51 protein-coding genes and 8 tRNA genes are annotated in these 57,671 nt (G+C 41.2%); 41 read left to right on the forward strand and 18 right to left on the reverse strand.

Going from position 1 to position 57,671, the window contains the following annotated elements; all coding sequences use genetic code 11:
* Positions 1-202: 202 nt before the first annotated feature.
* A complete protein-coding gene (locus A923_RS0111365) occupies positions 203-532 on the forward strand; it encodes a VF530 family protein (protein WP_017221806.1) in 330 nt (109 codons plus the stop codon).
* 139 nt (positions 533-671) lie between these two features.
* Here A923_RS0111365 and A923_RS0111370 read toward each other — a convergent pair whose 3' ends face one another.
* On the reverse strand, positions 672-1,094 hold the full coding sequence (locus A923_RS0111370) for a hypothetical protein (RefSeq protein ID WP_157532836.1): 423 nt from the start codon (positions 1,092-1,094) through the stop codon (positions 672-674).
* Positions 1,095-1,434: 340 nt separating this feature from the next.
* On the opposite strand from A923_RS0111370, the gene A923_RS0111375 reads away from it, so the two are divergent.
* The 8 genes from A923_RS0111375 to A923_RS0111410 all read left to right on the forward strand — a co-directional run bounded on the left by A923_RS0111375 (position 1,435) and on the right by A923_RS0111410 (position 10,280).
* Positions 1,435-2,835 (forward strand): aldehyde dehydrogenase family protein, encoded by a 1,401-nt coding sequence (locus tag A923_RS0111375; protein ID WP_017221808.1) that lies wholly within the window; start codon positions 1,435-1,437, stop codon positions 2,833-2,835.
* A gap of 49 nt (positions 2,836-2,884) precedes the next feature.
* Positions 2,885-4,111: an iron-containing alcohol dehydrogenase gene (locus A923_RS22245; protein WP_017221809.1), complete on the forward strand. Its 1,227-nt coding sequence runs from the start codon at positions 2,885-2,887 to the stop codon at positions 4,109-4,111.
* Between the two features lie 80 nt (positions 4,112-4,191).
* Complete coding sequence (locus A923_RS23005) at positions 4,192-4,341, forward strand: hypothetical protein (protein WP_017221810.1); 150 nt, start codon at positions 4,192-4,194, stop codon at positions 4,339-4,341.
* 447 nt (positions 4,342-4,788) lie between these two features.
* A complete protein-coding gene (locus A923_RS0111390; RefSeq protein WP_017221811.1) occupies positions 4,789-6,753 on the forward strand; it encodes an NHL repeat-containing protein in 1,965 nt (654 codons plus the stop codon).
* 112 nt (positions 6,754-6,865) lie between these two features.
* Entirely contained in the window at positions 6,866-7,237 is a 372-nt protein-coding gene (locus A923_RS0111395) for a hypothetical protein (protein WP_017221812.1), read from the forward strand.
* A gap of 96 nt (positions 7,238-7,333) precedes the next feature.
* Complete coding sequence (locus A923_RS0111400) at positions 7,334-7,816, forward strand: GFA family protein (protein WP_157532838.1); 483 nt, start codon at positions 7,334-7,336, stop codon at positions 7,814-7,816.
* 232 nt (positions 7,817-8,048) lie between these two features.
* Positions 8,049-8,936 (forward strand): DUF302 domain-containing protein, encoded by an 888-nt coding sequence (locus A923_RS0111405; RefSeq protein ID WP_017221814.1) that lies wholly within the window; start codon positions 8,049-8,051, stop codon positions 8,934-8,936.
* A 447-nt stretch (positions 8,937-9,383) separates the two neighbouring features.
* Positions 9,384-10,280: a LysR family transcriptional regulator gene (locus A923_RS0111410; protein WP_017221815.1), complete on the forward strand. Its 897-nt coding sequence runs from the start codon at positions 9,384-9,386 to the stop codon at positions 10,278-10,280.
* Between the two features lie 85 nt (positions 10,281-10,365).
* Here the strand turns inward: A923_RS0111410 and A923_RS0111415 are convergent, their stop codons facing one another.
* Together A923_RS0111415 and A923_RS0111420 are read right to left on the reverse strand one after the other, a co-directional pair.
* The gene (locus A923_RS0111415; protein ID WP_017221816.1) at positions 10,366-11,361 is read right to left on the reverse strand and encodes an HlyD family secretion protein; all 996 of its coding nucleotides are present in this window, start codon (positions 11,359-11,361) and stop codon (positions 10,366-10,368) included.
* Entirely contained in the window at positions 11,361-11,678 is a 318-nt protein-coding gene (locus A923_RS0111420; protein WP_017221817.1) for a DUF3302 domain-containing protein, read from the reverse strand. Before A923_RS0111420 ends, A923_RS0111415 begins: the two co-directional genes overlap by 1 nt.
* 341 nt (positions 11,679-12,019) lie before the next feature.
* Between A923_RS0111420 and A923_RS0111425 the strand changes: the two genes are divergently transcribed.
* Complete coding sequence (locus A923_RS0111425; RefSeq protein ID WP_017221818.1) at positions 12,020-14,014, forward strand: bifunctional metallophosphatase/5'-nucleotidase; 1,995 nt, start codon at positions 12,020-12,022, stop codon at positions 14,012-14,014.
* A gap of 160 nt (positions 14,015-14,174) precedes the next feature.
* On the opposite strand, the gene A923_RS0111430 is transcribed toward A923_RS0111425, so the two are convergent.
* From A923_RS0111430 to A923_RS0111440, 3 genes are read right to left on the reverse strand one after another with little or no spacing between them, the layout of a single operon-like run.
* On the reverse strand, positions 14,175-15,272 hold the full coding sequence (locus tag A923_RS0111430) for an alkene reductase (protein WP_017221819.1): 1,098 nt from the start codon (positions 15,270-15,272) through the stop codon (positions 14,175-14,177).
* A 10-nt stretch (positions 15,273-15,282) separates the two neighbouring features.
* The gene (gene grxB, locus A923_RS0111435) at positions 15,283-15,912 is read right to left on the reverse strand and encodes a glutaredoxin 2 (RefSeq protein WP_017221820.1); all 630 of its coding nucleotides are present in this window, start codon (positions 15,910-15,912) and stop codon (positions 15,283-15,285) included.
* A gap of 28 nt (positions 15,913-15,940) precedes the next feature.
* Positions 15,941-17,125, reverse strand: coding sequence for an MFS transporter (locus A923_RS0111440; protein WP_017221821.1), 1,185 nt, complete (start codon positions 17,123-17,125; stop codon positions 15,941-15,943).
* Between the two features lie 116 nt (positions 17,126-17,241).
* On the opposite strand from A923_RS0111440, the gene A923_RS0111445 reads away from it, so the two are divergent.
* Positions 17,242-18,168 (forward strand): LysR family transcriptional regulator, encoded by a 927-nt coding sequence (locus A923_RS0111445; protein WP_017221822.1) that lies wholly within the window; start codon positions 17,242-17,244, stop codon positions 18,166-18,168.
* Positions 18,169-18,269: 101 nt separating this feature from the next.
* On the opposite strand, the gene acuI is transcribed toward A923_RS0111445, so the two are convergent.
* From acuI to A923_RS0111465, 4 genes are all read right to left on the reverse strand, one after another.
* Positions 18,270-19,253, reverse strand: a complete 984-nt coding sequence (gene acuI / locus A923_RS0111450; protein ID WP_017221823.1) for an acrylyl-CoA reductase (NADPH) — start codon at positions 19,251-19,253, stop codon at positions 18,270-18,272.
* A gap of 154 nt (positions 19,254-19,407) precedes the next feature.
* Positions 19,408-20,043, reverse strand: coding sequence for an acrylate utilization transcriptional regulator AcuR (acuR, locus tag A923_RS0111455; protein WP_017221824.1), 636 nt, complete (start codon positions 20,041-20,043; stop codon positions 19,408-19,410).
* Positions 20,044-20,218: 175 nt separating this feature from the next.
* Entirely contained in the window at positions 20,219-21,490 is a 1,272-nt protein-coding gene (locus A923_RS0111460) for an OmpP1/FadL family transporter (RefSeq protein WP_017221825.1), read from the reverse strand.
* A 569-nt stretch (positions 21,491-22,059) separates the two neighbouring features.
* A complete protein-coding gene (locus tag A923_RS0111465) occupies positions 22,060-22,410 on the reverse strand; it encodes a hypothetical protein (protein ID WP_017221826.1) in 351 nt (116 codons plus the stop codon).
* 291 nt (positions 22,411-22,701) lie between these two features.
* On the opposite strand from A923_RS0111465, the gene A923_RS0111470 reads away from it, so the two are divergent.
* Positions 22,702-23,997 carry an NAD(P)/FAD-dependent oxidoreductase gene (locus A923_RS0111470; protein ID WP_017221827.1) on the forward strand — a complete coding sequence of 432 codons (1,296 nt, stop codon included), beginning with the start codon at positions 22,702-22,704 and terminating at the stop codon, positions 23,995-23,997.
* 161 nt (positions 23,998-24,158) lie between these two features.
* Here the strand turns inward: A923_RS0111470 and epmB are convergent, their stop codons facing one another.
* Positions 24,159-25,139 carry an EF-P beta-lysylation protein EpmB gene (gene epmB, locus A923_RS0111475; RefSeq protein ID WP_017221828.1) on the reverse strand — a complete coding sequence of 327 codons (981 nt, stop codon included), beginning with the start codon at positions 25,137-25,139 and terminating at the stop codon, positions 24,159-24,161.
* Between the two features lie 77 nt (positions 25,140-25,216).
* Here epmB and efp point away from each other — a divergent pair, with 77 nt between their 5' ends.
* Positions 25,217-25,783, forward strand: a complete 567-nt coding sequence (efp, locus tag A923_RS0111480) for an elongation factor P (RefSeq protein WP_017221829.1) — start codon at positions 25,217-25,219, stop codon at positions 25,781-25,783.
* A 118-nt stretch (positions 25,784-25,901) separates the two neighbouring features.
* Positions 25,902-26,876: an elongation factor P--(R)-beta-lysine ligase gene (gene epmA / locus A923_RS0111485; RefSeq protein WP_017221830.1), complete on the forward strand. Its 975-nt coding sequence runs from the start codon at positions 25,902-25,904 to the stop codon at positions 26,874-26,876.
* 72 nt (positions 26,877-26,948) lie between these two features.
* On the opposite strand, the gene mscM is transcribed toward epmA, so the two are convergent.
* The 4 genes from mscM to rsgA all read right to left on the reverse strand — a co-directional run bounded on the left by mscM (position 26,949) and on the right by rsgA (position 33,461).
* Complete coding sequence (gene mscM, locus A923_RS0111490) at positions 26,949-30,287, reverse strand: miniconductance mechanosensitive channel MscM (RefSeq protein WP_017221831.1); 3,339 nt, start codon at positions 30,285-30,287, stop codon at positions 26,949-26,951.
* Positions 30,288-30,358: 71 nt separating this feature from the next.
* Positions 30,359-31,216 (reverse strand): DMT family transporter, encoded by an 858-nt coding sequence (locus A923_RS0111495; RefSeq protein WP_017221832.1) that lies wholly within the window; start codon positions 31,214-31,216, stop codon positions 30,359-30,361.
* Between the two features lie 151 nt (positions 31,217-31,367).
* Positions 31,368-32,228: an archaetidylserine decarboxylase gene (gene asd / locus A923_RS0111500; RefSeq protein WP_017221833.1), complete on the reverse strand. Its 861-nt coding sequence runs from the start codon at positions 32,226-32,228 to the stop codon at positions 31,368-31,370.
* Between the two features lie 192 nt (positions 32,229-32,420).
* On the reverse strand, positions 32,421-33,461 hold the full coding sequence (rsgA, locus tag A923_RS0111505) for a small ribosomal subunit biogenesis GTPase RsgA (RefSeq protein ID WP_017221834.1): 1,041 nt from the start codon (positions 33,459-33,461) through the stop codon (positions 32,421-32,423).
* 130 nt (positions 33,462-33,591) lie between these two features.
* Between rsgA and orn the strand changes: the two genes are divergently transcribed.
* The 11 genes from orn (at position 33,592) to A923_RS0111560 (ending at position 37,800) form a co-directional block, all read left to right on the forward strand.
* Positions 33,592-34,158 (forward strand): oligoribonuclease, encoded by a 567-nt coding sequence (gene orn / locus A923_RS0111510; protein WP_017221835.1) that lies wholly within the window; start codon positions 33,592-33,594, stop codon positions 34,156-34,158.
* 139 nt (positions 34,159-34,297) lie between these two features.
* A tRNA-Gly gene (locus A923_RS0111515) sits at positions 34,298-34,373 on the forward strand.
* Between the two features lie 31 nt (positions 34,374-34,404).
* Positions 34,405-34,480: transfer RNA gene (locus A923_RS0111520), tRNA-Gly, on the forward strand.
* A gap of 71 nt (positions 34,481-34,551) precedes the next feature.
* Positions 34,552-34,627: transfer RNA gene (locus tag A923_RS0111525), tRNA-Gly, on the forward strand.
* 60 nt (positions 34,628-34,687) lie between these two features.
* Positions 34,688-34,763: transfer RNA gene (locus A923_RS0111530), tRNA-Gly, on the forward strand.
* Positions 34,764-34,824: 61 nt separating this feature from the next.
* Positions 34,825-34,900 (forward strand) — tRNA-Gly (locus A923_RS0111535).
* A gap of 71 nt (positions 34,901-34,971) precedes the next feature.
* A tRNA-Gly gene (locus A923_RS0111540) sits at positions 34,972-35,047 on the forward strand.
* A 61-nt stretch (positions 35,048-35,108) separates the two neighbouring features.
* Positions 35,109-35,184, forward strand: a tRNA-Gly gene (locus A923_RS0111545).
* Between the two features lie 59 nt (positions 35,185-35,243).
* A tRNA-Gly gene (locus A923_RS0111550) sits at positions 35,244-35,319 on the forward strand.
* Between the two features lie 262 nt (positions 35,320-35,581).
* Positions 35,582-36,073 carry a DUF4442 domain-containing protein gene (locus A923_RS0111555; protein WP_017221836.1) on the forward strand — a complete coding sequence of 164 codons (492 nt, stop codon included), beginning with the start codon at positions 35,582-35,584 and terminating at the stop codon, positions 36,071-36,073.
* A 347-nt stretch (positions 36,074-36,420) separates the two neighbouring features.
* Positions 36,421-37,800: a cation:proton antiporter gene (locus A923_RS0111560; RefSeq protein WP_017221837.1), complete on the forward strand. Its 1,380-nt coding sequence runs from the start codon at positions 36,421-36,423 to the stop codon at positions 37,798-37,800.
* 91 nt (positions 37,801-37,891) lie between these two features.
* Here A923_RS0111560 and queG read toward each other — a convergent pair whose 3' ends face one another.
* Positions 37,892-39,034: a tRNA epoxyqueuosine(34) reductase QueG gene (gene queG, locus A923_RS0111565; RefSeq protein WP_017221838.1), complete on the reverse strand. Its 1,143-nt coding sequence runs from the start codon at positions 39,032-39,034 to the stop codon at positions 37,892-37,894.
* A gap of 165 nt (positions 39,035-39,199) precedes the next feature.
* On the opposite strand from queG, the gene tsaE reads away from it, so the two are divergent.
* The 8 genes from tsaE (at position 39,200) to hflC (ending at position 47,765) form a co-directional block, all read left to right on the forward strand.
* Positions 39,200-39,676 (forward strand): tRNA (adenosine(37)-N6)-threonylcarbamoyltransferase complex ATPase subunit type 1 TsaE, encoded by a 477-nt coding sequence (gene tsaE, locus A923_RS0111570; RefSeq protein WP_017221839.1) that lies wholly within the window; start codon positions 39,200-39,202, stop codon positions 39,674-39,676.
* Position 39,677: 1 nt separating this feature from the next.
* Complete coding sequence (locus A923_RS0111575) at positions 39,678-41,027, forward strand: N-acetylmuramoyl-L-alanine amidase (protein WP_017221840.1); 1,350 nt, start codon at positions 39,678-39,680, stop codon at positions 41,025-41,027.
* 7 nt (positions 41,028-41,034) lie between these two features.
* Positions 41,035-43,059, forward strand: a complete 2,025-nt coding sequence (gene mutL / locus A923_RS0111580) for a DNA mismatch repair endonuclease MutL (protein ID WP_017221841.1) — start codon at positions 41,035-41,037, stop codon at positions 43,057-43,059.
* 47 nt (positions 43,060-43,106) lie between these two features.
* On the forward strand, positions 43,107-43,997 hold the full coding sequence (miaA, locus tag A923_RS0111585; protein WP_237716212.1) for a tRNA (adenosine(37)-N6)-dimethylallyltransferase MiaA: 891 nt from the start codon (positions 43,107-43,109) through the stop codon (positions 43,995-43,997).
* Positions 43,998-44,081: 84 nt separating this feature from the next.
* A complete protein-coding gene (hfq, locus tag A923_RS0111590; protein ID WP_017221843.1) occupies positions 44,082-44,324 on the forward strand; it encodes an RNA chaperone Hfq in 243 nt (80 codons plus the stop codon).
* Between the two features lie 59 nt (positions 44,325-44,383).
* The gene (gene hflX, locus A923_RS0111595) at positions 44,384-45,673 is read left to right on the forward strand and encodes a ribosome rescue GTPase HflX (protein WP_017221844.1); all 1,290 of its coding nucleotides are present in this window, start codon (positions 44,384-44,386) and stop codon (positions 45,671-45,673) included.
* Between the two features lie 49 nt (positions 45,674-45,722).
* Positions 45,723-46,886 (forward strand): FtsH protease activity modulator HflK, encoded by a 1,164-nt coding sequence (gene hflK / locus A923_RS0111600; RefSeq protein WP_017221845.1) that lies wholly within the window; start codon positions 45,723-45,725, stop codon positions 46,884-46,886.
* Between the two features lie 3 nt (positions 46,887-46,889).
* The gene (gene hflC / locus A923_RS0111605) at positions 46,890-47,765 is read left to right on the forward strand and encodes a protease modulator HflC (RefSeq protein ID WP_017221846.1); all 876 of its coding nucleotides are present in this window, start codon (positions 46,890-46,892) and stop codon (positions 47,763-47,765) included.
* Between the two features lie 119 nt (positions 47,766-47,884).
* On the opposite strand, the gene fldB is transcribed toward hflC, so the two are convergent.
* Positions 47,885-48,406 (reverse strand): flavodoxin FldB, encoded by a 522-nt coding sequence (gene fldB, locus A923_RS0111610; protein WP_017221847.1) that lies wholly within the window; start codon positions 48,404-48,406, stop codon positions 47,885-47,887.
* Between the two features lie 281 nt (positions 48,407-48,687).
* Here fldB and xerD point away from each other — a divergent pair, with 281 nt between their 5' ends.
* The 6 genes from xerD (at position 48,688) to lysS (ending at position 55,739) form a co-directional block, all read left to right on the forward strand.
* On the forward strand, positions 48,688-49,578 hold the full coding sequence (gene xerD / locus A923_RS0111615) for a site-specific tyrosine recombinase XerD (protein ID WP_017221848.1): 891 nt from the start codon (positions 48,688-48,690) through the stop codon (positions 49,576-49,578).
* 109 nt (positions 49,579-49,687) lie between these two features.
* A complete protein-coding gene (dsbC, locus tag A923_RS0111620; protein ID WP_017221849.1) occupies positions 49,688-50,521 on the forward strand; it encodes a bifunctional protein-disulfide isomerase/oxidoreductase DsbC in 834 nt (277 codons plus the stop codon).
* A complete protein-coding gene (recJ, locus tag A923_RS0111625) occupies positions 50,518-52,248 on the forward strand; it encodes a single-stranded-DNA-specific exonuclease RecJ (RefSeq protein ID WP_017221850.1) in 1,731 nt (576 codons plus the stop codon). The genes dsbC and recJ overlap by 4 nt, the downstream gene beginning before the upstream one ends.
* A 139-nt stretch (positions 52,249-52,387) precedes the next feature.
* The gene (locus A923_RS0111630; RefSeq protein WP_017221851.1) at positions 52,388-52,801 is read left to right on the forward strand and encodes a CBS domain-containing protein; all 414 of its coding nucleotides are present in this window, start codon (positions 52,388-52,390) and stop codon (positions 52,799-52,801) included.
* Positions 52,802-53,115: 314 nt separating this feature from the next.
* Positions 53,116-54,214 (forward strand): peptide chain release factor 2 gene (gene prfB, locus A923_RS0111635; protein ID WP_192810685.1). Its coding sequence is split into 2 segments (ribosomal slippage): positions 53,116-53,190 and positions 53,192-54,214, totalling 1,098 coding nucleotides; the frame shifts between segments, so codons are not numbered across the junction.
* 16 nt (positions 54,215-54,230) lie between these two features.
* Positions 54,231-55,739 (forward strand): lysine--tRNA ligase, encoded by a 1,509-nt coding sequence (lysS, locus tag A923_RS0111640; RefSeq protein WP_017221853.1) that lies wholly within the window; start codon positions 54,231-54,233, stop codon positions 55,737-55,739.
* A 104-nt stretch (positions 55,740-55,843) separates the two neighbouring features.
* Here lysS and ygfZ read toward each other — a convergent pair whose 3' ends face one another.
* Positions 55,844-56,830 carry a tRNA-modifying protein YgfZ gene (ygfZ, locus tag A923_RS0111645; RefSeq protein WP_017221854.1) on the reverse strand — a complete coding sequence of 329 codons (987 nt, stop codon included), beginning with the start codon at positions 56,828-56,830 and terminating at the stop codon, positions 55,844-55,846.
* Positions 56,831-56,950: 120 nt separating this feature from the next.
* Here ygfZ and A923_RS0111650 point away from each other — a divergent pair, with 120 nt between their 5' ends.
* A complete protein-coding gene (locus A923_RS0111650; protein WP_017221855.1) occupies positions 56,951-57,202 on the forward strand; it encodes an FAD assembly factor SdhE in 252 nt (83 codons plus the stop codon).
* Entirely contained in the window at positions 57,180-57,587 is a 408-nt protein-coding gene (locus A923_RS22785) for a protein YgfX (RefSeq protein WP_083849973.1), read from the forward strand. The genes A923_RS0111650 and A923_RS22785 overlap by 23 nt, the downstream gene beginning before the upstream one ends.
* The last annotated feature ends 84 nt before the right edge of the window (positions 57,588-57,671 follow it).

Consider the following 57,671-nt stretch of genomic DNA (forward strand, 5'->3'; position numbering starts at 1 on the left):
TGTTATAACATAACAATTAATTGCGAAAGAAAATATTCAAATATAGTATTATTTTATTAAATGTAAATTGGTTGCCTTAAGCTCATTGGGGACATTCGCTTTTCCATAAAGTTATTGGTGCACTTTTACCTGAGTTAAACGCATAAGTCTGTCAATATTTAGGAAACTTGTTACAATGCTATTTTTTGATTTTAGGTAGACTATGAATAATAGTAATGATCCGCTACAAGGCGTTAAACTTGAACAGATTCTAACCGAGCTAGAGAAGAAAATTGGTTGGGAGAAGATGGGTGAGTTACTTAATATTCGTTGTTTTACCAATAAAGCGCGTCTTAAATCAAGTTTGAAATTTCTGCGTACAACCCCTTGGGCACGCAGTAGAGTTGAAATTTTATACCTAAAAACATTTTGTAGTAAGCATAAAGAAACGGGGAAATTAATCAGGGCGATACTCGCTCAGAATACAGCAGTAGCAGAAACGACTTCCACCAAGCCCGCTCCCTTTGTTTGGCCAACATTGAAAGAAAAATAGACTTATGTGACACTGAATACATAAATATTTGAAAATCTTGTATGCTTTTATCTACAGGCGGCATGATGTCATTCGCAAATTTTCGATTATATCTCTGCTGTTAGCGGTTAAACGCTAAGTCTCAGAAATTTAAAAAGCCTTAATCTGATATGTTTATATCGTGATTAAGGCTTTTTTTGTGGCCATTATTTAAAACCATCTTTATTGTGATCTGTTTTTTTAACTTTGCTATTTCAACTTTTAATGCTTTATGCTCACGTCTACGATTAGTTTCCAGATGATAATAATATTCAACAAATTCTTTATATGACGTGCTTCTCAGCGCTAAAACACACAACAATGGGAATAAAATACTAATCACGTGTAAAGGCCAAAATTCCAACCCAGCATGCATAAAACCGCTTACAGCTAGGCCAAGTTGAAATGCACAATTATATGTATTCCATTTAGAGAAAAAAGCTAAGCCATGAATTACTATCATGCTATTAGGTATACAAACCCATAGTGTCATAATACAAACTGAGGCGATCCCATATTCGGCTATACCGACACGATCAAACATATTAAACATCATGTCAAAAATGGTTATTAATAACCCCCCTCCTATCATTAGCAACATACTAACTACTACTGGGCGGCACTTCACCCTTATTCACGGGCTTTTTTATTTAACGGTTCTGACCCCCTTAAGTTTGGTGTTTTATATATCCCCTCATTAACACTCCTTTGTTCGTTGCAATTATTCTATGCGGTGATTTTATCCAATAGATTAATAAAACTAAATCCACTTCTAAATAACAGTAAATAGATAAAAGCCGACCGCATGGTTAGTATTGTTTCATCGAGAAGCGCATAGGCGTTACTTCTTATTCAATACGATTCCCTTATTAGAGGTCGACAAAATGAACATATTTAAAACACAATTTGATGCCGTGAGTAACGCGCTCCGTAACACTCCTGTTTCAACGCTTGTACAGCGCTCTGAAAAACTTTTATCACTAAGATCTCAACTGGTTTCATCAACGCCTGCTTTAATTGAATCGTTAAGCCTTGATTACGGGCATCGAAGTGCGCAAGACACACTTGTTGCTGACATCATGCCTTGTATCTCGAACATTGATTACACGCTTGAACATCTTTATGAATGGTCTGCACCTTCTCATCGTGAGCCTGGTACGTTGCTTGCGGGTACTTCAGAGGTGCAAGTTATCTACCAACCTAAAGGGGTCGTGGGCATTATTACGCCGTGGAATTTCCCTATTCAACTCTCCGTCGAACCCCTCATCGCCGCAATCGCTGCCGGTAATCGCGTCATGATTAAGCTGAGTGAACTCACCCCTAATCTAAATGCGGTGTTGAAATTGTTGTTAGCAAGCGTATTTGATGAAACTGAAGTAATGGTGATGGAGATGATTGAAAAATCAGGACCTGCATTTAGCGCGTTACCATTTGACCATCTATTTTTTACGGGCTCACCAAGAGTCGGTAAGTTAGTGATGAAAGCGGCGGCGGATAATTTAACACCTGTGACATTAGAACTAGGCGGGAAATCCCCGGTTATTATCGATGATGAAATCGCGTTATCAATGGCAGTCGAGCGCATTATTCTCGGCAAGAGCCTAAATAGTGGGCAAGTCTGTGTCGCCCCTGATTATGTGTTAATTCCTGAAGGTAAAGAGCAGGCCTTTATTAAAGAGTATCAAGGCCAGTTTTCACTGTTATACCCTGAAGGTGTTGCTAGCGAACAATGGACATCCATTGTCAATACGCCGCAATTTGAACGTTTAGCGAACTTATTAGACGTTGAAATAAAGCAGGGTAAAGCAGTGATCCCAGCCCATGAAAATGCTGTTAATGCAGCAGCACATCGCATGGTGACTCATTTTGTAATTAATCCTGAATTAACATCAACTGTGATGCAAGAAGAGATATTTGGCCCTATTTTACCGATTATTACTTACCAACATCTAGATGAAGCAATTGCGTTAATTAACAGTAAAGACAAACCCCTTGCATTGTATTTAATGTCTGAGAATGAAATGTTGCAAGAACATATCAAACACACGATGCATTCGGGTGGCATGTGTATTAATGATGCTATTTTCCATATTGCTGCGGATGATGCACCGTTTGGAGGAATAGGGGGGTCGGGCATGGGTAACTACCACGGTAAAGAAGGTTTTATTACCTTATCACATGCTAAAACCGTCATGAAAACGGGTAAAGCACATCACATGAAAGCGTTATTTATGGCCGGTGAAAATGAATTTAAATCAGCTGTGGCTGCACACTTTAACCTATAACCATTGAGGGCACGGATGCCAAAGTTATTACTAATAAAGAGGTTCCCAAATGAGTATTTCAACATGTCACTTTACCGTTAAAAAACAAGTTTTTATTGGTTATGCAAAACTAATGAAACCTATCTTCAATCGCCTTCAATTTCCAACACCAGAAGTGATAGCCAATAACCAAGCACTGGCGGATATGGTCGAACAGTTACAATTAAAAGGCATCAAACGTCCGATGATTATCACTGACAATGTCTTTAGCACGTTACCGGCTTTCCAGTTGCTACTAGATGTCTTTGAATTGACTGATATCGAATATAGTGTTTTTGATGAGGTCGTGCCCGATCCTGATTTTTTGGTTATCGATAAAGGTATTAATGCCTGCAAAGCGCATAACTTTGATGCCGTTATTGCGATTGGTGGCGGCTCTTCGATTGATGCGGCTAAAGTCATTAATACCTGTGCATTTAATGATGTTAAAGCAAGAAAGGTTGTTGGCATGTTCAAAATTAAGCATAAAGGGGCTTATTTTGTCGCAATTCCGACCACCTCGGGTACGGGGTCAGAAACAACGATTGTGTCAGTGATGACAGATGAGAATGATCATCAAAAGAAACCGGTTGTGAGCATGAAAATTGTGCCAGACATGGCGGTTTTAGACCCTCGATTAATGGTCGGGTTACCGCCACATATTACCGCTGCTACGGGTATGGATGCCTTAACCCATGCGATGGAATCGTATTTAAGCCTGTATTCGACACCTGAGTTAGATAAGTTAAATTTAATCACGATTCGAGATATTTTTAGTTATCTTCCAGCATGTTATGGTGACCAGTCTGGTTCACTTGAACATCGTTTAAAAATGGCTGAAGCATCCCATAATGCAGGGGTTTCCTTTACGCAAACCAGTGTGGGTTGGGTGCATGGTATTGCGCATCAACTGGGCGCGTTTTATAAAATGCCTCATGGGCTTGCTAACGCATTAGTACTGCCACATGTTTTAAAATTTTACGTGCCAGCGGCGACCAAGCGTATGGCTGAAATGGCCGATGCTATTGGTATTACGCAAGGCAGTGACTTACAAAAAGCCAATCAGTTAGTTGATCGCGTGAGCGCCTTGTGTATTGAACTTAATATTGAAGTGAAACCCGGGATGATCAAATTCATGGATTTAAAAGTGATGAGTAAAAATATTATTAATGAGGCGTATATGAGCCCGTACCCTGTGCCTCGATATTTTGAGTCTCAACATGCACTTGAAGGTTTTATTTACACGATTTTTAAATAAAGACCCCGCGATTTTCAACAAAAGCAGAGCTTATTGATGCGCTTTATATCTTTATCAAGTCAGGCTTCCCATTTTTATCAGTGCCAGAAAATGTAAGTATTGAAGAACAATTATCTTTTATGTGGCGTAATAGCTTTTTAGGTAAAAGCTATTACGCCGTTATCGAACTCTACGACATGGTCGCTAAAGGCCTGGCTGACAACCAGATAGCATATCAATATTCTCGTTGAGTCGATTGAAACACAATTCATATCGACGGCATTATTGATACATGCACAAAATGAAATTAGTGTAGAAGATTATATTGAAGAAAGTTTACAGATCATGTTAGGAATCATGAATATTTAGGCATTAGCTATTGTCTCTTTGTCGTTACTTAACTATTAGGTTTAGTGACGGCTCACCTAGTTAAAGTTTAAATGCTCATCACCCCAACTCCACTGTTACTGATTATCCTGCTCATTGTAACTCACTGTTAGCCCGTCTGTTCAATCTAGATTCATACCGATCTTGGATCACCGGTTGATTGCTGAATGAAACTAAATCCACATTTTAAGGCTGTTGATTGTTGCCGAACGTACGGTTGGTTATTATGGCATCACTTAGAGAGAGCGGGGATAACCCATTGAAACTCCTCTTGTTGAGCTTATAAACTAACTATTTTACAAAGGGTTACTATGAAATCATCTAAACTAGCACTTATCATTCCAGCTGCAATCCTATTCTCAAATGGCGTTCAAGCAAACGCCGATGTTTCATTCAATGCACATGTTGAATCAGATCATCATCAAGTGACAGAATCAAACGTTTCATTATGGGTTGCACAAGCGGGTCAATCACCAGTGATCATTGCTCAAGGCAAAAGTGGTACTACCGGTGACATTAAATTTACAGATATCGAGAAACAAGCGGGTGGTGTTTATTACCTAACGGCGAAAGGCGGTAAAGTTGATGGAAAAACCGTTAACAACTACAGCAGTTTATCGATTCTTAACCATGAGCAACAAGGTGATGTGGTAGTCAATGAAATTACAACAGTCGGTTCAATTTGGCCAAATGCACAATTGTTATCAGCTGAAGGTGGTTTAAGTGGTTCAAAAAATGGGTTACTCATTGGCTCTGAGCAAGTGCAGAATCTAACGAATGTACAAACAGGTAGTTTTGGTGACACGGCATTAAACGGTGATAACTTAACTAACTCTGAAACGATAGGTCGAATGAATACCTTAGCGGCATTAACCACATTATGTGGTGCAGAGCAAAGCCGTGATAAATGTGATGACTTTTTAGAAGTAACATCAAGCGATAATACCATTGAAGCGTTAGTTAAAATTGCGAAAACACCTTATATGCACAATGCTGAGCTGTTTGACTTATTTAAGACAGCTTATACCTACCCTAAAGGTGAGCAACGTCGTGATACAGATTATTTACCTTACCTAAGCTACCAACCTGAAGATTTTGCATTAATGGTACGTTTGAATGGCGGTGGTATTTATTCTCCGGGGCGTATGATGTTTGATAACCAAGGTCAATTATGGAGTGGTCAAAACTGGATGCCAGGCTCTCAATCGGGTTTGAATACTGCGATTGGTGGTGGTGTGATTCGTTTAGCTGCAAGTGGTAAAGCGTTATCGCCAGCATTAGTGGGCTATAACGGACAAGATTTAGACGGTATCGGTTGGGGGACAACGGTCTCTTCAGATAAAGTATGGGTGAGTACGTTTAATGCAAAAGTAGGGGTATTTGATTTAAATGGCAACGTATTAGGTCCTGCAACCATTGACGGTCCTAATGGTCAATTACAAGGGTTAGCGACAGCGCCAAACGGTGACGTATGGGTTGCTGATAATCAAATGAATCAAATGATTGTCTTCCCTGATGGCGATTACACTAAAGGCCACATTGTTAAAGTACCTGGTTTAAAGCGTCCATTTGCGGTTGCTGTTGATAATGATAACGTGGTTTGGGTGACAAATAACGGTTCAATGACGGTAACACGATTTGAAGCCGGCAAGCCAAATGAGGCAATGCAAATTAAAACAGGTATTGCACCACGTGGATTAGCAATTGATTCAAAAGGTAATGTTTGGGTCGGTGCGAATTTATCACCAGGTTACCCATTACCAAACATTCCAAAAGGGTCGAGCATCATTGATGAGTTCCGTATCTCAATTGATAACATGTTTGCACATCAAGCAGAGATCCCTAAAACAGGCAATGTAACGATGATTTCTCCAGATGGTAAAGTATTAAAATCTAACTTATTAGACAAAGAAGTTTACGCAGCTTGGGGGGTGAGTATTGATGGTGGTGATAACGTATTTGTAGGTGATTTCTTAGGCACTGGTTTTATCCAAATACGCGGAGACAATACAAGTAGCTATGCTGGTGATGTGAAAATTGGCGAAAAAACGCACGCTTACAAAAGTGGCATCATGCAAGAAACCACTGACACCATGATTGATGATGCAGGTAATGTTTGGGTCGCAAACAACTGGAATGTTATCCCTGCATTACTTGATAAAAACCCAGACCGTCGTACAGCAACTATGGGGGGTGGTAATGGCATAGTAGTGGTTTACGGTATTGCACAACCTGTTCAAAATCCATTGATTGGTCAAGTTCGCCCAGTAAACTAAAACATGATAAACACACAAAAAAGAAGCTGAATAGTTAATATTCAGCCTCTTTTTTTAGAATCAGCTTAATAGCATTAACCATTTTTAATATTAACCCTAAAGGTGAAAACACATGAATTCATTATTAACGAGTACATTGTTATGGGGCGGAATCATTACCCTTACCGCTGGCTTGCAAGGCATCATTCTTGATAAGTACTTACAGTTTAGTTATAAAACATCTATCACAGAGCCCATGGGACGCTTGTTCTCACGTATTTGGGGGTTTAATACTTTTATACTTGGGGCATTAATGATTACAGCGTCTCAAAACCCAGCACTGGTAACGGTCATCACAATTGCGGCTATTTTCTCAAAAACGTTATTAGTAGGCTCTATTCTGTTGACTGAACGTGGTTCACTAAGATCCCCAATGAAAGCGATTATTGGTGTTGACACTCTGATGGTAGTGCTACTCATTTATGGTCTTACTGTGATTAGTTAAGTAAGCGGGAATAAATAATAATCACAAGGGCCTTCTTTCAAAGGAAGGTCATTTAATTAATATTAAATGTCAGTATCAGAAAGTAAGGGATATAACGTGCCGTTAAAAAATATAATCAAAGGTCAGTGTTCTTGTGGTCAATGTCAATTTGAACTAGAAGGGAGAGCTCTATTTCGTATCATTTGTCATTGCAATATTTGCCAACGATACAATCAAGGACAATATGCAGACAATACTATTTTCAAAGTAAAAAAGATGAAACTAAATGATCCAGAAAGTAATACTTTTGAGTATCATCGGTTACCTAAAATGGTTTCTCGTGGCCGATGTTCGCAATGTTCAATGCCAACAATTGAGAAATTTACACTTATCCCTCAGGCTAATATCGTTATTATACCCAATGCGAATTTACCTAAAGAGTATTTATTGATGCAGCCTGCAGCTCATATTTGCTGTGCAACGAAACAGTCCCCCATTAACGATAACATTAAAAAAATCAATGGTGATTTAACGAGTCAATTAGTTTTTACTGGGCTTTTATTTAAATCGTATTTTTTCGGTCCCATTAATAATCATTAATAATCATTAATGATTATTCATATTTCACTCTATGACAGCAGCCCCCTTTGAAGCTTATAACCCCTATAAAGCGATTCAAATTTAAACGGGTATCGCCCTAGACATTTAGCTATCGACTCGCAAGGATATATATTGGTAGGTGCTAATGATTCTCTGGACTAGCTTCTTCTTGCTCCCCGCGCTGTTGCTATGACACGTGAAACCTAAATTTAGATTATCTTAAGGCAATATTATGACACTCATGAAACAATTATTTACATTCTCTTTAACGGCTAGTGCGACGCTGTTAACAGCATGTTCTCATCTTCCTGTCGCTGAAATTCGTTACCAGCAGTCAGACGCATTTGTTGAGCAAATATCAAAAAACATCAGTGAAGACCCAACCTTAACTGAAACACTACAAATTGATCATTCTCGATTAGCAACCGCTGCGGGCGCTACTTTTGCGCCGACGCGCGTGATCATGTTTGATAATGATGCGTTAGAGTCCAAAATATTAAAACAAAACCAGCAATTAGCATTAGCATTACCCTTAAAAGTATTAGCCTATGAATCTGCTGAAAATGGCCAAAGTCATATCATTTGGAATGATATGAGTTACCTTTCTAGTCGCTACAAAATGCAATTTAGTGATGATATTGAAGATGAATATGATCTTTCAATGAAAAGTGCAGTAAAAGGCATTACTTCTAATCGTATTGAGACCTTCTCTAATAATACGATGACAGATGATGGCATCATTACTTTAAATAGCAAATTAACCTTTGAAGAATCGGTTATAAAAGCGACCAAAGCGATTAAGGGTAATAGTGATGTCGTCATTTTTGATACCATCGATTACCAAGCAAAAGCGAAAGCGCAAGGTGTTGATATTAATAAAACAACCTTGATTATGTTCGGTGCGCCTAAACCAGGAGGGCAATCAATGGATGGGTCACAAACACTAGGATTAGATGCTTTCCCACAAAAGTTCTTAGTGTGGCAAGACGAGCAAGGAACACACGTTAGTTATAATAAATTGACGGCGATGGCTGACCGACAAAATGTGCATAAAACAATGTCGTTGAGAGTCATTCAATATCGACTTAATAATACATTTGAAGCGACTTTTGAGCAGTGAGTAATACAACAAGCGTATTTTATTCGTCGTAATATGTCACTCTAAATATAACTTGGTAAAATAATTAACCAAGTTATGTATTCACCAACCAGTTAGCCCGAAAGTTCCACAGACCTCCTCTTCGCGACAATCTTCTTTAAAATAATTCACTTCTGTTGTTGATCTATTTGCATTACATCTTAATTAATATCTTCAGCATCATTTTATGGACATATTGACCTTGAGCCTGAATGTACTCGTTTCTGTTTAATCTTTATTGTTATAAAAAGTGATTAAACGGAATGAGGTATAACCCAGACTTTGATGAAGTCGCGCTAATATATCGTACTTGTTTAGACTATATTGATGAGAGGTAGAAGTGATGATGAAAATTTAACCAAGCAACTTCATCATTTAATTAAATCGTTAAATAAAACCGATAAATAAAATCAATAAATGGAATCTCGCATGGATTTAAATCTTTTAAAAACCTTTGATGCTGTAATCAAGTCACAGAGTGTCAATGAGGCAGCAGAAATACTGCATATTACGGCGCCCGCAGTGAGTCATGCGCTTAATCGTTTACGCGATCATTATCAAGACCCGCTTTTTATCCGTAAAGGCAGGGGCATTGTACCCACTAATTATGCATTAGAGCTTCATGCTGAAATTCAAGAGCCACTTTCGCTATTATTAAACGGTGCTAATCTACGAGATGAGTTTGACCCTAAAGCGAGCCAGCGAACGTTTAGGATTTCGAGCCATAAAGACATTGATGTTATGTTAGTGCCTCATCTCATCCGTTATAAGCAAGAACACTCCCCATATTTAACGGTGAAAGCCGATGTTGAACACCTTAATGAAATGTCGCGACAAGAAGATTTAGTTCGCCGTAAGGTCGATATCGTATTAGCCACCGTGCCATTAACTGCTCACGGTTATAGCAATGAATTATTATTCGAAACCGAACTCGTTGTTACGGCGAGCAAATCCCATCCTCGTATCCAAGATACATTAAGTACTGAAGATTTTAGCCGTGAATTACATGTTGTTTGGCAAACAGAGCGATTGAATACGTTGTTATTAGAGTCGGTGGTCAGTGAAATGCTGCCTAACCGAAAAGTGGCTTATGCGACAGGCTCTACGATCACGGCATTAGCCTTAGCTGAAGATACTGATTGGCTTTGTGTTAGTAGCCGTTGGCATGCTGAAAAATATGCAAATGCGTTTGGTTTAAATATATTTGAAGTGCCATTTGAGGCGAAGAAAGTACCGGTATATATGACTTGGCATAACTCTCAGAATAAAGACAATGGCCATCAATGGCTAAGAAATGCGATTATTGAATCTGTAAAAAAGATTTAAGAAGGGAATACTAAAATGAGGGTTACCAGTGGGTAATCCTCATTTATGTGCAGTTATTGATGGTAGTTATTCTGTTGATTAAGAGTTAGCCTTGGAATACCCAGTTTTCCCAACTTTGCATGCGTAGAATGATTTTACGTACCACACTAAACATCTCCCATTGTGGTGAATAAACGGCGACGTGTGCATCTGTGCCCGCTGGTATCGGTACCCCCTTTAGCAGAGAGGGATCATCGATAACAATTTTAGTAATAATACGGCCATTTCCTTGTGTATTCTCAGCGGCCAGCATTTTTCCTGATGGCATGAATGAGCCTTGTGCAAAAATATCATTAACTTGTACCACGTGTGCTTTAAAAGCATGCCCAGGGAAAGTATGAAAGGTCACTTCAGCGGGGTAACCTGCTTTAATGTAACGCGCCGGTGCTTGAGGAAACGCTGCAAATAATTGTTTATCTTCTTTGTGCACGAACGTTAAATTACCTTGGAATGGCTTGGTACGGCTTTTCATACCTGGGCGAAGACCAATTTGAGTAACGTAACCGTCAGTCGGTGCAACCACCGTTGTGCAGTCCAAGTTAAACTCTGCCAGTCTCAATTGCGATTGATACTTAGTTAAATTCGCTTTTTGTTCTAATAGCTGAGTTTGAACGTTATCTACATTTTCTTGAGAAGAAAATCCTTTCGCGCCTAATTTTTTGTAACGAGTTAGCTCTTTGTTATAGAAGTTAACCGCTACCTCTGTTCTTTTTATGTCTGCATTAACACGTGCTACTTTATCGCTGAAGGGGGTTTTATCTATTTGATATAATGCATCGCCTTTTTTCATTGGCTGGTTAGGTTTAACGTAAACATCGGTGATTAATCCACTCACCTGTGAGGTAATTGGCGTTGTGATGCTAACCACGCGTGCCATTCTTGAAACGGGTTGGTACATTGCCATATAAAGAAAAATCCACCCCATTAGCAGCAGGCCAATGACCGATGCGGTTGTTATGGTCCACTTATTTTTTGGCAGTTTGAATACTTTGAAAGTAATAATACAAAGTGCGATATAGCTTAATAAAATAAGCGTTTCCATTATGATGCTTCCTGTTCAATTTTTTCAATACGTTTAAGTAAAGCTTGATATTTCAATTCGTCGGAATGGTCAGTTACACCGAGCCATTTTGGTGTTTTACTGTCATACATTGAGGCCCAAATCCATAAAAAAGGCCACAATACATGCAGGAAAAACAAGCTGACCCAACCCGCTATATGAATTGCTTCTGCATGTGGATGGCTGCGTTTTTTTGCCATTTCATAAGGGATGTCATGGATGATGATAAGCCCGTAAATAAGTATTAATAAAACTGTAAATAAGATGCCTAGAGAAAGGTAATCAAGTGTTAAGTTCATCCGTTGTGCCTCGCTATTAATGTCGAGGTATAATATTGAGATCACATAACGGCTACAAATAGCAATGCTAAGAAGTGGAATTAGTTTGATTCATTAATTAGCCGATATAAGCATTGAAAAGGAATAATATGGTTAGATTATTAGCATAGAATAATGAAAAAGCTTTAATCTGATGTATCGTGATTGAGCTTTTTTTGTGACTATTATTCAATAATTCAGCCTCGCTTAGTGGTATCGACCAGTATGTATATTGCTTGATACATTATTATTGGTATAGTGCTGTAGCAATAGTGCGGCTAGCTTATGCACTTAACCTTAGTCTCTGATCGAAAAGGAATATCATGATATTTTCAAAACCATTAACTGCGCGTTTAACCGCTGTCTCAGTTGCCTTATTATTAGCAGGTTGCGCGCAAACGTCACAACAAGATGAAGTCTTTAACCTAACTGTTGCACATATCAATGATACCCATTCTAACTTCGATCCTGTTAAATCAAGTTTTACTGCCAACGGCGATACTGTGTATAACGAATTTGGCGGTCATCCACGTTTAAAAACCATGTCTGACGAATATAAGCAGCAAGCACTAGAAAATGATGACAGCTTTTTATTCTTACACGGTGGTGATGCGTGGCAGGGCAGTGCGTACTTTAAGTTGAACGAAGGTGCGATGAATGCTGATATCTTAAGCCTGTTCGGTATCGATGCGATGGCATTGGGTAATCACGAATTTGATTTGAACAATAGCAAGCTTAATCAATTCATCAGTGATGTTAACTTCCCGGTATTGGCGGCAAACATTGATGCTAGTGAAGATGCGGATTTAAAAGACCAAACCAACTTACGTCCTTTCATGGTTTATGCGTTTGATGGCAATGAAAAGACAGCTATGACTGATTTAGACAATTTACCAACAGATAAAGACTTGGTAGCCGTATTTGGCTTAGCGCTGGATAACATGCCTAATATTGCCCCGAATACCGGTGATATTAAATTCTTAAATATGGTGACATCTGCGCAAGCAACCGTTGATATGTTGAAAGCCAAAGGCGTGAATAACATTATCGCCCTCACGCACATTGGTAATGCGGTCGACGTTGATGTAGCGAGCAAAGTAAATGGTATTGACTTGATAGTGGGTGGTCACTCACATACCTTGTTAGGTGACTTCACTAACCTAGGTTTACACAATAACGGCACGTATGCGCAGATGGTAAAAAACCCTGACAGCATAGGTCAAACCTGTGTGGTACAAGCGGGTGAATATGCGCAAGCAATTGGCCGTTTAGCAGTGAGCTTTAACCAACAAGGCGACATTGTTAATTGTAATGGTCATAACGTATTGTTGAGTAACGATGAGTTCTATTCAAAGCCATCACGCCAAGACGATGAGAAGTTTGATAGCGCAGCTACGCAAGGTGTAGTTGAGTTTATTGACCAAGCAGAAAACATCACCATTACTGCTGAAGAAGCGGCAATGCGTCAACGTATTGATGTGAACTACAAGCCAGCTGTTGACCAAGCGTACGGTAAAACCATTGCCCAAGTGCCAGTAGAAATTAAACATGAACGCCGCCCTGGCGATCGTGGTAGCGATAAACACGGTTCTGATGTGGCACCTATCTTGGCGGAAGGCCAGTACTTCTGGGCCAATACGGCTGAAGTGCAACAAGTCACGGGCATGAAAGTTGATTTTGCTTTCATCGGTGCTGGTGGCATTCGTACTAACATTGACGCGGGTGAGTATCGTCAAGGTAACGTCTCGTTAGAAATGCTGCCATTTGCTAACTTTATGTCTGTCGTACCAGTGTCGGGCAAAGTGATTAAAACACTGATTAACGAGACGATAAGCGCCACATTAGCAGCTGGTTCACACGCAGGTAAATTCCCTTACGGCGGTCACATTCGTTATAGCTACACAGAAACAGTTGCGAACACAGCGGGTAAAGTCGATTTTGTTGAAGTGATGACGGGCACTGAAAATGCGCCAGTATGGACTGCGATTGAAGACAGCAAAACTTACAACGTCGCGTTAAACAATTACAACGCCACAGGTAACGACGGTTGGACGCCATTGTACGAAGCACAGAAGAACAGCTCTGAACGTGTTGATTTAGCATTTGTGGATGGCAAGTTAACTGGCTTTAAAGTAAAGAATATTGCTAAGGTTGGCAAAAAGTACAAAGTAAATTACCAAGGTGCTGCGCCAAACTGTAAAGCGGATAACACCGTCTGTAATACCGATGCGCAAGCAGTGATGAATTACATTGATAGTGAACGTAATACGTTAACGCCATTAGGTTATGAAGTGGTGACGTTTAATCGCGCGCAGTAATAGCGTCGGTTGTATAAGTCGTTGTTAGTCTCGGCCGTTTAAGTACATTTTAATCGTCTTGCAGATAAAAAAGTCCTCAGTCTTATTACCAGACTGGGGATTTTTTTTATCTTTAATGGCTTAACTCATGGCTTAACTCATGGGGTAAGTCATATATTAATTAAAGCGTACTGAGTGCTGGATAATCAGTGTAGCCAAGTTCGTTACCACCAAACAACGTCGCGCCATCTAGGTCTGCGAGTTCGCTGTCGTTTTCTAAGCGTGAAACTAAATCTGGATTTGATACGAACGGACGACCGAAGGCAATTAAGTCAGCGTAACCTTTGTTTAGTACTTCATCGGCGCGTGCTTGCGTGTAGCTACCCGCAACAATGATGGTATTGGTGAACACTTCGCGTAACTCAATACGGAAGCTTTCCGGGATCACGGGGGCATCATCCCAATCTGCTTCAGATAAGTGCATGTAAGCGATATCACGATCTTGTAGCTGCTTGGATGCATCTAATATTGTTGCAACTATATCTGGGCAATCCATATCTTTAAAGGTGATAAACGGCGCAAGGCGAACACCTACTTTATCTGCCCCGATTGCAGCAATGACGGCATCAACCACTTCAAGCAGGAAGCGTAGACGGTTCTCACGCGAACCACCATAGTTATCAGTACGCTTGTTTGAGTTGGTACGTAGGAACTGATCGATAAGGTAACCATTACCACCGTGGATCTCAACCCCATCAAAACCTGCCTCTACAGCGCGTTTTGCCGCGTAAGCAAAATCGCTAATAACGCGATCTATATCGGCTTGATTCATCGCTCTAGGTTGAATGCAATCAACCATGTTGCCATTACCTTGGTCATCAGAGATCCACACTTTCGTTTCAACTGGCGCTAGCGCGGAAGGTGCGATAGGCAATTCACCTTGCTGAAATGTGGGGTGAGAAACACGACCCACATGCCATAGCTGGCAGAACATCGCAGCCCCTTGGTCGTGTGCCGCTTGAGTGATTGGTTGCCAGCCCTTTACTTGTTCGTCGGTATAAACACCAGGGGTGAAGGAATAACCTTGGGAGTCATCTGAAATCTGCGTCGCTTCAGAAATGATTAACCCAGCGGTAGCACGTTGCTTGTAATAAGTTGCCATCATCTCGTTAGGCACATTGCCTGGTTGGCTTGTTCGAGCTCGAGTCATTGGTGCCATTGCCACGCGGTTTTGTAAATCTAGATCTTTTAACGTTGTTCTCTGAAATAATTTATTCATGCTCTTTGCCTTATTTTAGTAGTTTCACATTAGTTTGTTTACTTGCTGATTCCATCCATTCTTTAATGGCAGGAGACCAGTTAATTTCAGGTGCACTGAAGAAGCCGCGGAGAATAGAAAAGACAATCGCCTCATCGACTAACTTCACGCGCTTATCAGAATTAAGGTTAAGCACCTCACCCGCTTGACGAATTAATGCTTCAACTTCTTTCGCTATCATCGGGGTGTCGGCAAGTAATGTGGCAAATTTTAATGCCTCAGTTTCTTTCTTGCTGCGCCATGCTTTTCGCGATGAATCTGTTGTGAACTCCTTAAGCCCCATGGATGACCAGCGCGGATAGCCAATCTGCTGCAGCGGTGAAAATGCTGCACGTTGCCACTCAAGTACCGCGTCAGATGGCTTGCTGGTCTCAGCTGAATCGGCAAGGGTGAGGAGGTGATTAATGATATCCAAGCTTTCAGCAATGGCTTCGCCATCACCGGTGACGAATACGGGCACTTGCTTACTGCCGATAATGTCTGTTGTTGTCTGATCATCATCATAATCAAGAGTCACAACATCAACCGCGAGGTTGAGCATGCCTGCGATGAAGCGTACACGGGCACTGAATGGGCAATGTTCATAGATATATAGTTTCATGGTTGTTTCCTTGACCAAGTGATAATGGTTATGAATTGCTAGCTAAGTTGGAACTCACGGTTTGTTCTCGTTTGTTGGCTTTGGCGATAAACAGCAAGCCAATCACAGGGATAACGACGGCAGCGTATGGGATCATGGCTGCACCTAAGTGGCTATCGAGCACCATACCACCAAGGAATCCACCAAATGCATTGGCTAAGTTGAAGGCTGAAATGTTAGCTGTTGCTGCCAGTTCTTGACCTTCACCGCCATGTTTCATCACTCTAAGCTGCATCGCCGGTACGTTGGCAAATGAGGCAATACCGAATATAAACGCGGCGATTACAAATAAGATCTTGTTATCAATGACGAGGCCAACGACCAGTAGTGACACGATCATGGCGACAGCCCAGAACATAGAAGCTTTGTTCAGGTTCTTGTCTGCAGAACGGCCACCTATAATGTTACCAATGATGAGTCCAGCACCCACAACAACCAAGATCCAAGTCACTGCATCTTGACCATAACCAGTAATGTGCATAGCGATGGGGGCAAGGTATCCGTATAACGTCATGAAACCAGACCATGCGAATGCTGTAATGGCTAAGCTGAGTAATAACATGGGATTTTTGAATGCCATCAGCTGCGCTTTAATATTTTTTGCTTCACTGTGACCCGTTGATTTTATCGAAATCAGGATGGCAACCATGGCGACAGCACCGAACGCTGCCACCGTAAAGAATGTGTTGTGCCATCCAAATTGCAAACTGATCCAAGTACCCGCCGGAACACCCAGTACATTGGCAAGCGTAAGACCTGCGAACATCTGACCTACTGCGCGACCCGCCATTTTCTCTGATACCAGGTTGGTCGCCACGACAGCACCAATCCCATAAAACGGACCTTGCACTAGGCCAGTGATCACACGGCTAACAAAGAGGAAGTTGTAAGTTGGCGCTAACGCTGACAGTACATTACCGATGATAAAGAGCAGCATCAGTCCAATAAGCACATGTTTTTTATTAAAACGTGCCAAATAAATAGTTAAGATTGGTCCACCAATGACAATGGCTAGTGCATACGCACTGATCAAGTAACCCGCTTGACCTTCAGTGATTAATAGCGATGTTGCTAATTGAGGCAGAATACCTGCAATAACAAATTCTGCGGTGCCGATTGCGAATGCGGCGAGTGTTAATATCCAAACCTGGAATGGCATTTTTTCTTTTTTCATGATTGAGTCCGTATTGTTTCCGTTGATGTGGTTATTATATTCTTTCGCTTTAATTTGATAATTGGGTAAAATGTAAAATCATTATTCGGATAAACTGAACAATAGGAGAGGGGAATATGGATAAATTTGCTGATATGGCCATGTTTGTGGGTATTGTGAAACACCATGGACTTGCTGCCGCAGGTCGTGAACTCGGTCTTTCTCCTGCGACAATGACGGCAAGGCTTCAAGCCCTTGAAGAAAGATATGGGGTGAAGCTGCTGAATCGCAGTACCCGACATGTATCTTTGACGGATTCAGGTGAGCTTTATCATAAAGCTTGTATTGAGATATTAGATAATGTCAGTGCCACTGAAAACCTTATCCAGAATGGTGTTAAAGAAGTGAAGGGTTCACTTAAAATAACAGCGCCCAAGGACATAGGTAAACAATACATTCTGCCGATATTGTCTGAGTTCTGTCTGTTGTATCCAGATGTGGTGCCGTATCTTTATTTGAATGATGATATTTCAAATATTGCGGAGTCGGGGATGGATATTGTTATTCGTTATGGTGAACTTGCTGACAGCAGCTTGATATCTCGACGACTTTCATCCAGCCAGCGGGTGTTATGTGCATCGCCAGAATACCTTGCAAAGCACGGCTCGCCATTAACGCCACAAGACTTAGTTCATCATGATTGTCTTGCTATGATCCGCAGTAATGAAGAACTTAAAACCTGGCATTTTCAAGATCAAGATAAGAAAAATGCGATAACAGTTATACCTAAGCGATTTTCAGATGATGGTGAAGTGATTCGATATTGGGCATTAGAAGGCGCGGGTATTGCGCTTAAGTCTGTTCTCGATGTGCAAGATGATATTAATAGTTTACGTCTTGTTACCGTACTTAACGACTATATGACTAATTTTAATACCTCGACGTCAGGCGCTGGTGCAGACTTGAATGTTGTCTATATCAGTAAGAAGTATCAACCGAAACGGATACGATTATTTTTGGATTTTCTGTTTGAGAGATTTAGCTGTATGACTAAAAAGCAGTAGGCACGGGTCCTACTGCTTTATACTATGGAATCAATTATTTATTCAATTACTTACTCAATGTTTGATTCCATGTTTGATTCCATGTTTGATATAATGTTGAATTATTTTTGAATATTAACCATTACACGACCACGTACTTTACCAGCCATCAAATCATGCGCTACTGCTACGGCTTCATCTAAGCTGATCTCAGTGCCGATAGATGTAAAGTCATCATCTGTTAATAAATCAGCTAAACGTGCCCACGCTTCTTCTCTGTCTGCAAGCGGACGCATTACGCTGTCGATTCCTGCTAAGGTAATACCACGTAAGATAAATGGCGCTACGCTTGCTGGGAAATCCATGCCTTGTGCTAGACCACACGCAGTCACAACACCACCGTATTTAAGACCCGCACAAACATTTGTTAGTGTGTGGCTACCAACTGAGTCAACCGCTGCTGCCCAACGTTCTTTAACCATAGGACGGCCTGGTTCAGATAATGTATTACGATCAATGATCTCTGACGCGCCTAATGCTTTTAAATAATCAGCTTCTTCAGGACGGCCTGTTGATGCGATAACGTTATAGCCAAGTTTAGACAAGAGTGTAATAGCAAAACTACCTACACCACCGTTAGCACCGGTTACTAGCACATCGCCTTTGTCTGGCGTGATGCCGTGACGTTCTAGTGCAATCACTGATAACATCGCAGTATAACCAGCAGTACCGATTGCCATTGCTTGTTTTGCTGATAAGCCAGCAGGTAGTTTGATTAACCAATCGCTATTAAGGCGGGCTTTTTCTGCAAGACCACCCCAATGTTTTTCACCCACACCGAAACCGTTTAATAATACTTGGTCGCCCGCTTTAAATTTGTCGCTATCACTTTGAGTCACAGTTCCGACTAAGTCGATACCTGGTACCATAGGGAAGCTACGTACGACAGGGCCTTTGCCTGTGATTGCTAATCCGTCTTTAAAGTTCAGAGTACTGTAAGCAACATCAATGCTTACATCACCTGCAGGCAGTTGTGATTCATCAATTGATTGTACTGACGCAGTGTATTGGTCGTCATTTTTTTCGATTAAAATACCTTTAAACATGCTTTGCTCCGAATATAGACTAGTCGTCTATTAAAATTTAAATAAAATAAACATTAATGATAATGAACGGTATATAAATAGCCGCCATATAACTGTATTAAGTTGGAAAATAATGCCTTGGTCGTTATGTGAGAACAAGGCTCATATGATCATCTTAGCTGGTGGCGATACTGGCGATAAACATCGCGATATATAAATCCAGCGGTTGCACGGACTCAACGAGTCGTGCACGCATTACCGCACCTTCCCAACCAATCCAAAAGTATTCAGCTTGCTGTGCACAGTTGATATCTTGCTTGATATCGCCTTGTTGCTGGGCTGTCTCTAAGCAGACTTGCATCTTGCTTTCCCACACGGCAAAGATGTTTTGCAGTACGAGGCGATAACTGTCGGGTAAAATAGCCACTTCTTGGCCTAAATTACCAACTAGACAGCCACGCTTAAATTCAAATTTGATTATGCCTTGCTTGGCACCATCGGCGAATTTAACAATACGCTGTAATGGTGCGATTGATTCATCTAATAAGCACTTATCAAGCTTAGCAGCAAAATAGCTAGCGTAGTTATCAATGACTGCCTGACCAAAATCTTCCTTACTTTTAAAGTAATGGTAGAAAGATCCTTTCGGTACACCGACTTTTTTTAGAATGCCGTCGATACCGGCTGCGGCAAAACCACTTTCAGTTAATACTTCCACACCACTGCGAATTAGCAATGCGCGGGTATCGGTATTTTCACGGGCTACTTTGGGTGGCCGACCTCGACGAGGTTTAGCTTTAATGTCTGTCATATTTTCCATAACGCTAATTATAGACCGACCGTCTAGTTAATTGCAATGCGCAGATGTAAGAAAGATCCTTAAACAGGATCTTTGTTGATTTGGATCAGAAAACAAAAAAGACAGCCGAGGCTGTCTTTTTAGTGCAAAGATGAACTGCTTAATGAAAAGCTGAATTAAGCTTGGATTAGAAGCTGTAGTTCATTTGTGCTGAGTAGATGTACGCATCGCCACTTGAAGTGAATTCATGCTCACTAGTACCAACGGCTTCTGTAAATGTAATTTCTTTACCAGCGACTAACGCCGCTGCGAAATCAAATGATAATGCTGGTGATGCTTTGTATGTCATACCGGCTGTATACCATTGACGATCTGTGTCTGGAATACTCAATGTTGATGCACCAGCTTGTTCATCAAATGCATAACCTGCACGTAGTATGATAGCTTCTGACAGGTAATATTCACCACCAACAGCGTAACGGCTTGAGTTACTGAAATCTTCTTTTTTCTCTAAACAAACACCTGGAGTACCAGTCGTCACATCGTAGCACTTATCACCCTCAGCAACGATATCGCCGAAGTCAGACCAAGTGCTGTACTGCCAGCTATATGATACTGCGAACTTATCGGTTAATTTGTGGTAACCAGATACCTCTAAGATTGAAGGTAGGTTAATATCTAACGTGCCATCAACAGTTTTTTGGTCTATGAATGGAAGCGCTTGAACTGGAAGTCCACTACTCGTATCACCTCTTGAAGCTGCTGATGTTGATATACCTTTGTAATCACCTTCAAGTTCAGTTTTAACTTTTGATTTGTAGCTAATGCCTAAACGGTTATTTTCATTAATTTCATATAATGCACCAAGGTTCCAACCGAAACCGTAACCATCACCTTCCATATCGGCTATATTGGCTGCGCCTGAGTTTCTTTCTAATTCAGCTGTAGCATAAACCACACTTACACCCGCACCTAAGCTTAGTTGCTCATTAATGCGATAAGAAACATTCGGGTTGAAATTGACAGTCATGATGCTTGTTGTGCCTGCCGCTGGATTTGCAGCGTAATTCGTAGGATATTCTGTACCAACACCGTAATTAGAATAAATCGCTAGACCTGCAGCCCATTGATCATTAATCGGCTGGATGTAATACATAGCAGGAACCACTTGAGATGGCGCAACATCATTAGCATTACCAGCAGCACCCATTGTGCTGCTTGTAACATCAATTTCTGGTGATACATAAGAACCCACAACTGAAAGTTGCGCTTTATCAAAAGTTGCCATTAATGCAGGGTTACGTGCAAGTGATGCTGCATTGTCGCCGATTGCTGCTTCACCAGCGAATGCGCGGCCTAGACCTGAAGCTGAATGTTCACTAACTTGGAAACCAGCTGCCTGAACTTGGCTTGCTGCAAGTAATGCTGTAACTGCTAAAGCAACTTTATTAATTCTCATGTAAACCACCCTATAAAATTAGAATTTTGAATGCGATATGTCAGTTCAAATAAAATGAACTTTTTAAATACCTATAAAACTTGTATTGAAATCTAAGCCTTTCGTATTAGATCGTAAAGGTATTTTTATCAACTTTTATGACACCTTGTTGGTTTACCTCATACTTTCTAAGTTAACAATAATTTAACCTTACTTTACTTTACGTTACAATTATTTATTAAGTATTTGTTATCATTAGTTAAAATTGCTGTTATCGATGTTTTTAGAAGCATTAAATAAAACTGCTCTGATCTGTTTGCAAATATGAAAAATATTACTAAGGGAATGTGTAAGTCGTAGAGCTAAGACTCTATAAAATAGCGCTTTTTTTACTCTTTATACCAAAAAGATATATATTTAGAGGTATCTATAATGTTTTTTATGATTTTAATGAACTATATATTTTATATGTTACATCTTTATTTGAAGGTTCCGCTAACGATTGGGTTTTAGGTTGTGCTTGAAGGGGATAAATAAAGATGCCATTCAATAGGATGAATGGCACTAGAAGCAGGCATTATTAACCTAAGCTATTCACCGATATTACTTGGCTTACTCTGTTTCTTTTCTTTTAATTGCTCAGAGAATTGACCCAGTACAGTATGCATTTGCTGTAATTTACCTAGGAATGTTGCGATCGCAACATCAAATCCGTCTTCATCTGTTTTTGGTAATGCTTGCTGATCTTCAACTAACTCTTCCATATAAGGTAGGAAGCGATTTGAATTTGCTTTAAAGCCACTGTTTTCTGCAAAGATAGCACTGAATTTACCCATTTTACGTTTGCTTAGTAACGTTAAAAAATCATCAGCTTCGATTGCTGGGTGGTAAAAGCCTTTAAGCTGTGCAGTTAACTGTTCATGAAGTTGTTGATTTGTCATAGCGCCGGGATTCTTATCGATAAATGGGTCGGTATTATATACCAAAGTGACTTCAAGATGCTATATAAGCGACGCGGCAGTGTCATTTCTGCTGTTTGTAGCTTGGCGTAAAAATGTGATCTAGCGCAATATTACTAGCTCTGCACCTAGAAATTATGTTCTAATGTCAGCTCAAAGGAATGAATGACAAGATAAGCATCGCTTAGTTGTATCAGTTAACTGTAGTTGAAAATAGCCAGTATTAAGGTTGTTGAATACCGTTAACTGATATATCTATGAGGACGTACTAAGATGAAAAAAATTCTTGTGATCGGAGGCGGTGCTGGTGGCCTTGAGCTTGCTACGCAACTGGGACGTAAATTGGGTAAAAAAGGTAAAGCACGCATTACGCTTGTTGATCGTAATAAAACCCATCTATGGAAACCGTTATTACATGAAGTGGCAACTGGTTCACTTGATACTGGTATTGACGCGTTAAGTTATGCTGCACATGCGAAGAATCAAAGTTTTGATTTTCAGCTCGGTAGTTTCTCAGGTTTAGACCGTGATACTAAAACCGTTACCCTTGCCCCTTTATATAATGACTGTAACGAATTGTTAATTGCTGAGCGAACCTTGCAATACGATTACTTGGTATTAGCGATTGGCAGTATGTGTAATGACTTTAATACCAAAGGTGTTAAAGAAAACTGCATTTTCTTAGACAGTCCAGATCAAGCACATCGTTTCCACAAAGAATTATTAAATGCATTCTTGTTGCACGGTGCTAACAAAGATAAAGACGCCAAAGTTAACATCGCGATTGTTGGCGCGGGTGCGACAGGTGTTGAGCTTTCTGCGGAATTACACAATACCGCATCACAATTATCGGCTTACGGTTTTACTAATGTAAATCAAGAGTCGTTAAACGTAACGTTAGTGGAAGCAGGCAAGAGTATTTTACCGGCATTACCAGCGCGTATTTCAGCTGCTGCGCACCATGAGTTAACTAAAATTGGTGTGGATGTGCGCACCGAAACGATGGTGACAGAAGCGAACAGTAAAGGATTAGTGACTAAAGACGGTGACGAAATTCCAGCATCGTTAATGGTATGGGCTGCAGGTATTAAAGCGCCAGACTTTATCAAAGACATTGCTGGGCTAGAAACCAATCGTATTAACCAGATCGTGGTTAAAGGTAGTTTACAAGCCAGCCGTGATGACAGTATTTTTGTGATTGGTGATTTAGCATCGTGTACTCAAGCCGATGGTTCATTTGTACCGCCGCGTGCTCAAGCTGCACACCAAATGGCGACGGTCGCATTTAAAAATATCATGACGCTGATGCAGGGTGGCTCAACGCTAAAATCATTTGTCTATCATGATCACGGTTCATTGGTATCGTTAAGTAGCTTTAGTACTGTGGGTAGCCTAATGGGTAACCTGACTAAAGGCAGCATGATGGTTGAAGGCCGTATTGCTAGAATGGTGTATATTTCATTATACCGTATGCATCAAATTGCCTTACACGGTTATGTGAAAACGGGACTGATGATGTTGGTTGGTAGTTTAAACCGCGTATTACGTCCTACGCTTAAACTACATTAATCACGATTAGATTAATGTAGTTCGGTTTAAGCGAGTGATAAGAACGTTAAAGGAATGGCCTGGTGGTCATTCCTTTTTTATTGTCTGCTCTTTATTAGACGACTTACTTAGATGTATTGTTGTTGGTTCTTGTTAAATTACTCTCGTTAAATAGCTATTTTTTAAATAGAAATAGGCGTTTTACTTTTCTCACCGCCAATCTCTCGTACTAATTTTGGCACTAAAAATCCCGGTAAACGCAATAACAGCTCATTCATGAGTGCAACGGCTTTTTCTTCCGATACTTCAAAATGACTGGCGCCTTCGACCTTATCTAATACATGCAAATAATAAGGTTGAATACGGTTATCAAACAGGCGCTCATGTAATTCCACTAAATCATCGGCATTATCATTAATGTCAGCTAATAATACGGCTTGGTTATATAAGTCAATTCCGGCAGCGGTGAGTTTCGCTAATGCCACGGGTAATTCTGCGGCTAACTCATTGGGATGGTTTATATGTAATACCACACTGCAACGCAAACTCGACTGTTTTAGCAGGGCCACGAATTCATCGGTCACACGACTCGGCATCACCACGGGTAAACGCGTATGGATGCGTAGACGCTTAAGATGCGGGATCTGTTCTAGTTGTTCAACTAACCAACCAAGTTGTTCGTCGTTGGCCATGAGCGGATCGCCGCCACTAAAAATAACCTCGATGACCTCGGGTTTAGAACGAATATAATCGATAGCCTGTTGCCATTCGTGTTTGTTATTACTATTTTCTTGATAAGGGAAATGTCGGCGAAAACAATAACGACAGTTGATCGCGCAACCACCACGAACAATAAAGAGTACCCGGTTGGTGTATTTGTGCAGTAAACCTGGCACGATTGATTCATGCTCATCAAGTGGATCTTTGATGAATCCGGCCTTTTGGATGAACTCTTGCTGCTTGGGCATGACTTGTAAAAATAGCGGGTCTTTTGGGTTGCCTTTTTCCATGCGATCCACAAACGATTGCGGTACGCGCATAGGGAATAACTGTCTTGCCGCAAAATCTGCTTGGAAAGTTGTCTCGGGAAGTTCTAGTATAAAAAGTAGCTTTCTAGGATCTGAAATGGCTCTTGCTAAGTCTTTTTTCCAATTTTCCTGCATCTTTGCTCCATTTCGGGTTATCATTTGCGGCATTATTGAACTCTAATTATTGAAATCTATTTTTTCATGAGGATAACATGGCAACATACAAAACCAGTGATTTTAAAGGCGGTTTAAAATTCATGCTTGATAATGAGCCTTGCTCTATCATCGAACATGATCATGTAAAACCAGGTAAAGGCCAAGCATTTCATCGCGTTAAAGTTCGTCGTTTAGTTTCTGGTAAAATGCTAGAAAAAACATTTAAGTCTGGCGAAACTGTTGAAGCAGCAGACGTAATGGAAATAGAATTAGCCTATCTATATAACGATGGCGAATACTTCCATTTTATGAACAATGAGTCGTTTGAGCAAGTTGAAGCTGACGTAAAAGCGGTTGGCGATACGGCTAAATGGTTAGTTGAACAAGATATCTGCGTTATTACGACGTGGAACGATAACCCAATTGCTGTTACACCTCCAAACTTTGTTGAATTGGAAGTAGTAGAAACAGATCCTGGCCTAAAAGGCGATACACAGGGTACAGGTGGTAAACCTGCAACATTGACTACAGGTGCCGTTGTTCGTGTACCTCTATTCATCCAAATCGGTGAAGTAGTTAAAGTTGATACACGTACTGGCGAATATGTTGGTCGTGTTAAATAAGTTGATTTTACGCTAACTCAATTAGCGTTAATGAACGATAAAATGCCAGTCTTTTGACTGGCATTTTAGTTTTTGGGAAACAGGTAAAACGTTTTAGGTAATGACAACCGGAGTAGATATGAGTGAATTTAATTGGCAACCGAGTGCAAGTTTTACTGCACTTCGTGCTCGGGCTAATGTATTAAATGTTATCCGTGAGTTTTTTGCGCAGCGAGATGTATTAGAAGTTGATACGCCAGCGCTGAGCCAAGCCGCCGTTACCGATGTACATTTAGCTGCATTTAGCACGCTATTTGTTGGCCCTGGTTACAGCCAAGGTCTGCCCTTATATCTGCAAACATCACCTGAATTTCATATGAAAAGATTGCTAGCAGCAGGCAGTGGTTGTATTTACCAAATGAGTAAATCGTTCCGTAATGAAGAAGCGGGGCGTCACCATAATCCCGAATTCACCATGTTGGAGTGGTACCGTATTGGTTTTGATCATTTTCAGCTTATGGATGAAATGTCTGAGTTGCTGACCCTGGTACTCGGTTCTGGTAAAGAGCAGCGTTTTACTTATCAAAATGCATTTAAGCAATTTTTACAGTTAGACCCGTTAACCGCATCGATGGATGAATTACGTCAAGCGGCAAAACCGTACGGGGTTTATGACGTGTTAGAGCATGAACCTGACCGCGACACTATCTTACAGTTATTGTTCTATGTCGGCGTAGAGAGTCAAATTGGCCAAGATGTACCGTGTTTTATTTATGACTTTCCGGCATCACAAGCAGCGCTGGCGCGTATTAGTCATAAAGATGAGCGTGTAGCAGAGCGTTTCGAAGTGTATTTTAAAGGTATTGAACTGGCGAATGGCTTTCATGAATTAGCCGATGCGCCAGAGCAATTACGCCGTTTTAAAGCGGATAATGACAAGCGTAAAACCATGGACTTACCAGAGCAACCGATCGACTATCATTTGATTGATGCGTTAACGGCGGGCTTTCCTGATTGTGCCGGTGTGGCGTTAGGTATTGACCGATTGGTTATGCTCGCGACGGATGCGAACAGTCTTGATGAGGTGATTGCCTTTCCCACCCCTCGGGCTTAAATTACCGCTATAAAAAAGGGTGAGATAACGATACGTTACTCATCCTTTTCGCTGTCGTTTAACTATCTAAAATCATTTTAAGCTACCTTTCTTCATGCTCATGATATGACTGCTATCACTGACTTTAAAACCATCTTTTACCCGTAGGTCTAATTGCGGTAGGGCAATGCGAATATTGTGCTCTTTAAAGACATGGGTAATACGGGTATTGAGTTCGTGAGTCATGGTTAAACGATGGCCCATTTCTGAAACATAACAACGTACTTCAAAGCGCAATGCATGTGGTGCGAACTCTATAAAGAATACTTCTGGTCCTGGGTTATCAAGACTCAAACTGTTTTCTTCTGCACTTTCTAATAGCAGTTTAGTCACTAACTCGATATCCGAGTCAAATTCAACGCCAATATTAATGATCACACGCGTAATGGAGTCGGACAGTGACCAGTTAATAAATTGCTCGGTGATGAACGCTTTATTCGGCACAATAATTTCTTTTCTATCCCAATCGACAATGGTCGTTGCTCGAGTTTGAATTTTACTGATACTGCCGGTTAAATCACGGATCGTCACGGTATCACCAATACGGATTGGTTTTTCAAATAAGATGATTAAACCGGATACGAAGTTAGCAAAGATTTCTTGTAAGCCGAAACCTAAACCAACGGTTAATGCGGCTACTAGCCATTGCGTTTTCGCCCAATCGACGCCTAAGAAGTTAAAACCAATAACAAAACCAATCGAGATCGTCATGTATTTGGCCAAGGTCGTAATGGCAAAACCGGTACCAGGAGAAAGGTCAAGATGCTGTAAGAACAAGAGCTCGAGTGCACCGGATAAATTACGTATTAATACCAAGGTCAGCACAAAAATGATAAGTGCTAACAGGCAGCTTTTTAACGTGATAGGGTCGACATACTCTACCCCGTTTAAGGTGCTGGAAGCATCCCACAAGGTGATCGTATCTAAGAAGATAAATGCACTTTGAATTTCGGACCAGAACAGCGCGTTTAATGCCATAAATAAGAGTGTTAACAAGGTACGTAGCAGTCCAAGCGATTGCGCACTGATTTGATCTAAATCGATTTCAGGTTCTTCGATATCAAAATGATTTTCTTGGCTGGCATTTTGCCCCCCTTTTTCAACTTCTTTCACACGCTGAGCAATAATATCGATACGTTTGGCTTTAGCACGCTCAAAAGCAAGGCGGCGTTTTTGCAAATGCATGCCGCGGCGGATCAAGTAATAACTTAATAAAAAGAATAGCCCCATTAACAGCGAAGATTCCATCTGCTTTAACAACACTTGGGCGGTATAAAGATAACCCATTATCGCCATGATCGCAGACGCCACGGGTGCCAGAATAAATGCAGTCCAAATGGTGTGATGGACAATGTGAGGCTTATCATTATTCTTTTTTTGATAGGTTAACGGTAGCTTTTCACGATACAAACGGTAATAGAATTGCACTAATGCACCACAGGTAATCACAAAAGCTAGGCGGCCGAGTGAACCGTCATAGGCTTGTTCTGGATATTGGTAACACAGCACTTGGATAATGTATGCAGGCCACGAGATGAAAAAGAGTACTTGGTAATAACCCCAAACCTTAGCGATACGGTGTTTATCTATTTTTAAATGGATCTGCAGTAGCCCTTTATGTCGAGTCAGGTTACGCATGAACAGGTAGATAACTAATAAAAATAACGAGTCTTGTAACGCATGACCAATATTGACGGCAAACGGGTATTCCCATGCGTTAATGAGTAATTCGGTCGTGACAAAAAGTGAAATCGGTAAAATTAGTGCATCTGCAAGTGAGTAGGCTAAATTACGCAGGGTATAAGCAAACTTATCTTGGGTTACTTTACCGACTTTTGGTGATGTTTCGGCAATATGCTTGGTAAAGTATTTATTTAAAGGTGTGCGTAAATAAGTCAGGCCTAGAATTAACAGTGCGGCAAGGCTTAGGGTACCAAGTGGTGTCGAGAATATAGCTTGTGGGATAGTAATGCTGTTATCGATTGAGGTAAGCCAAAGCATACTCGAAAATAGCTCGGTAATACTTTGCGTGCCCAATAAGGGAATGCTTGGAACCCAAAATAAATGCTCATCCGCTTGCTGTTTAATTTGTACTAACGTGCTATTCATTTTGCTATAACTGACTTTTAACTTTGCTTGCTCGTAAATATGGTTATCTAGGCTAGAAATCAGTTTGCTGAGTAACAGTCGACGTAATTCAATAAAGCGTAACAAGCTGGCTTGTTCTTCTGTCGTGAGTGTCTTTGTCGTTAATGGCAGACTGTCTAATTGTGTGAGCATTTTTTGATAGCGAAATCGTGATAAACGACTTTCGACAATCTCATTTTCTAGTTTGGTTAATGGCGGTTCTGTAGGGAGACTACTGACCTGCGCGCGTAAGTTTTCACCAAATGCTGAGCTTATTTTTAGCCATTCAACTTGTTCATTAAAGTTAATTAAAGTGGTAGTGAGCGCATCCACTTGTTGGCTAACGGCATGCTGCTTATCTTGAATGGTTTCGTTATTTGCTGAGACAATTTCGAGTGCGTTAGACAGTTCTTGGTTGATTTCAAGTTGCAGCTGTAAAAAAGGTGAACTAATCAGTGATGAATCATTGATCTGCTTGCTACGCGCAATCGCATCTTCGGTTTCTTTACGTAAGATGTTATTTCGTAACTCGGTCAATGTGGTGAGGTAGAGGCTAACGTCTTTTTGTTCTAATAAGTTTAAACGACGATTGAGCTGGGCTAATTCACTGCGGTTGCTGGCACTGAGCTGTTCAAGTTCCAACATTTGGATCTGAGTTGATAGTGATGACAGTTTGATTTGCAGCGAGATGCGTAAGGCTTCTTGCACAGCGTTTAAGTTGATGTCACTGCTACTGCTGCCAACTAATTTTTCGTGCTCTTTTTGAGTATCGGTTAATTGACCACGTATGTGTTCGATATCAGTCTGAAATGAACTAATCCGAATTCCGATCGTCGTGAGTTCACTACTGCGTGCCTGTTGCTGTTTTTTTAACGCTGTTTGGCTGGAGTTTTGTCTGGCAATCTCTTGCTCGACTTTATTGACTGGCCAATCACTGGCATTAGCAAAGATGACCGGTTTATAGTCGTTGATCAGTGCTCTTAAAGTTTGCGATGTGACAGGATAGTCATCAATGATATTTTGATAATTTGCCGCTGTTTGACGTGCATGGTTATCTTCGCTTAAATCTTTTAAGGCTTGTTGATAGTATTTGAGTTGTAATTTAATCGAGGGGGTCGGCTCTAGTTCTTCCAGTTGAGCAATGGTGTTATTAAGCTGCGCTTCACCATAACTAAACTGTGCCTGAACTGGCGTAATAAATAATGAAAATAGAATAAGTAAAATTACATAATTTTTAGTCATCATAATATTTCATAAGTACGGCGCATAACGTCATTGATATTAATTTATTGATTATCAATGTCGGTTATTGAGTACTATTTTTTTCCTGCATGCCAAGTTTCAAAGAGGGCGGCTGAGACCACTAATACGCCTCCGGTGATGGTGGCAGCATTGGGGATTTCACCTAAAAAGGGGATCGCTAGCAAACTACCATAAAGCGGTTGTAAGCAGGAGATAAGTCCCACTGTTTTCGCTTTTAGGTAACGTAATGCTGTAACTAGCAGTGTGTGCGGCATTGCGGTAAAGCAAATACCTAACACAACTAATAACGTCCAATTGTCATTATTTATACTCGCCAAGTCTACACTCAAAAATGGTGAAAGCATACACGCGGTTAATAATGTTTGATAAAACATTGTGTGAGGGCCGCTGTATTGCGAGAGCTTACGTTTGTAGAGAATATTTCTTAAGGTAAACAAAAATGCAGAGCTAATGCCGCTAATAATACCCAGCGTCACTTCGTTCTCTAAAGACAACTCTGGTACCAACAAGCTGATGCCGAATAACACCACACAGGCCGATAAGACATCCTGACCTTGGATCTTTTCTTTATTAAACAGCGGTTCTAAAAATACCGTCATGACAGGATAAGTGTAGAAGGCAATAAGTCCAATCGCAATGGTCGACAATTGCATGCCCAAGAAAAAGGTTACCCAATGCGCGCCTACTAATGCGGCTAATAAGATTGCCCAACCATAGTCACTCAACTTATTTAATCGCAATGGTTGTTTGGTTACTTTTAATAATAAAAGCAAGACGGTCGCGGCGATGACACAACGAATAATGGTGATATCAAGGGCGCTTAATGGAATTAGTTTGGAAAATAAAGTCGTGCCACCCAGTAATAGCGTCGCCGAGTGGAGTGCCAAAAGGCCTTGTTTACGTTCTTCCATTAATTGCTTACATCCTTGCAATGGCGAGCCAGTTCAATTGGCATTATGAGTTAGGGGATTTTTTATTTTTGTTAGTGCGGTGGCGTAAATATACCCGTTACAGCGGTGTGTAACGGGTTAATCGTGCTAATTAATGACGCGAGTTAAGCGCTTATTTAGTTTTGATACGAGCGAATGCTTCACCCATTATCGTTGGTGCTGTTGGCTGTAGTTCATCAACAAACTCAATTGCGTCTTTCGCAAACACGGCAACGATAGTTGAACCCAGTTTAAAGCGACCCATTTCTGCACCTTTTTCGATAACGATTGGTGCTTGGTTTTCATATGTCCAACGCACTATTTCTTTATTCTTCGAGGGGGCCACTGTGCCGTGCCAGATTGTTTCAATAGAAGCAACGATTGTTGCGCCAACTAATACCATGGCAAACGGACCGACTTCGGTATCAAAGATAGCGATAGCACGTTCGTTGCGGGCAAATAGGTTTGGTACATTTTGCGCTGTTAGTGGGTTTACTGAAAACAGGTCGCCCGGCGCAAAAATCATTTCTTTTAACGTGCCAGTCATTGGCATGTGAATACGATGGTAATCGCGTGGCGATAAATAGACCGTCGCAAAGTCACCATCTTCAAATTTGTTAGCGAGTTGACGATCGCCGCCAAGTAATTCACACACACTGTAGTCATGACCTTTAGCTTGAACAATACGACCTTGCGTAATTGGACCTGCTTGGCTTACTGCGCCGTCTACGGGTTGACATAACATGTTGTCGTCAGCATTGATTGGACGTACGCCTTCTTTTAACTCACGGGTAAAGAAGTCGTTAAATGTTTGGAAGTGTGCAGGATCTGAATGTTTCGCTTCATCCATGTTTACATTGTAACGCTTGATGAACCAAGTGATTACATTGGTGGTTACTTTGCCATGCGCGCCGGCTGCGAATAAACCAATAAGACGAGATAAACCGTGTTGAGGAAAGCAGTATTGGGCAATAACTTTAAGCTTGTCTAGCACCTGAGAGCCTCTTAAATAGTTGAATAATGATAATTAAATAGAATTAACGCCATTGTAACAAGTTTGACTATTGTTGTCAGAATTAGCTGTTGTCATAATTTGCGTCATGAGTTTGAGTAGATAATCGTTACCTTGCTATTTGTAGCAGCAAGATAACCTTGATTATATTTTTTATTACGTCATGAGCGCGTGTTATTTACGCACTGGAACATGACGCGTTGGGCGATTATCTAACATGGTTTCTAATATACGTAGGTAGTTGTCAAAGCGTACTTTTTTGATCTTACCTTGTTTTATCGCATCTTGTAGTGCACAACCTGGGTCGTTTTTATGCTTACAATCGCGGAAACGACATTCACCTAAGAAATCGCGAAACTCGATAAAGCCGTTCGCTATCTCTTCTGGTTTCATGTGCCACAACGAGAATTCACGTACCCCTGGTGAATCAATTAAATCACCACCTGATGGAAAGTGATATAAACGCGCAGTCGTTGTTGTGTGAGTACCCAGACCTGATTTTTCTGATACGTCACCCACTTCGACATCTAGTTCAGGCATTAATGCATTAACCAGTGATGATTTCCCTACGCCTGATTGACCAACAAAGATAGTGGTATTATCTTTTAATAGATGTTGCAACTCAGATAAACCTTTACCTTCGAGAGAGGATACTTGCCATACTTCATAGCCGATATCACGGTAAGTTTGTAGTTGTCTGTTAATGGTAAATAATTCATCAGTGGTTAATAAATCAATTTTGTTTAATAAGATCACTGGACGAATTTTTACATCTTCAGCTGCAACGATATAGCGGTCGATAATATTCGTTGAGAATTCTGGTACGACAGAGGATACGATCACAATTTGATCAATATTGGCAGCGATGGGTTTAATACCATCGTAGAAATCAGGACGTGTTAATACGGTTCTGCGTTCGTGTACTGCTTCGATAATACCAGAAATGCCTTGCAGCTGTTCATTACCTAAGCGCCAAACAACACGGTCACCCGTTACTAAGCTCGCAATAGAACGACGTAGATTACAACGGTGAATGATACCATCTTCAGCTTCTACATCCGCATGTTGACCAAAGCGGCTAATGACCACACCTTCTTGCTTTTTGCCGAGAAGAGAGTCATCCCATTCTTTTGTATCTGGCTTTTCTAGACGTTTAGTCTGGTTGCTACGTACACGACGTATTTGACCTTGGGTTAGATGTTTCTTTTTAGCCACGGGTAATTTAATTCCTGAGTTGTAACAACACGTATTGTAGTACAGCTGTTGCTGAACATCGCATTTCGAGGTCGATAAGGTATAATAACCTTAAACATACGATTACACGACAACTATTAGGATCTCCTCTATGCAACTTGCCGACAATACCGCGCAATTTAATGAAAATAATTTAGTTTGGATTGACTTAGAAATGACAGGTCTTGATCCAGAAAAATGTCTGATCATTGAAATTGCCACTATCGTTACCGATAGTGAATTAAATATTCTTGCAGAAGGACCTGTATTAGCGATTCATCAAGATAAAACCGAACTTGATAAGATGGATGAGTGGTGTACAACCCACCATACCAATTCAGGTCTGGTTAAACGCGTATTAGCGAGTGAAGTGACTGAAAAAGAGGCGGTTGCTCAAACGCTAGCGTTCTTACATAAATGGGTACCGGCAGGTAAATCACCATTATGTGGTAATAGTATTGGTCAGGACCGACGCTTTTTGGTTAAGTACATGACGGATTTAGATGATTATTTCCATTACCGTAATGTTGATGTAAGCACGATTAAAGAATTAGGCCGTCGTTGGTGCCCTGAGGTTGTAGCGAGTTTTCACAAGCAAGGTTTGCATTTAGCATTGGATGATATTCGTGAATCAATCGGCGAATTACAGCATTATCGTCAACATATGTTTAAAATTTAAGCACTGAAACGACTGGTTAGATAATTTTACGACCTTATAGTCGAAACATTCGGCGATATAAGGTTTTTTTATCATAAAGCCTAGCTCTATGCTTGCAAAAACCAGTCGGTTCTATATAATTCGGCACCTAAGATGATATGCGGTACTAGCTCAGTTGGTAGAGCGCAACCTTGCCAAGGTTGAGGTCAAGAGTTCGAGCCTCTTGTACCGCTCCAATCTTATCTTAGAGTAGTAGAAAATACCAAAGCGGTACTAGCTCAGTTGGTAGAGCGCAACCTTGCCAAGGTTGAGGTCAAGAGTTCGAGCCTCTTGTACCGCTCCAAATTCAGATTGATTTGGATGTTAATTCATTCGGGTGAATCGAATAGTTGAGAAACTTTAAATCACAGTGATGCGGTACTAGCTCAGTTGGTAGAGCGCAACCTTGCCAAGGTTGAGGTCAAGAGTTCGAGCCTCTTGTACCGCTCCAATCTCTTTCTTCATACCATGATGATTGAGATAAAGTTGAGAAACTATAAATCAAAATGAAGCGGTACTAGCTCAGTTGGTAGAGCGCAACCTTGCCAAGGTTGAGGTCAAGAGTTCGAGCCTCTTGTACCGCTCCAATCTCTCTCTTCAGACCATGATGAAAGAGATACAGTTCCTGAAACTTTAAATCAGACAGAAGCGGTACTAGCTCAGTTGGTAGAGCGCAACCTTGCCAAGGTTGAGGTCAAGAGTTCGAGCCTCTTGTACCGCTCCAAATTCAGATTGATTTGAATGTTAATTCGTTTGAATGAATCGAATAGTTGAGAAACTCTAAATCAAAATGAAGCGGTACTAGCTCAGTTGGTAGAGCGCAACCTTGCCAAGGTTGAGGTCAAGAGTTCGAGCCTCTTGTACCGCTCCAATCTCTCTCTTCACACCATGATGAAAGAGATACAGTTCCTGAAACTTTAAATCAGACAGAAGCGGTACTAGCTCAGTTGGTAGAGCGCAACCTTGCCAAGGTTGAGGTCAAGAGTTCGAGCCTCTTGTACCGCTCCAATTTCTTTTATCACACCATGATGACAGAGATAAGTTGAAGAACTATAAACTACAGTGATGCGGTACTAGCTCAGTTGGTAGAGCGCAACCTTGCCAAGGTTGAGGTCAAGAGTTCGAGCCTCTTGTACCGCTCCAATTTCTCCCCTTATAATCTCTTAGTTTATAACATTCCCTTTTACTATCTCTCTTTATTACCTTCATTATTATAAAATCCAAAACTATCTATTTATAGCCACTAATTTTTATCCCATGTCATTTAGACCAATTGCACTTATTTATTCAATGTTATAGTACTTATTTATTCAATATTATAGTACTTAGTCGTTCACTGCTTGCTGCTTACATTGAGACAAGCTAAGTATTTGTTTTGGAAACTAATATAATCTCAAGGATTGACATGAAAGCCGATAATAAACTCAGTAAAATCGTTAAGAAAGTCATGCTACTGCCAAAGGGTTGCCATGCCGCAACATTGTCTTTGGTATTTGGTAAAGTCATTAAATTTGCAGGTACTTCAAAAGTACGTGTCGAAAAATTAGATTTTTCAGGCTCTAAACTTAGCTTAAAAAACCGTAAACGCGTGCAAAACCATATCGGTGGTGTACATGCTGCAGCAATGGCGTTATTGGGTGAATCCGCGACCGGTTTTTTGATTGGCATGCATGTACCTGACAACCGTATTCCATTATTAAAGAATATGAACATCGATTATGTTCGTCGTGCGGCTGGGGATTTAACGGCGGTAGCGACTTTAACGGATGAGCAGATTAACCATATTCGCAGTACTGAAAAAGGCGATATCTCGGTGCCGGTAGTGATCACTGACAGTGAAGGCAATGAACCAATTAAAGCTGAATTCATTTGGGCTTGGGTACCGAAAAAACGTTAATTTACGTACTTGTATACCGAAACGACAGTGACGTAATACTTGTGTTGGGGCAAATACTAATACCAACAAGAGTACGTTGAATAAGTGGTTTCGGTATAATCCTGCCATCACATTTCGTTGTTATCTATAAAATACCCGGCTTTCAATAAAATGCTTTGTGGTTGCTGTTAACTATATAATAGTAGGTAGGTTATTAGCTCTTGTTTAGGTTAAGTACTCCATTCATTGTTAGTTGCTCGTCATATTGCTGAAACAACTTGATTTTTATAGTTAACAAGAACATTGTGTAGCTCATAAAAATAATCTTCAGTTAATCTAATCAAATTTACTTCAATTAGAGGTGTGGCATGTCGGTATACAGTACCTTATGTTTTCTCGCTGCAATTGCTATTTTCATTGCGTTTATTAATAGCAAAATTGGCAAGATGCAAACAACCGTTGCGATAACAGCGGGATCAATAATACTGTCTTTAGGTATTGTGATTGCGGGTCAAAGCGGCTGGTTCCATTTAGAAACAATCGCCACAGAGCAATTAAATAGCATCAACTTTGAAAGCTTTTTATTAAAAGGCATCTTAGGCTTCCTATTATTTGCTGGCGGCTTAGGCATCAAGTTAGCGCACATGAGGGACCAGAAATGGGAAATTACTGTGTTAGCGCTGGTGGCGACGTTATTTTCAACCGCTTTTATAGGTGGGGTATTATGGGGATTCTGCCAGCTTGTTGGTATTCCATTAGACTTCATTTATTGCTTACTGTTTGGTGCGCTTATTTCACCGACGGATCCGATTGCGGTACTGGCGATTGTGAAGAATCTCGATGCACCGCAGCGTATTTCAACGCAAATCGAAGGTGAATCATTGTTTAATGATGGCTTTGGTTTAGTGATCTTTATGACGCTATTTACCGTTGCCTTTGGTAGTGAAGCGCCGACTGTGAGCAGTGTGACTCAGTTGTTCCTGCATGAAGCGATTGGTGGCATCATCTATGGTTTAGCGCTTGGTTTAGTATTCCATTATTTAATCAGCTCGACTAACGATCACTCGATGGAACTATTACTGACGATAGCGATACCAACTGCCGGTTATGTATTTGCAGATGTGATCCATGTTTCGGGTCCGTTAGCCATGGTTGTTGCTGGTATCATGATTGGCAACTGGACGCGTCAAAAAGGCTTTTCACCAGAAAGTGAGTACCACTTAGATCACTTCTGGGAACTCGTCGATGAATTCCTCAATGGTATTCTATTCTTGTTGATTGGTATGGCTATGTTGTTGTTTAGTTTCCATAAAGAAGATTGGATCTTGATGGTTTTTGCTATTCCATTGGTATTAATAGCACGTTATTTAAGCGTGAAATTCTGTTATTTATTCTTTAATCGTTTTCGCCGTTACAATCCGTTCTCTGTGAGGATCCTGACATGGGGTGGCTTACGTGGTGGTTTAGCGTTGGCGATGGCGTTGGCAATTCCAGCTGGGGTATTTATTATTCCAGAGAAAAATATCGATGTACGAGAAATTATTCTGGTCATGACTTATTCTGTCGTGGTGTTCTCTATTTTGGTACAAGGCTCAAGCATTACAGGTCTAATCCATAAAGCGAAAGCGTGGGAAGCACAACAGCTGGTAGACAAAACCAGTGCTGCAGCTGAAAGCAGCGTTGGTGGCAATGTTGCTGATAGTATTGGCGAGAGTGTTGATAGTCAGGTTGATAAAACCGAAAAATAAGCGCTAAAGCGATAAATATGAAGCGCGTAGGGGACTGCCCTCTACGCGCTTTTTGTTATCTCATGCTTGTACTTTTAACTGTAACTTTTAACTAGGCATCGCGTGGCAGGGCTTTCTCAACCATACGAATTAATTTATCTTTGGTTTTATCTATCTGTAATACTGGAATAATATTGTCTGCTTTGGCTTGCTGTTGTTGCAGTGCCCAAGTGATGTGCTCTTGTACCATCTCGGTTGTTTCTACAAACTTGGCTTCTAAAGCGGCGACAATATCTGTTGAATAAGCCGCGTTACCCAGGGCCACCGAAATATTACGTAACCAACGTTCGTGGCCAATGCGACGGATCGGCGAGCCTTCTGTTTGTTTTAGAAAATAAGTTTCATCCCACGCATACAGGGTCAATAATTCAGGCGAATGTAGGTTTGATCTTGGGTGAAAATCTTTTTCGCCAGTGATCGCGGCAAATCGGTTCCACGGGCAGATCAACTGACAATCATCACAACCGTAGATTCTATTACCAATTAACGGTCTGTATTGCGCTGGAATTGGCCCGAATAGTTCGATCGTAAGGTAAGAAATACAACGGTTTGCATCGACGCTGTAAGGTTCGACAATCGCTTGTGTTGGACAAATCTGTAAACAGGCAGTGCATTTACCACATTGATTTTCAATTGGCTTATCAATCGGTAATGGCAGGTTTATTAATATTTCGCCAAGAAAAAACCACGAACCAGCTTCTTTATTCAAGATCAGAGAATGCTTACCTGTCCAACCCAAGCCGGCTTTTTCGGCTAATGGACGTTCGAGTAAAGGGCCGGTATCTACAAAAGGTCGGGCATCGAGGGTTTCACAATGTTCGCTGATCTTGTCGCCCAGTTGTTTCAGGCGTTTACGCACAATTTTGTGGTAATCACGACCAAGCGCATAACGGCTAATGTAACCTTTATTTTTTTGTTTTAAGGTTGTCGCCATAAGCGCGTCGGGTGGCATGTAATCCATGCGCACCGAGATCACGCGAATAGTACCGGGATAAAGTTCTTCTGGATGTGTTCGCATGGTGCCGTAACGTGACATATAATCCATGTCGGCGTGATAACCATTATCTAACCAAGTTTGAAAATGCGGTTCGTAGGTTGATAGGTCGGTATCAGCAATACCGACTTGTTGGAAACCAAGCTCTGCCCCCCAGGCTTTAATTTGTTGCGTAAGTTGTTGATAGTCGATAGGAGGCATGGTTTATTATCTGTCTATTAGTAAATTGAGGTAAAGTTTATCATATTGTGGTTTTCATTGGGCTCGACAATTTGTAGAATCGACATACCTGTTCAATTTTATAAGTGAATGGTGAACAGAATTCAATATAGCGTTTTATTTTAATGTTTAAGGTAGTTAAATTAGATGACAAATACAGTAAAAGTTTTCCTAGCAGACGAATCTGAAACCGTTGCTTTTGGTGCGAGCCTTGCGCGTTTATGCGATAGCGCAACGACCATTTTTTTACACGGTGATTTGGGCGCGGGTAAAACGACACTCAGCCGTGGTTTTGTACAAGCACTGGGTCATCAAGGCAATGTGAAAAGCCCTACTTATACATTAGTTGAACCGTATGAATTAGCTGATTGGAATGTCTATCACTTTGACCTTTACCGTCTGGCTGATCCAGAAGAATTAGAATTCATGGGTATTCGTGACTATTTTACCGATAATTGCCTGTGTTTAGTTGAATGGCCACAGCGTGGTGAAGGTTTCTTACCTGTAGAAGATTTAAAAATTACGCTTACTTATGTTGATGAGCAACGCGAAGTCGTTGTCGAAGGCATTAGTGAATTAGGTGCAACGCTGGTTAATAAACTTGCCAATATAAATGTAGGATAAGATGTTTAAACGGATTTTATTATTGAGCATAGTATTCCTGTGCTTTATGCCATTAAGTTATGCTGCCAATTCGGTCACGGCCATTAGGATTGTTGAGCATGCGGACAAAACACGGATTGTTTTTGACCTGGCCAAAAAACCGTTATTTAATCTTTATGACCGCCACAAAAAAACACAAATTGTGGTGGATTTTGCTGGTACGCGTAATCTGGCGAATATCAGTCGACTGGCTAAACTAAGCAGTAATATTACCCGCGTCGAAAAGGCTAAATCGGCTAAATCCAGTGATTTACGGATTATTTTTCACTTGGCTAAACCGATTCATTACCGCTTTTTTGAATTGGCTGGCAGTAAAACAGCTAAAAATAGGATCGTGATTGACCTACCGGTTAAACCGACGAAATCAGCCAAGCCGGTGATAAAGGAAAGTCGCCCAACCGTAGCCAACAAACCAGCTAAAAAAGCCGTGGTTAAATACCCTCGCAGAGATGTGATTATTGCGATTGATGCCGGACACGGTGGTAAAGATCCGGGTTCGATAGGGTTTAAAAAGTTTGTTGAAAAAGACATTAACTTAGCGATTGCTAAAAAGACCGTGGCGATTTTGAATAAGAAAAAAGGCATTAAAGCCGTCTTGATCCGTAAAGATGACCGTTACATTTCACTGAATGAACGTTCGGCCATTGCACGTAAGTACAAAGCTGAATTATTAGTCTCTGTGCATGCCGATGGTTTTACCTCATCACAACCCTCTGGTGCGTCAACGCTGATCTTATCGCAAGGTCGGGCCAATTATGAATTTAAGAAAAATCTGCGTAATGATAATGTCGATGGCTTGTTAGGCGGTGTGGGCGACGCGATTAAAAATAGCGATGCGGATGATGATTTGCAGTACATGTTCCTTGATCTTGGTCAGCAATATTCTCAAGGTGCAGGGTATAACGTGGCGTCATTAATCCATCATGAACTCGCTAAAGTGACGGGCATGCATAAATCTAAACCGTACGAGCAAAGTTTGGCGGTATTAAAGTCGCTGGATATACCTTCACTCTTGGTGGAAGCGGGTTTTGTTACCAATTATCGAGAAGGTAAGAAGTTAACCACGAGCAGTCACCAATATAAAATTGCTAACGCCATTGCCCAAGGGAGCTATTTGCATTTCCGTAATGCCCCACCAAAAGATACTTACTTGGCGTATATGCGCAATAGTATTCACGTGGTTAAAAAAGGAGACTCATTGTCTGTCATTGCGGACAGTTATGGCACATCAGTGACAAGCATCAAGCAGTTAAATAATTTAACCAAGAATACTGTGTTTATTGGCCAGAAATTGAAAATACCAACGAGTTAGGTGTGTCATGACAATTCAAATTTTACCGCCCCGATTAGCGAACCAAATTGCAGCAGGTGAAGTGGTTGAACGCCCTTCATCAGTCGTAAAAGAGCTTGTTGAGAATAGTATTGATGCTGGTGCAACGCGTATCGACATTGATATTGAAAAGGGCGGCGCTAAGCTGATCCGGATCCGTGACAATGGTTCAGGTGTCGACAAAGACCAGTTGGGTCTGGCATTGAGTCGTCATGCTACCAGTAAACTTGCCACGTTAGATGATCTTGAAGCGATTGATAGTCTTGGTTTTCGTGGTGAAGCGTTAGCGAGTATTAGTTCTGTTTCTCGACTTACTTTTACTTCACGTACCAAAGATCAAACTGAAGCATGGCAAGCCTATGCGGAAGGACGTGATATGCAAGTACAGGTTAAACCTGCTGCACATCCGATTGGTACGACGGTTGAAGTGATTGATTTATTTTTCAATACGCCCGCTCGCCGTAAATTTATGCGCACCGATAAAACGGAGTTTAATCATATTGATGAATTGGTTAAGCGTATTGCATTAAGTCGTTTTGACTTACAGGTAACTCTGAAGCACAACGGTAAAGTGATCCGCAGTTATCGACCGGCAACAACGATTGAGCAGCAAGAACGTCGTGTGGCCAGTATTACCAGCAACAACTTCATGGCTAACTGTATGGCGTTGGAGTGTGAACACAGTGATATAAAACTCTGGGGTTGGATTGGTTTACCCCATGACAATGCACCAATGGATGTGCAATACAGCTACGTTAATGGCCGTATGATGCGCGATAAGCTTATCAACCATGCCTTACGTCAAGCTTATGAAGAAGCAACGGGTATCGCTGCGCCACCGGCTTACGTGCTGTTTATTGAAGTGTCGGTGCGCGAGGTCGATGTCAATGTACACCCAGCTAAACATGAAGTGCGTTTTCACCAAGCGCGCCTCGTGCATGACTTTATTTTCCAAGGCGTGTTTAAAGCTATTTCAGAAGGCATTAGCCCATCAATGCCTGCTGCGGCGTTACCGGGACAGGAAGTGCTCAGTTATCCTGGACAAGCCGAACTGTCTACAAATCCCAATGTGCACGTTGTCGAAGACTCGGCTCAAATGGGTATTGCTGACAGTGCGGACAACGGTGCGAGTGCTAATGCCAGTACCAGTACCTATGTTGGTCATGCGCCGATGCAAAAACAACACGGTTACGGTGTAACAGATGCTGGTAGTGGTAATGCCAAGTCACCAGGTTATGCCGCGCCGCGATATATTTCAGATGCACCCTCAGCTGGTGCTATCAAGCAATATAATCATTTGTTACAACCGACTAAGGCCGAAATTGCTGAATTGCAGCAAGCGTCTAGACATGATTCGTTCACAAATAGTGCTGCAGTAAATACTAATCAAGGGCGTCAAACGAGTGCTAATAGACAAGCGAATGAGCAGCCTGTTACACGTGTAAAACTGCTTAGTTTACTCAGCGAAAATTACTTATTAGTGCAAGATGATGATGCCTTGTTGCTGGCTAACGTACAGGCAATGTGGCAAGTAAACTGTAAAATGCAATTGTTAGCGACGTGGGAACAAGGGGTTATATCGCAGCCGCTGTTATTGCCAATATCGATAAAATTAGACAAAAACTTTGTTGAAACCGCAAAAAAGCAGCAAAATTTGCTTAATCGACTCGGGTTGGAGTTGAATTATAGCAATTCCGCCACCATTATCGTTAGAAAGGTACCAGCACAATTACGCCAAGCGAACTTATCTGCTGTGTTGCCTGAGTTATTGCAACAGATAGTCCATCTATCAGAACAGGCTACTGCCTCTGATGTTGCGCCCTTGTGTTATTGGCTTGCAATACAAGGTAGTCACGGATTGACCAAATTTAGTTGGGAACAAGCGACTCAAATATATAGCCAATTTATTGGACTGGATAGCTGTGTACAACAGCAATACCGTTCTAAACTATTTGAGAAACTTGACTATATGTCTGTAATAGAGAAATTTAATGTCTGTAATCGAGAGGCTTAACTGTGACTCAACAGCAAACTAAACCATTACCAAAAGCGATTTTTTTAATGGGGCCAACAGCGTCAGGTAAAACTGATCTTGCTATTGAGTTAACAAAAAACCTGCCATGTGAAATTATCAGCGTAGATTCCGCGTTAATTTATAAAGGTATGGATATTGGTAGTGCGAAACCGACCGCGGCAGAACTTGCCGAGGCGCCGCATCACTTAATTGATATTATTGATCCTGTCATGAGCTATTCGGCAGCTGATTTTCGTGAAGATGCATTAAAACATATGCAAGCGATCACAGATGCAGGAAAAATACCGCTACTTGTTGGCGGCACTATGCTTTATTTTAAAGTACTGCTTGAAGGGTTATCTCCGGTGCCGACATCTGTGCCAGAGATTAGACAGGCTATTGAAGCGGAAGCAAAATTACGTGGCTGGGAATCATTACATCAAGAATTAGCCTTGTATGACCCAGTATCAGCAGCACGTTTACATCATAATGATGCACAGCGTGTTTGCCGTGCAGTGGAAGTTTATCGTTTAACGGGTAAGTCATTAACAGAGCTTACCCAACAGAAAGGCGAGTCATTGCCTTATGATGTCACTCAGTTTGCTATTGCACCCACTGACAAAGCCGTGTTGCATGAACGTATCGAACGTCGTTTTAAATTGATGGTCGCAGCAGGTTTTGAAGACGAAGTTAAAGGCTTACATCAACGCGATGATTTACATCTTGATTTACCCTCAATGCGTTGTGTGGGTTACCGTCAGATGTGGGAATACCTTGATGGCAACATGGACCATGATGAAATGGTGTTCCGTGGTGTTGTGGCAACAAGACAATTGGCAAAGCGTCAAATGACGTGGTTAAAAAGTTGGAACGATCTAACGTGGTTAGACTCCAAAGCAGATGACAATTTAGAAAAAGTTTTATTATCAGTTGGCTAGAGCCTATTTTTAAGCTGTATACTGGTAATTATTGGGTATATTTTTCATTATAATAAAAATCTAATTTTAAAAAGGAAACTATTGATGGCTAAGGGACAATCATTACAGGACCCGTTTTTGAATGCATTACGTCGCGAACGTATTCCTGTGGCAATTTATTTAGTTAACGGTATTAAGTTACAAGGGCAAATCGAGTCATTTGACCAATTTGTTATCTTGTTAAAAAATACAGTCAGCCAAATGGTATATAAACATGCCATTTCAACTGTTGTACCGGCACGTCCACTGCAGCATGGTCTCCAACCTGAAAGTGAAAGTGATAAATAAATTTTTGAAATTTAAACTAAAAAATCTTGTGGGTCATATACTCATAGGGAGTCGTGAAGTTGTTTGATCGCCATGAAGCTGGTGAACGTGCCATATTAGTACACGTTAACTTTAATGATGAAGATAACCGAGAAGACCTGCATGAATTAGAAATGTTGGTTTCTTCTGCCGGTGTCGATTCGTTATCTGTCGTAACTGGTGCACGTTCAAGACCACACCCTAAATATTTTGTTGGTTCAGGTAAAGCGGAAGAAATTGCTGAAGCTGTAAAGCTTTACAATGCTGATATTGTTATTTTTAATCATGCCTTAGCACCACGTCAAGAACGTAACTTAGAAGCGTTAATTGAATGTCGTGTAGTTGACCGTACTGGTTTGATTTTAGATATATTTTCGCAACGTGCCCGTACTCATGAAGGTAAATTACAAGTTGAATTAGCGCAACTGCGCCATATGTCGACCCGATTAATTCGTGGTTGGACGCATTTAGAACGCCAAAAAGGCGGTATCGGTATGCGTGGCCCAGGTGAAACTCAGCTGGAAACAGATCGTCGTTTATTACGCGTTCGTATGGACAGTATTTTACGTCGTTTAGGTAAAGTTGTAACCAAGCGTGACCAAGGTCGTCGCATGCGCAAGCGTCGTGAAATACCGACAATTTCGTTAGTGGGTTATACTAATGCTGGTAAATCAACGCTGTTTAATCGTTTAACTAATTCTGAAGTGTATGCGGCAGACCAATTGTTCGCGACGTTAGATCCTACATTGCGCCGTATTGCGGTTGCTGATGTCGGTGAAGTGGTGTTAGCGGATACCGTTGGTTTTATTCGTCATTTACCGCACGATTTAGTTGCCGCTTTTAAGGCGACTTTAACGGAAACACGAGAAGCAGATCTACTTTTACATGTAATTGATTGTGCAGATGAAAATATGCGCGGTAATATCATTGAAGTAAATTCGGTATTAACAGAGATCGATGCGGGTGAAGTACCCGTATTGATGGTATATAACAAAGTTGATAAGCTTGATGATGGTCGTTGTCGTATTGATTATGATGACGAAGGTAAGCCTGTTAACGTATGGTTATCAGCAATGTCAGGCGAAGGTACAGAGTTTTTATATCAAGCATTGAGGGAGTTACTGGCAAGTACCATGAAAGTGGTCAAGTTACAGTTACCGGCAATGCAGGGTAATATCGTAAGTCATCTATATAATCTCGATTGTATTGAACATGAAGCGTTTGCTGAAAATGGTGACTGGCTACTCGACATTAGAATGACTATGATTGATTGGCAACGTTTGAAAAAACACAAATGTAATAACATTGAAGACTTCATCCTTCAGCATTAGGCTGATATAATTAATATTTTCCCGAAACTATCTGGTAATGGAGATGCAAATGGCTTGGAATGAGCCCGGAAATGGCGGTAATAAAGATCGCGACCCTTGGGGACAAAAAGGGAAAGAGCAGGGACCCCCTGATCTTGACGAAGTATTTAAAAAGCTAACCAGCAAATTCGGTGGCGGCAACGGCGGTAAGTTTTCTGGAGGCGCTAACTTTAATAAAGTAGGTGTTTCTCTGGTACTTGGTGTACTTGCAGTTATCTGGGTAGTCAGTGGTTTCTATACGATCAAAGAAGCTGAACGTGGCGTAGTATTACGTTTCGGTCAATATTCTCAAACAGTTGAACCGGGTTTATCTTGGTTACCAACGTTTGTTGATCGCGTGATCCCGGTTGACATAAAGAGTATTCGCTCTATGCCTGCGTCTGGTTCAATGTTAACTAAAGATGAAAACGTTGTTGATGTAAAAATGGATATTCAATATCTGGTTATCAACCCACGTAATTATTTATTTAGTGTAACAAATCCGGATGATAGCTTACATCAAGCTATCGACAGTGCATTACGTTTTGTTGTCGGTCATACGACAATGGATGACGTGATCACGACGGGTCGTGAAGTGGTTCGCCAAAGTACGCGTGAAAACATTGAAACGATTATTGATGCTTACGACATGGGTATTCAACTTGTTGACGTCAACTTCTTGTCTGCACGTCCACCGGAAGCAGTTAAAGATGCATTCGATGATGCGATTGCAGCACAAGAAGATGAACAACGTTATATTCGTGAAGCTGAAGCGTATGCACGTGCAATTGAACCATCTGCACGTGGTCAAGTGAAACGTATTGAGCAAGAAGCTGAAGCTTATCAACAACAAGTTTCGCTAAAAGCACAAGGTGAAGTGGCACGTTTCGAAAGTCTATTGCCACAGTATAACCTTGCGCCTGAAGTAACGCGTCAACGTTTATATCTTGAAACAATGGAAGAGGTTTATTCAAATACAACGAAAGTTGTGGTTGATACTAAAGGTACTGGCAACATGCTTTATCTACCATTAGATAAAATCATGAGCGCTAACGCGACTGATACTAAACCGGTTCGTTCGGAAAACTCAGTATCAGCACCGCAACAACCAGCGAAATCTAATAACCGTTATCAGTATCCAGATACGAATAATACTAATGTTCGTCCTGATCGTTATAACACAGGGAGAAACTAAGCTATGAATCAATTAAAAGCAGTTATTTTAGTACTTGTGCTATTACTTGGTTTTTCGTCTTTCTTTGTGGTAAACGAAGGTCAACGTGCGTTAGTTGTACGTTTTGGTAAAGTACTTAAAACCGGTGAAGAAGCGAAGGTTTACCTTCCAGGTCTAAACTTTAAAGTACCATTTATCGATTCAATTCGAGTGTTAAGCTCACGCTTACAAACGCTTGATGGCCTTGCTGACCGTTTCGTTACGTCTGAAAAGAAAGATTTAATTATCGATTCTTACGTGAAATGGCGTATTGGAGACTTTGAGAAGTTTTACCTTGCAACCAATGGCGGTAATTTCTTACAAGCTGAGTCTTTGTTATCACGTAAAATTACCAATGGTCTACGTAATGAGATTGGTAATCGCACCATTAAAGATATCGTTTCTGGTGAACGTGGCGAAGTGATGGAAGATGCACTAAAACGTATGGCTCGTTCATCTGAGTTAGGTATTTTGGTTGAAGATGTTCGCATCAAGCAGATCAATTTACCTGAGGAAGTAAGTAACAGTATCTTCCAACGTATGAGTGCAGAGCGTCATGCTGTAGCGAAAGAACATCGTGCGCAAGGTTATGAGCAAGCTGAAATCATCAAAGCATCTGTTGACGCTAAAGTAACAGTAATGCTTGCTGATGCTAACCGTCAAGCACGTCAACTACGTGGTGAAGGTGATGCACGCGCAGCGAAGATTTATGCTGATTCATATAACAAAGATGTTGAATTTTATAACTTCTTACGTAGCTTACAAGCTTACACTAAGAGTTTTAGTAACAAATCTGATGTATTAGTTATCTCTCCTGAGAGCGATTTCTTTGATTACATGAAAGGCGTTTCTTTAAAATAAGCATTGTTTGTCAATGAATAACAAAAAGGCCGCTGCAATCTTGGATTGCAGCGGCCTTTTTTTATCTTGTTCACTTTTTATGATGCCATGTGTAACGGTTGTCGTGTCATTTTAAAAAGTTATGAGAAGTCTGCAGCAAGTTCTTCGAGTACTTGTAATGTCCAAGTCGCAATACGTTCATCAGTCTGATCGTATTGGCTGTCTTCATCTAGGGCGAGACCGAAAAATTGGCTTTCATCTTCCGTTAACGCTTTTGAGGCGACAAACTCATAACCTTGGTTTGGCCATTGGCCAATAAAGTGAATGCCCTTGCCTTGTAGCTCGTCAAATAACATACCCATCGCATCCAGATACCATTCGCTATAATTCACTTGATCGCCAAGACCAAATAGCGCGACTGTTTTACCTGCGAGGTTAATACCTGCAATATCAGACCAAAGATCACCCCAGTCTTCTTGAAGTTCACCGTAATCCCAAGTAGAGATACCAAATATAACCACATCATAATTTTCTATATCAGCAAAACCATTGTCTTTTATGTCATGTAAGTCGACAAGTTCTGCACCTATTTCAGCTTGGATCTTTTCCGCCGCTATCGTGGTATAAAAAGTAGTGGAGCCGTAATATAAACCGATTTTCATTATCTACATCCAAAGACTGAGTTGCTAACCATACTGGTGTTAACGTGGACTGAGCGATCTGTTGCTCATCGTTTGTACGTTGTTTATACGTCGTTTATGCATCTTCTATACATAGTAACATGAGATAATTGTACTATAATCCATGTTTATTTATACAGTGTTGTTATACTGGTTAAATAATCATGGCAATTGTAATCGTCATCATAATTATAAACACTATAGTCATTGTAATAGTAAACATCATCACAATACTAATCGTAATAGCAGCATAGGGCACACGCTTGGAAAAGATTGAAATAATAGAACAGTTTTTAGATGTTATGTGGCATGAGCGCGGATTGTCAGATAATACCTTGCTGTCTTACCGTAATGACTTAAACCAATATCATCACTGGCTAGAGCAACATAAACAGCAATTATTAACGGTAGATCGCCTTGAGATCCAAGCGTTCATGGCTAGCCGTTTTGATTTAGGTTACAAAGCCAGTAGTACCGCGCGTCAGTTAAGTGCTATTCGTCGCCTTTATCAATATTTCTATCGTGAACAGTTACGTGATGATGATCCAACTGCGCTGCTTATCAGTCCTAAATTACCGCAGCGTTTACCGGGTAATTTATCGGAAGCAGAAGTCGAGGCATTACTCGGCGCACCGGAATTAGAAGACCCAATTCAGCTTCGCGATAAAGCCATGATGGAACTCCTGTACGCCACCGGGTTGCGGGTATCTGAATTGGTTGGTTTGAGTATGGAGTCGGTGAGTTTACGCCAAGGGTTAGTTCGCGTCACGGGTAAGGGTGGTAAAGAACGTTTGGTTCCGATGGGCGAAGAAGCTGTCTATTGGATAGAACGCTTTATTGACGAGGCGCGTGCAACGTTACTGAAAGGGCTAACGTCTGATGTGGTATTTCCATCACGACGTGGCAACTTTATGACGAGGCAGACCTTCTGGCATCGCCTTAAGCATTATTCACAAGTGGCTGGGATCACAACGCATTTATCTCCTCATACGTTACGCCATGCGTTTGCGACCCATTTGTTGAACTACGGCGCGGATTTACGTGTGGTGCAAATGTTACTTGGCCACAGCGATTTATCCACCACACAAATTTATACTCATGTGGCCACGGCGCGATTAGAGCAGTTACACAGTGAACATCATCCACGGGCTTAATTGCGCTGATGCTCACTATTGGTCAGGATTTAAGGCTAGTGATAAATAATTAATTCTGTTAATTTATCACTATAGATATCCATTAAGGATAACAGCGGAGACAAATCAGATGTTAAAGAAAGTATTAATTACAGCAATTGCGGCAGGCCTTGTTGGCAGCTTTGTATTTGGGATAAATAGTGCACCGGAGCAAGTCGCACAAACACAAGCGTCAACAACACAAGATGTTGCAGTGCAGGCTGTTGCGGCTAAAACTGCAGGTGCTGATTTATCAGCTAAGCTATCACCTGAGCACCAAGATATTTCACGTTTACTTGCTGAAAAACTTAACTTTAAAGTATCAAGCGTGAGCGATAGTGTGCTCCCTGGATTATTTGAAGTAGTAACCGAACAAGGTATCTTCTACGTTAATGCTGATGCGTCTAACCTTATTCAAGGTTCACTTTATCAAGTGAGTGATGCCGGTGTTGTCGATCTGACTGAACAGGCGATGGGGAAAGTACGCAAACAAGCAATACAAGCGCTTGCGAGTGAAACGATAAATTACCCTGCTGAAAATGAAAAATACAGCATCACCGTATTCACCGATATTAACTGTGGTTATTGCCGTAAGTTACACAATGAAGTAGCGCAGCTTAATAAAATGGGTGTTAGCGTTAAATATCTGGCTTTCCCACGTGGTGGCTTGAACTCTGCTACGTACCAAGACATGGCATCAATTTGGTGTGCTGAAGATAAAGCCGAAGCGATGAACAATGCTAAACGTGGTGGTAAAGTTGTACCTGAAATGTGTACGAACACGGTTGCAAAGCAATATGAGCTAGGTCGTCGCTTAGGCGTTACGGGAACACCTGCTATTGTATTTGATAATGGCCAGATGCAACCGGGTTATGTCCCTGCTGCCCAGCTTGTTGGTATTCTAGAAAAGATGGATAAATCTTGATAAAACAAATTAAACGTCGCGATAATTTCGATTGCGAGGGTATATCAACAGCGGTTCCTGCATTGCTACGCCAGATTTATGCAAGTCGTGGTGTTACCTCTGATCAAGAACTGGATAAAGGCGCTAAAAATTTATTACGCCCTAATCAGCTTAAAGGTATCACCGCCGCGTGTGCGTTATTGGTCGCTGCGTTAGAACAGAATCAACGCATCATAGTGGTGGGTGATTTTGATGCTGATGGCGCCACGAGTACGGCTTTATCGATACTGGCGTTTAAAATGCTAGGTTACCGTAATGTTGATTTCTTAGTACCGAATCGCTTTGAATTTGGTTATGGTTTGAGTCCTGAAATTGTCGACCTTGCTGCCGCTAATGGCGCGCAAGTGATCATGACGGTGGATAACGGTATTTCCAGTATCGCCGGTGTTGCAGCGGCCAAAGCGCTGGGCATTAAAGTGCTCGTGACCGATCATCATCTACCGGGTAACGAAGTACCAGATGCGGATGCCATTGTTAACCCCAATCAGCACGGTTGTACTTTCCCAAGTAAGAATTTGGCCGGTGTTGGTGTGGCCTTCTATGTCATGTTGGCATTACGTGGTGCGCTACGTGAACAGAATTGGTTTGCCAAGCAAGGTTTAGTCGAACCTAATTTAGCTTGTCTATTAGATATCGTTGCACTGGGCACCGTTGCTGACGTGGTGCCATTAGATGCCAACAACCGTATTTTAGTGCATCAAGGTTTACAACGTATTCGTGCGGACAAATGCCGTCCGGGTATCAAAGCCTTAATTGAAATAGCTAACCGTACTCAAGCGCAGCTTTGCGCTAGCGATTTGGGGTTTGCGTTAGGACCAAGATTGAACGCAGCAGGGCGCTTAGATGACATGTCTGTGGGTGTTGCTACGCTGTTATGCGAAGATTTGAATAACGCCCGTCGCTTTGCTGGCGAACTTGATAGTCTTAATGAAGAACGTAAAGAAATTGAAAGTTCGATGCAGCAAGAAGCATTAGCGATCTTAAACAGTGTTGATTTTGCTGACGGACAAGTACCCTACGGTATCTGTCTCTTTCAAGATGATTGGCACCAAGGTGTGGTTGGCTTGGTTGCATCGCGCATCAAAGAACGCTTTCACCGCCCTGTCATTGCTTTTGCTGATGCAGGTGAAGGTGAGATCAAAGGCTCGGCACGTTCGATTCCAGGTTTGCATTTACGCGACGTCTTAGAGTTACTCGATATCCGTAATCCAGGCATGATTTTGAAATATGGCGGTCATGCTATGGCGGCAGGTCTATCATTACGTCTGGATTGTTATGACGAGTTTGCTAAGCAGTTTAATAGCTTAGTGCAAGAATTGTTAACAGAAGAACAGTTAACAGGCGTGGTATTAAGTGATGGTGAATTGCCGAGTGCGGAATTGTCACTGCCAACGGCTGAGCTAATTAAAGAGGCGGCCCCTTGGGGGCAGATGTTCCCTGAACCGATCTTCGATGGCATTTTTAAATTACGTGAACAACGTCTTGTTGGTAAAAAGCATTTGAAAATGATGTTAGAACCGGAGTTAGGTGGACCACTTGTTGATGCGATTGCGTTTAATGTTGATTTAGACGTGTGGCCAGATGCGTCGGTACAGAAGATTGAACTAGCCTATAAACTTGATGTGAATGAGTTTCGTGGCAAGCGTAGCCTGCAGTTTATGGTTGAGCATTTATTGCCATTACGTTGATAAAGTATTTCGTCATAAAATAACGATAGTTTTAAGCGATTGAAGTGTTAGTTTTAATCGTCTTTAGCTATTTGTCGTTTGCCGTTATAGTTATTACCTCTTCTACAGCAATCCTGCTTTAAGATAAGGATATAGACCTATGACTATGCAACGCGTAATGAATGAAATGAAAATTAATGCTCCGAGCATCCCATGTGGTACGTCACTGGTCGCTGTGGTTGATTTGTTTGCTAAACATCAGATTAATGCAATGCCAGTGGTTAACGCAGAAAATGAAGTCATCGGTTTTGTGTCGGAATCAGATTGCATGAAAGCACTGATTAATGGCAGTTACCACTGTGATAAACCGGCTATCGTCAACGATGTGATGAGTAAGAATATTGTCAGCGTATCACCACAAACAACTATCTTTGATGTTGCACTGGGTATGACAAAAGACAATGTCAGTGTTTACCCTGTGATTGAAGAGGGTAAGTTGGTCGGTATTATTCGCCGCCGTGATGTTTTGCAGGTATTAGCTCAAAATCATAATCAATGTGGTCAAATTAGCTAACCTCGATTTACTCCTTATTCTAAGCCATGCTCAAGTAGCGTGGCTTTTTGCTATTTTATTTCGTCATATTTTCCGCAGTTTTTGTTTATTCCCATTTATTTGCTCATATTATCGATTAATTTGCTATTTTATTAATCTTACCCTGTTTATCCGCTAGTGAATTCGGTAAAATTTGCTGTTGTATAAAATCCCATAGTTAGAACAATATACTTAGCAGAATGTTGAGTTCAATATCCTCGTTCGATATTCGCCACATAATGCTAGGTACAATATCTTTAGCAAAATGCTGAATACAATTAAAATAGAGCAAAATCATGTTTGAAGTAAATCCAGTAATGAATAAATTAAAGGAGCTGGGCGAACGCGCTGAGCTGCTTCGGGGGTATCTTTGACTACGATGCAAGTAAAGAGCGTCTAGAAGAGGTATCTGCGGAATTAGAGTCATCGGAAGTATGGAACAATCCGAAGCGAGCACAAGAATTAGGTAAAGAACGCGCGTCATTAGAATTGGTCGTAAAAACGATTGATGATTTGGGCACGGGTTGTGATGACGTTGAAGGCTTGGTTGAACTGGCAGTTGAAGCCGAAGACGAAGAAACATTTGCAGAAGCGCAGCATGAAATTATCGGTTTAGAAGCACAGTTGGCTAAACTTGAGTTTCGCCGTATGTTTTCTGGCAAGCAAGATTCAAATGATTGCTACGTTGATATCCAATCTGGCTCGGGCGGTACTGAAGCGCAAGATTGGGCAAACATGTTACTACGTATGTTCTTACGATGGGGTGAGGCACACAAATTTAAAGTTGATCTGATTGAAGTATCAGCTGGCGATGTCGCTGGGATCAAAGGCGCGACTATCCGTTTGGGTGGTGAGTATGCTTATGGTTGGTTACGTACCGAGACCGGTGTACACCGTTTAGTACGTAAATCACCATTTGATTCAAGTGGCCGTCGTCATACATCATTTGCATCGGTATTTGTTTATCCTGAAATTGATGACAGCATCGAGATTGACTTGAATCCATCGGATTTACGTATTGACGTTTACCGTGCTTCGGGCGCGGGTGGTCAGCACGTAAATACAACGGAATCAGCGGTACGTATTACTCACTTACCCACTAATCTTGTTGTACAATGCCAGAATGATCGTTCGCAACATAAGAATAAAGATGCGGCAATGAAACAAATGCGTGCAAAACTGTTTGATTATGAAATGCAAAAACAGAACGCAGAGAAACAAATAGCAGAAGACGCTAAATCAGATATCGGTTGGGGCAGTCAGATCCGTTCATACGTTCTGGATGACTCACGTATTAAAGATTTACGTACTGGTGTTGAAACACGCAATACACAAGCCGTTTTAGACGGTGATTTAGACAAATTTATTGAAGCCAGCCTGAAATCAGGCCTGTAAAAAATAGGGTTAAACAATGACTGAACAGTTACAAGATGAAAACAAACTGATTGCAGAACGTCGCGCGAAATTAGATCATATCCGCACCAACTGTAAAGCAAATGGCCACCCTAACGACTTTCGCGTAAAAGATAAGTCAGCAGATTTACAGGCAGCATTTGGCGAAAAGTCAAAAGAAGAATTAGTTGAAATGCAGCACGTGGTAAGCATCGCGGGTCGTATCATGGCTAAACGTGGTCCTTTCCTTGCTATCCAAGATACATCTGGTCGCATTCAAGCATACGCATCGAAAGACGTGCAAAAAGCACAAAAAGCGGATCTTGGTGGTCTAGACATCGGTGATATCGTTGGTATTACTGGCGCACTAAACAAATCAGGTAAAGGCGATCTTTACGTTGAAATGACAGAGTACGTGTTACTAACTAAAGCACTACGTCCGTTACCTGAAAAATTCCACGGTCTAACTGATCAAGAAATGCGTTACCGTCAGCGTTATGTTGACCTGATCGTAAATGCTGAATCGCGTAATGCATTCATCGTACGTTCTAAGTTAGTAACAGCTATCCGTAACTTCATGATCTCGAAAGATTACATGGAAGTTGAAACGCCGATGATGCACGTGATCCCAGGTGGTGCAACAGCGCGTCCATTCATCACGCACCATAACGCATTAGACCAAGAAATGTACCTACGTGTAGCACCAGAGCTATACCTTAAGCGTTTAGTTGTTGGTGGTTTTGATCGTGTATTCGAAATCAACCGTAACTTCCGTAACGAAGGTTTATCTCCTCGTCACAACCCAGAATTCACAATGATGGAATTCTACCAAGCTTACTCTGATTACCACGATCTTATGGATTTCACTGAAGAAATGCTAAGCACGGTAGCCGTTGACGTTCTTGGTGCTACCTCTATGCCTTACGGTGATGATACTGTTGAATTTGGTGGCAAATACACACGTATTAGCATGCTAGATGCAATCAAACAGTACAACCCTGAGCACGAAGTTATTCAAGCACTGACTAACGAAGGTGTTCAAGATCGTGAGTTAATGGTTTCTATTGCGAAATCACTACACATGAATGTTGAGAAATTCTGGACTTGTGGTCAATTACTAGAAGAGATCTTTGGTGAAACAGCTGAACCACAACTGATTCAGCCAACATTCATCACTGGTTACCCAGCGGACATCTCGCCACTAGCACGTCGTAGCGATGATAACCCATTCTTTACTGACCGTTTCGAGTTCTTTATCGGTGGCCGTGAAGTTGCAAATGGTTTCTCTGAGCTTAACGATGCACAAGATCAAGACGAACGCTTTAAAGCGCAAGTTAACGCGAAAGATGCGGGTGATGATGAAGCGATGTACTACGATGCAGATTACATTACTGCACTAGAGCATGGTTTACCACCAACTGCAGGTCAAGGTATTGGTATCGACCGTTTAGCGATGTTATTTACCAATACACATACTATCCGCGACGTTATCTTATTCCCTGCAATGCGTCCGCAAGCAAATAGCTAATTAGTCATTTAATTGATAAATGAGTAAATAGACGAATAGAAAGTAAAAAGCCAGTCACGTAATGTGACTGGCTTTTTTGTTTACTGCGTTTTATTGTCTGTACGTTAGTCAGCTTCTACCAACGAATACGGTAATGGCATGAAGGCCAATGTTGATTCATTATCAGTGATTTTAAACACGCTATCAGCTTCAAGATTGTTTGGCAGAATGCTTAAAATTAATTGCACGCCATCGCTATAACGGTAACTTAAGTTTACCTTGCCACTACTGCGCCAGTTTTCACCGAGTTGCAATTCAATGCTATCACCGCTGTTTACTTCAGTTGCAGTCACACCGCTTAAGATCGCCATTGCGCGTTTATTGGTACCACGGTATTTCGCGCGGGCAACGGTTTCTTGGCCTGTGTAACAACCTTTGGTAAAGCTAACGCCATCATAGGCTTGTAAATTAAAAGCTTGTGGGATCTGCACGCTGCTCATGGCTGCGCTAACAATCGGCGCTGCTGCTAGGATATCAAGTGCATCCCAGAATGAACCGTCATCGGTTGCTGCTTCGGCTAGGTGTTGGCTAATCTGTTGCAGTGATGCATCACTTTTTTGTAATAACACTAAGAAACGTGGTGTTTCGCCAATCAAGCGCATGACAAAACCATTTGGTAAATGAGTCACCGCTTCTTCACCTAGTGTAATGGCAAATGTCTTATTCAACCATTGTTCTGCTTGCTCGCCCGCGATACCGTAAAGGTTACAAAATGCGGAAGCATCGGTGAGTTCTACTTTTGAGAATACCGCGTATTTTTTGAGTTCAGGCAGGGTAACTGCCAATGCGTCTTTGCGCATGATGAAATAAAATGAACTGCCTTTTTTCGCGACTTGGAAGGTTGACCACAGTTTGCCTTTGGGATCGCAATGACCACCCCATGTCGTTTGTTGATCTTCTAAACCCACCAGATCACAAGTCAATTGACCTTGTAAATAACTTAAACGCTGCTCGCCTGTTGCAGTCATTAATCCCCAGTGTGATAGCTCGCTTACGATCACATTTGGTAATGCGTCTGTTGATGCTAGGGTCAGTTTATTAAATTGCGTCATTGTTTACTCTTCTCTGGCTGGTTTTCTCTATGGTAGAGTGAACGCAAGCATTTGTCTTTAGAAGATCTTGTTTATTTTTATGGTAGAATTAGGGCATGGACAATTAGATAAGGGAAAAAGATGACTAAGTTAGATTCGAAGGCACGTTTACGCTGGGCTTGTCGCCGTGGCATGCTGGAATTAGATGTATTATTTCGTCCGTTTGTGGATGAAGCTTATGATGATTTGTCAGATGAAGATAAATTACTTTTCCAACGCTTGTTAACAGGCGAAGATCCAGAGCTATTTGCTTGGGCAATGGGTCATGAAAAATGCGCTGATCCAGAGTTAGCCTATATGATGAATAAAATTGTCTCAAGAGTTAAAGTGTAACCTCAGGTTACGCCCGTCTAAATACTGGTTGTTGTTGTGTATCACGATACATAGCACGGTACTCGGTTTGTTATTAAGCTGGCTGACCCTTATCTCATTGCAACTGGTTTATAGCGTAGTCATTATTGCTTTGTGCTGTTATCAGTGCAGGCAGCATTGGCTACGTCGTCCCTCGTTGACGTATTTTACCAATGGCTATTTGCAGTTTGATACCGACAGCGAATTATGGCTGATAGACAAACGCTCTCGCAGCGCGGATCTGTTTATTCATTTAAGCTATACCCGTCTGGATCATACCCACCGAAAATCCTTATATATAATGCGTGATGCCATTGACGATAATGATTATCGGCGTTTAGTGCGCACCATTAAAATATTAAACTAGTACGAACGATATTAACGTTAATGCCTACACTTATATTGACGGTTTGGTTTACTTTTTTATTTGAAAAGTATAAATCATTCCCTA

The sequence above is a fragment of the Moritella dasanensis ArB 0140 genome (genome assembly GCF_000276805.1).
GTDB lineage: Bacteria > Pseudomonadota > Gammaproteobacteria > Enterobacterales > Moritellaceae > Moritella > Moritella dasanensis.

Bases quoted from the DNA above. Each gene is read 5' to 3' on its own strand.
- hfq (WP_017221843.1), top strand. From the start codon at position 44,082: ATGGCTAAGGGACAATCATTACAGGACCCGTTTTTGAATGCATTACGT.
- A923_RS0111575 (WP_017221840.1), top strand. From the start codon at position 39,678: ATGTTTAAACGGATTTTATTATTGAGCATAGTATTCCTGTGCTTTATG.
- A923_RS0111370 (WP_157532836.1), bottom strand. From the start codon at position 1,094: ATGTTTGATCGTGTCGGTATAGCCGAATATGGGATCGCCTCAGTTTGT.
- A923_RS0111365 (WP_017221806.1), top strand. From the start codon at position 203: ATGAATAATAGTAATGATCCGCTACAAGGCGTTAAACTTGAACAGATT.
- efp (WP_017221829.1), top strand. From the start codon at position 25,217: ATGGCAACATACAAAACCAGTGATTTTAAAGGCGGTTTAAAATTCATG.
- A923_RS0111420 (WP_017221817.1), bottom strand. From the start codon at position 11,678: ATGAACTTAACACTTGATTACCTTTCTCTAGGCATCTTATTTACAGTT.
- A923_RS0111390 (WP_017221811.1), top strand. From the start codon at position 4,789: ATGAAATCATCTAAACTAGCACTTATCATTCCAGCTGCAATCCTATTC.
- orn (WP_017221835.1), top strand. From the start codon at position 33,592: ATGCAACTTGCCGACAATACCGCGCAATTTAATGAAAATAATTTAGTT.
- A923_RS0111375 (WP_017221808.1), top strand. From the start codon at position 1,435: ATGAACATATTTAAAACACAATTTGATGCCGTGAGTAACGCGCTCCGT.
- A923_RS0111415 (WP_017221816.1), bottom strand. From the start codon at position 11,361: ATGGAAACGCTTATTTTATTAAGCTATATCGCACTTTGTATTATTACT.
- epmA (WP_017221830.1), top strand. From the start codon at position 25,902: ATGAGTGAATTTAATTGGCAACCGAGTGCAAGTTTTACTGCACTTCGT.
- queG (WP_017221838.1), bottom strand. From the start codon at position 39,034: ATGCCTCCTATCGACTATCAACAACTTACGCAACAAATTAAAGCCTGG.
- tsaE (WP_017221839.1), top strand. From the start codon at position 39,200: ATGACAAATACAGTAAAAGTTTTCCTAGCAGACGAATCTGAAACCGTT.
- A923_RS0111465 (WP_017221826.1), bottom strand. From the start codon at position 22,410: ATGACAAATCAACAACTTCATGAACAGTTAACTGCACAGCTTAAAGGC.
- A923_RS22245 (WP_017221809.1), top strand. From the start codon at position 2,885: ATGAGTATTTCAACATGTCACTTTACCGTTAAAAAACAAGTTTTTATT.
- mscM (WP_017221831.1), bottom strand. From the start codon at position 30,287: ATGATGACTAAAAATTATGTAATTTTACTTATTCTATTTTCATTATTT.
- A923_RS0111460 (WP_017221825.1), bottom strand. From the start codon at position 21,490: ATGAGAATTAATAAAGTTGCTTTAGCAGTTACAGCATTACTTGCAGCA.
- epmB (WP_017221828.1), bottom strand. From the start codon at position 25,139: ATGCAGGAAAATTGGAAAAAAGACTTAGCAAGAGCCATTTCAGATCCT.
- A923_RS0111445 (WP_017221822.1), top strand. From the start codon at position 17,242: ATGGATAAATTTGCTGATATGGCCATGTTTGTGGGTATTGTGAAACAC.
- A923_RS0111410 (WP_017221815.1), top strand. From the start codon at position 9,384: ATGGATTTAAATCTTTTAAAAACCTTTGATGCTGTAATCAAGTCACAG.
- A923_RS0111405 (WP_017221814.1), top strand. From the start codon at position 8,049: ATGACACTCATGAAACAATTATTTACATTCTCTTTAACGGCTAGTGCG.
- A923_RS0111440 (WP_017221821.1), bottom strand. From the start codon at position 17,125: ATGAAAAAAGAAAAAATGCCATTCCAGGTTTGGATATTAACACTCGCC.
- acuI (WP_017221823.1), bottom strand. From the start codon at position 19,253: ATGTTTAAAGGTATTTTAATCGAAAAAAATGACGACCAATACACTGCG.
- acuR (WP_017221824.1), bottom strand. From the start codon at position 20,043: ATGACAGACATTAAAGCTAAACCTCGTCGAGGTCGGCCACCCAAAGTA.
- dsbC (WP_017221849.1), top strand. From the start codon at position 49,688: ATGTTAAAGAAAGTATTAATTACAGCAATTGCGGCAGGCCTTGTTGGC.
- A923_RS0111470 (WP_017221827.1), top strand. From the start codon at position 22,702: ATGAAAAAAATTCTTGTGATCGGAGGCGGTGCTGGTGGCCTTGAGCTT.
- lysS (WP_017221853.1), top strand. From the start codon at position 54,231: ATGACTGAACAGTTACAAGATGAAAACAAACTGATTGCAGAACGTCGC.
- A923_RS0111495 (WP_017221832.1), bottom strand. From the start codon at position 31,216: ATGGAAGAACGTAAACAAGGCCTTTTGGCACTCCACTCGGCGACGCTA.
- fldB (WP_017221847.1), bottom strand. From the start codon at position 48,406: ATGAAAATCGGTTTATATTACGGCTCCACTACTTTTTATACCACGATA.
- miaA (WP_237716212.1), top strand. From the start codon at position 43,107: ATGGGGCCAACAGCGTCAGGTAAAACTGATCTTGCTATTGAGTTAACA.
- A923_RS0111555 (WP_017221836.1), top strand. From the start codon at position 35,582: ATGAAAGCCGATAATAAACTCAGTAAAATCGTTAAGAAAGTCATGCTA.
- A923_RS0111630 (WP_017221851.1), top strand. From the start codon at position 52,388: ATGACTATGCAACGCGTAATGAATGAAATGAAAATTAATGCTCCGAGC.
- hflC (WP_017221846.1), top strand. From the start codon at position 46,890: ATGAATCAATTAAAAGCAGTTATTTTAGTACTTGTGCTATTACTTGGT.
- A923_RS0111425 (WP_017221818.1), top strand. From the start codon at position 12,020: ATGATATTTTCAAAACCATTAACTGCGCGTTTAACCGCTGTCTCAGTT.
- A923_RS0111430 (WP_017221819.1), bottom strand. From the start codon at position 15,272: ATGAATAAATTATTTCAGAGAACAACGTTAAAAGATCTAGATTTACAA.
- A923_RS0111650 (WP_017221855.1), top strand. From the start codon at position 56,951: ATGACTAAGTTAGATTCGAAGGCACGTTTACGCTGGGCTTGTCGCCGT.
- mutL (WP_017221841.1), top strand. From the start codon at position 41,035: ATGACAATTCAAATTTTACCGCCCCGATTAGCGAACCAAATTGCAGCA.
- ygfZ (WP_017221854.1), bottom strand. From the start codon at position 56,830: ATGACGCAATTTAATAAACTGACCCTAGCATCAACAGACGCATTACCA.
- hflK (WP_017221845.1), top strand. From the start codon at position 45,723: ATGGCTTGGAATGAGCCCGGAAATGGCGGTAATAAAGATCGCGACCCT.
- A923_RS0111395 (WP_017221812.1), top strand. From the start codon at position 6,866: ATGAATTCATTATTAACGAGTACATTGTTATGGGGCGGAATCATTACC.
- grxB (WP_017221820.1), bottom strand. From the start codon at position 15,912: ATGAAACTATATATCTATGAACATTGCCCATTCAGTGCCCGTGTACGC.
- A923_RS0111560 (WP_017221837.1), top strand. From the start codon at position 36,421: ATGTCGGTATACAGTACCTTATGTTTTCTCGCTGCAATTGCTATTTTC.